The 56,405-nt window shown below is 69.5% G+C and carries 50 protein-coding genes and 5 pseudogenes (1 of these 55 running past the window's edge); 34 read left to right on the top strand and 21 right to left on the bottom strand.

Annotation, left to right across the window (positions count from 1 at the left end; translation table 11 throughout):
• The 4 genes from OG966_RS09280 to OG966_RS09265 all read right to left on the bottom strand — a co-directional run.
• Positions 1-394, bottom strand: partial view of a Rieske (2Fe-2S) protein gene (locus tag OG966_RS09280; protein ID WP_326648979.1) — the 5' portion only. Its footprint begins 68 nt before the window's first position; the window shows 394 of its 462 coding nt (coding positions 1-394); its start codon is at positions 392-394; its stop codon lies beyond the left edge, outside the window.
• A 10-nt stretch (positions 395-404) separates the two neighbouring features.
• Complete coding sequence (locus OG966_RS09275) at positions 405-1,010, bottom strand: DUF6529 family protein (protein WP_326648978.1); 606 nt, start codon at positions 1,008-1,010, stop codon at positions 405-407.
• A gap of 8 nt (positions 1,011-1,018) precedes the next feature.
• The gene (locus tag OG966_RS09270; RefSeq protein ID WP_326648977.1) at positions 1,019-1,678 is read right to left on the bottom strand and encodes a hypothetical protein; all 660 of its coding nucleotides are present in this window, start codon (positions 1,676-1,678) and stop codon (positions 1,019-1,021) included.
• 82 nt (positions 1,679-1,760) lie between these two features.
• Positions 1,761-2,093, bottom strand: coding sequence for a DUF952 domain-containing protein (locus OG966_RS09265; RefSeq protein WP_326648976.1), 333 nt, complete (start codon positions 2,091-2,093; stop codon positions 1,761-1,763).
• Positions 2,094-2,312: 219 nt separating this feature from the next.
• Here OG966_RS09265 and aroH point away from each other — a divergent pair, with 219 nt between their 5' ends.
• The 5 genes from aroH (at position 2,313) to der (ending at position 6,772) form a co-directional block, all read left to right on the top strand.
• Positions 2,313-2,675, top strand: coding sequence for a chorismate mutase (aroH, locus tag OG966_RS09260; RefSeq protein WP_326648975.1), 363 nt, complete (start codon positions 2,313-2,315; stop codon positions 2,673-2,675).
• Complete coding sequence (locus OG966_RS09255) at positions 2,672-3,757, top strand: prephenate dehydrogenase (RefSeq protein ID WP_326648973.1); 1,086 nt, start codon at positions 2,672-2,674, stop codon at positions 3,755-3,757. Before aroH ends, OG966_RS09255 begins: the two co-directional genes overlap by 4 nt.
• A 141-nt stretch (positions 3,758-3,898) precedes the next feature.
• The gene (gene cmk, locus OG966_RS09250; RefSeq protein WP_326648972.1) at positions 3,899-4,582 is read left to right on the top strand and encodes a (d)CMP kinase; all 684 of its coding nucleotides are present in this window, start codon (positions 3,899-3,901) and stop codon (positions 4,580-4,582) included.
• Positions 4,540-5,223, top strand: a complete 684-nt coding sequence (locus tag OG966_RS09245; RefSeq protein WP_326648971.1) for a lysophospholipid acyltransferase family protein — start codon at positions 4,540-4,542, stop codon at positions 5,221-5,223. The genes cmk and OG966_RS09245 overlap by 43 nt, the downstream gene beginning before the upstream one ends.
• Positions 5,224-5,311: 88 nt before the next feature.
• On the top strand, positions 5,312-6,772 hold the full coding sequence (gene der, locus OG966_RS09240) for a ribosome biogenesis GTPase Der (protein ID WP_326648969.1): 1,461 nt from the start codon (positions 5,312-5,314) through the stop codon (positions 6,770-6,772).
• Positions 6,773-6,876: 104 nt separating this feature from the next.
• Here the strand turns inward: der and OG966_RS09235 are convergent, their stop codons facing one another.
• Both OG966_RS09235 and OG966_RS09230 read right to left on the bottom strand, forming a co-directional pair.
• The gene (locus OG966_RS09235; protein WP_406732531.1) at positions 6,877-7,167 is read right to left on the bottom strand and encodes a hypothetical protein; all 291 of its coding nucleotides are present in this window, start codon (positions 7,165-7,167) and stop codon (positions 6,877-6,879) included.
• A gap of 248 nt (positions 7,168-7,415) precedes the next feature.
• The gene (locus tag OG966_RS09230) at positions 7,416-8,195 is read right to left on the bottom strand and encodes a hypothetical protein (protein WP_326648967.1); all 780 of its coding nucleotides are present in this window, start codon (positions 8,193-8,195) and stop codon (positions 7,416-7,418) included.
• Between the two features lie 531 nt (positions 8,196-8,726).
• Here OG966_RS09230 and OG966_RS09225 point away from each other — a divergent pair.
• Positions 8,727-9,368: a transglycosylase family protein gene (locus OG966_RS09225; RefSeq protein WP_326648966.1), complete on the top strand. Its 642-nt coding sequence runs from the start codon at positions 8,727-8,729 to the stop codon at positions 9,366-9,368.
• A 100-nt stretch (positions 9,369-9,468) separates the two neighbouring features.
• Positions 9,469-10,056 carry a transglycosylase family protein gene (locus OG966_RS09220; RefSeq protein ID WP_326648965.1) on the top strand — a complete coding sequence of 196 codons (588 nt, stop codon included), beginning with the start codon at positions 9,469-9,471 and terminating at the stop codon, positions 10,054-10,056.
• Here the strand turns inward: OG966_RS09220 and OG966_RS09215 are convergent.
• A pseudogene (locus tag OG966_RS09215) lies at positions 10,019-10,270 on the bottom strand (ABC transporter); the annotation flags it as partial. The gene OG966_RS09220 and the pseudogene OG966_RS09215 sit on opposite strands and share 38 nt — an antisense overlap.
• On the opposite strand from OG966_RS09215, the pseudogene OG966_RS09210 reads away from it, so the two are divergent.
• From OG966_RS09210 to OG966_RS09195, 4 genes and pseudogenes are all read left to right on the top strand, one after another.
• A pseudogene (locus OG966_RS09210) lies at positions 10,264-11,091 on the top strand (ABC transporter substrate-binding protein); the annotation flags it as partial. The pseudogenes OG966_RS09215 and OG966_RS09210 overlap by 7 nt on opposite strands.
• A gap of 55 nt (positions 11,092-11,146) precedes the next feature.
• Positions 11,147-12,433, top strand: a complete 1,287-nt coding sequence (locus OG966_RS09205; RefSeq protein WP_326648964.1) for a glycosyltransferase family 4 protein — start codon at positions 11,147-11,149, stop codon at positions 12,431-12,433.
• Positions 12,430-13,230: a hypothetical protein gene (locus tag OG966_RS09200; protein WP_326648963.1), complete on the top strand. Its 801-nt coding sequence runs from the start codon at positions 12,430-12,432 to the stop codon at positions 13,228-13,230. The genes OG966_RS09205 and OG966_RS09200 overlap by 4 nt, the downstream gene beginning before the upstream one ends.
• 61 nt (positions 13,231-13,291) lie before the next feature.
• A complete protein-coding gene (locus tag OG966_RS09195) occupies positions 13,292-14,251 on the top strand; it encodes a helix-turn-helix transcriptional regulator (protein ID WP_326648962.1) in 960 nt (319 codons plus the stop codon).
• Here OG966_RS09195 and ctaD read toward each other — a convergent pair.
• A complete protein-coding gene (gene ctaD, locus OG966_RS09190) occupies positions 14,211-15,920 on the bottom strand; it encodes an aa3-type cytochrome oxidase subunit I (RefSeq protein WP_326655138.1) in 1,710 nt (569 codons plus the stop codon). The two genes, OG966_RS09195 and ctaD, sit on opposite strands and share 41 nt — an antisense overlap.
• Before the next feature lie 416 nt (positions 15,921-16,336).
• Between ctaD and OG966_RS09185 the strand changes: the two genes are divergently transcribed.
• Positions 16,337-16,552 (top strand): I78 family peptidase inhibitor, encoded by a 216-nt coding sequence (locus OG966_RS09185; protein WP_326648960.1) that lies wholly within the window; start codon positions 16,337-16,339, stop codon positions 16,550-16,552.
• 102 nt (positions 16,553-16,654) lie between these two features.
• Here OG966_RS09185 and OG966_RS09180 read toward each other — a convergent pair whose 3' ends face one another.
• The gene (locus OG966_RS09180; protein WP_326648959.1) at positions 16,655-17,644 is read right to left on the bottom strand and encodes a phosphatase PAP2 family protein; all 990 of its coding nucleotides are present in this window, start codon (positions 17,642-17,644) and stop codon (positions 16,655-16,657) included.
• Between the two features lie 470 nt (positions 17,645-18,114).
• On the opposite strand from OG966_RS09180, the gene OG966_RS09175 reads away from it, so the two are divergent.
• Both OG966_RS09175 and OG966_RS09170 read left to right on the top strand, forming a co-directional pair.
• On the top strand, positions 18,115-19,749 hold the full coding sequence (locus tag OG966_RS09175; RefSeq protein ID WP_326648958.1) for an MFS transporter: 1,635 nt from the start codon (positions 18,115-18,117) through the stop codon (positions 19,747-19,749).
• Between the two features lie 113 nt (positions 19,750-19,862).
• Positions 19,863-21,053, top strand: coding sequence for an acyl-CoA dehydrogenase family protein (locus OG966_RS09170; RefSeq protein ID WP_326648957.1), 1,191 nt, complete (start codon positions 19,863-19,865; stop codon positions 21,051-21,053).
• A gap of 58 nt (positions 21,054-21,111) precedes the next feature.
• Here OG966_RS09170 and OG966_RS09165 read toward each other — a convergent pair whose 3' ends face one another.
• Positions 21,112-21,549 carry a cell division protein SepF gene (locus tag OG966_RS09165; RefSeq protein ID WP_326648956.1) on the bottom strand — a complete coding sequence of 146 codons (438 nt, stop codon included), beginning with the start codon at positions 21,547-21,549 and terminating at the stop codon, positions 21,112-21,114.
• Between the two features lie 249 nt (positions 21,550-21,798).
• On the opposite strand from OG966_RS09165, the gene OG966_RS09160 reads away from it, so the two are divergent.
• Positions 21,799-23,055 (top strand): DUF5685 family protein, encoded by a 1,257-nt coding sequence (locus OG966_RS09160; RefSeq protein ID WP_326648955.1) that lies wholly within the window; start codon positions 21,799-21,801, stop codon positions 23,053-23,055.
• A 103-nt stretch (positions 23,056-23,158) separates the two neighbouring features.
• Here OG966_RS09160 and OG966_RS09155 read toward each other — a convergent pair whose 3' ends face one another.
• Positions 23,159-24,058 carry an ABC transporter substrate-binding protein gene (locus OG966_RS09155; RefSeq protein ID WP_326648954.1) on the bottom strand — a complete coding sequence of 300 codons (900 nt, stop codon included), beginning with the start codon at positions 24,056-24,058 and terminating at the stop codon, positions 23,159-23,161.
• Positions 24,055-24,548: pseudogene (locus OG966_RS09150) on the bottom strand (GNAT family N-acetyltransferase). The gene OG966_RS09155 and the pseudogene OG966_RS09150 overlap by 4 nt, the downstream one beginning before the upstream one ends.
• Positions 24,549-24,957: 409 nt before the next feature.
• On the opposite strand from OG966_RS09150, the gene OG966_RS09145 reads away from it, so the two are divergent.
• From OG966_RS09145 to OG966_RS09105, 9 genes and pseudogenes are all read left to right on the top strand, one after another.
• Positions 24,958-25,821: an amino acid ABC transporter permease gene (locus OG966_RS09145; RefSeq protein WP_326648953.1), complete on the top strand. Its 864-nt coding sequence runs from the start codon at positions 24,958-24,960 to the stop codon at positions 25,819-25,821.
• Positions 25,818-27,662, top strand: coding sequence for an FAD/NAD(P)-binding protein (locus tag OG966_RS09140; protein ID WP_326648952.1), 1,845 nt, complete (start codon positions 25,818-25,820; stop codon positions 27,660-27,662). Before OG966_RS09145 ends, OG966_RS09140 begins: the two co-directional genes overlap by 4 nt.
• Positions 27,663-27,667: 5 nt before the next feature.
• Positions 27,668-28,420 (top strand): amino acid ABC transporter ATP-binding protein, encoded by a 753-nt coding sequence (locus tag OG966_RS09135; protein WP_442806803.1) that lies wholly within the window; start codon positions 27,668-27,670, stop codon positions 28,418-28,420.
• A 28-nt stretch (positions 28,421-28,448) separates the two neighbouring features.
• Positions 28,449-29,426, top strand: a complete 978-nt coding sequence (locus tag OG966_RS09130) for an ABC transporter substrate-binding protein (protein WP_326648950.1) — start codon at positions 28,449-28,451, stop codon at positions 29,424-29,426.
• A 33-nt stretch (positions 29,427-29,459) separates the two neighbouring features.
• Positions 29,460-30,527, top strand: coding sequence for an LLM class flavin-dependent oxidoreductase (locus tag OG966_RS09125; protein WP_326648949.1), 1,068 nt, complete (start codon positions 29,460-29,462; stop codon positions 30,525-30,527).
• Positions 30,524-31,825 carry an NtaA/DmoA family FMN-dependent monooxygenase gene (locus OG966_RS09120; RefSeq protein WP_326648948.1) on the top strand — a complete coding sequence of 434 codons (1,302 nt, stop codon included), beginning with the start codon at positions 30,524-30,526 and terminating at the stop codon, positions 31,823-31,825. The genes OG966_RS09125 and OG966_RS09120 overlap by 4 nt, the downstream gene beginning before the upstream one ends.
• Before the next feature lie 4 nt (positions 31,826-31,829).
• Positions 31,830-32,633, top strand: a pseudogene (locus OG966_RS09115) (DUF1684 domain-containing protein).
• A gap of 246 nt (positions 32,634-32,879) precedes the next feature.
• Positions 32,880-33,779: a S1 family peptidase gene (locus tag OG966_RS09110; RefSeq protein ID WP_326648947.1), complete on the top strand. Its 900-nt coding sequence runs from the start codon at positions 32,880-32,882 to the stop codon at positions 33,777-33,779.
• A gap of 131 nt (positions 33,780-33,910) precedes the next feature.
• The gene (locus OG966_RS09105) at positions 33,911-34,390 is read left to right on the top strand and encodes a hypothetical protein (RefSeq protein ID WP_326648946.1); all 480 of its coding nucleotides are present in this window, start codon (positions 33,911-33,913) and stop codon (positions 34,388-34,390) included.
• A 7-nt stretch (positions 34,391-34,397) separates the two neighbouring features.
• Here the strand turns inward: OG966_RS09105 and OG966_RS09100 are convergent, their stop codons facing one another.
• A complete protein-coding gene (locus OG966_RS09100) occupies positions 34,398-35,300 on the bottom strand; it encodes a DUF4231 domain-containing protein (RefSeq protein WP_326655137.1) in 903 nt (300 codons plus the stop codon).
• A 244-nt stretch (positions 35,301-35,544) separates the two neighbouring features.
• Here OG966_RS09100 and fxsA point away from each other — a divergent pair, with 244 nt between their 5' ends.
• The 4 genes from fxsA to fxsT all read left to right on the top strand — a co-directional run bounded on the left by fxsA (position 35,545) and on the right by fxsT (position 43,694).
• On the top strand, positions 35,545-35,709 hold the full coding sequence (fxsA, locus tag OG966_RS09095) for an FxSxx-COOH cyclophane-containing RiPP peptide (protein ID WP_326648945.1): 165 nt from the start codon (positions 35,545-35,547) through the stop codon (positions 35,707-35,709).
• A 9-nt stretch (positions 35,710-35,718) separates the two neighbouring features.
• Entirely contained in the window at positions 35,719-37,926 is a 2,208-nt protein-coding gene (fxsBH, locus tag OG966_RS09090; RefSeq protein WP_326648944.1) for a radical SAM/SPASM protein FxsBH, inactivated beta-hydroxylase extension form, read from the top strand.
• A gap of 508 nt (positions 37,927-38,434) precedes the next feature.
• Complete coding sequence (locus OG966_RS09085; RefSeq protein WP_326648943.1) at positions 38,435-39,769, top strand: TIR-like protein FxsC; 1,335 nt, start codon at positions 38,435-38,437, stop codon at positions 39,767-39,769.
• A complete protein-coding gene (fxsT, locus tag OG966_RS09080) occupies positions 39,753-43,694 on the top strand; it encodes an FxSxx-COOH system tetratricopeptide repeat protein (protein WP_326648942.1) in 3,942 nt (1,313 codons plus the stop codon). The genes OG966_RS09085 and fxsT overlap by 17 nt, the downstream gene beginning before the upstream one ends.
• A gap of 80 nt (positions 43,695-43,774) precedes the next feature.
• Here fxsT and OG966_RS09075 read toward each other — a convergent pair whose 3' ends face one another.
• Positions 43,775-44,629 carry an alpha/beta fold hydrolase gene (locus OG966_RS09075; RefSeq protein ID WP_326648941.1) on the bottom strand — a complete coding sequence of 285 codons (855 nt, stop codon included), beginning with the start codon at positions 44,627-44,629 and terminating at the stop codon, positions 43,775-43,777.
• Between the two features lie 187 nt (positions 44,630-44,816).
• Here OG966_RS09075 and OG966_RS09070 point away from each other — a divergent pair, with 187 nt between their 5' ends.
• The 4 genes from OG966_RS09070 to OG966_RS09055 all read left to right on the top strand — a co-directional run bounded on the left by OG966_RS09070 (position 44,817) and on the right by OG966_RS09055 (position 48,931).
• Positions 44,817-45,656, top strand: a complete 840-nt coding sequence (locus tag OG966_RS09070; protein WP_326648940.1) for a slipin family protein — start codon at positions 44,817-44,819, stop codon at positions 45,654-45,656.
• A gap of 221 nt (positions 45,657-45,877) precedes the next feature.
• A complete protein-coding gene (locus OG966_RS09065; protein ID WP_326655136.1) occupies positions 45,878-46,963 on the top strand; it encodes a S1 family peptidase in 1,086 nt (361 codons plus the stop codon).
• A gap of 389 nt (positions 46,964-47,352) precedes the next feature.
• Positions 47,353-48,489, top strand: a complete 1,137-nt coding sequence (locus tag OG966_RS09060; RefSeq protein ID WP_326648939.1) for a hypothetical protein — start codon at positions 47,353-47,355, stop codon at positions 48,487-48,489.
• Positions 48,470-48,931 (top strand): hypothetical protein, encoded by a 462-nt coding sequence (locus OG966_RS09055; protein WP_326648938.1) that lies wholly within the window; start codon positions 48,470-48,472, stop codon positions 48,929-48,931. Before OG966_RS09060 ends, OG966_RS09055 begins: the two co-directional genes overlap by 20 nt.
• Positions 48,932-49,388: 457 nt before the next feature.
• On the opposite strand, the gene OG966_RS09050 is transcribed toward OG966_RS09055, so the two are convergent.
• Entirely contained in the window at positions 49,389-50,090 is a 702-nt protein-coding gene (locus OG966_RS09050; protein ID WP_326648937.1) for a response regulator transcription factor, read from the bottom strand.
• 214 nt (positions 50,091-50,304) lie between these two features.
• Between OG966_RS09050 and OG966_RS09045 the strand changes: the two genes are divergently transcribed.
• Both OG966_RS09045 and OG966_RS09040 read left to right on the top strand, forming a co-directional pair.
• On the top strand, positions 50,305-50,556 hold the full coding sequence (locus OG966_RS09045; RefSeq protein WP_326655567.1) for a hypothetical protein: 252 nt from the start codon (positions 50,305-50,307) through the stop codon (positions 50,554-50,556).
• Positions 50,525-50,899, top strand: coding sequence for an Rv1733c family protein (locus tag OG966_RS09040; RefSeq protein WP_442806671.1), 375 nt, complete (start codon positions 50,525-50,527; stop codon positions 50,897-50,899). The genes OG966_RS09045 and OG966_RS09040 overlap by 32 nt, the downstream gene beginning before the upstream one ends.
• A 93-nt stretch (positions 50,900-50,992) precedes the next feature.
• Here OG966_RS09040 and OG966_RS09035 read toward each other — a convergent pair.
• The 6 genes and pseudogenes from OG966_RS09035 to OG966_RS09010 form a co-directional block, all read right to left on the bottom strand.
• Positions 50,993-51,225, bottom strand: a pseudogene (locus OG966_RS09035) (hydrogenase formation protein HypD); the annotation flags it as partial.
• Entirely contained in the window at positions 51,222-51,908 is a 687-nt protein-coding gene (locus OG966_RS09030; RefSeq protein ID WP_326648936.1) for a CBS domain-containing protein, read from the bottom strand. The gene OG966_RS09030 and the pseudogene OG966_RS09035, both read right to left, overlap by 4 nt.
• 118 nt (positions 51,909-52,026) lie before the next feature.
• The gene (locus OG966_RS09025; RefSeq protein ID WP_326648935.1) at positions 52,027-52,545 is read right to left on the bottom strand and encodes a flavodoxin domain-containing protein; all 519 of its coding nucleotides are present in this window, start codon (positions 52,543-52,545) and stop codon (positions 52,027-52,029) included.
• A gap of 12 nt (positions 52,546-52,557) precedes the next feature.
• The gene (locus tag OG966_RS09020) at positions 52,558-53,289 is read right to left on the bottom strand and encodes a CBS domain-containing protein (RefSeq protein ID WP_326648934.1); all 732 of its coding nucleotides are present in this window, start codon (positions 53,287-53,289) and stop codon (positions 52,558-52,560) included.
• A 14-nt stretch (positions 53,290-53,303) separates the two neighbouring features.
• A complete protein-coding gene (locus tag OG966_RS09015) occupies positions 53,304-56,036 on the bottom strand; it encodes a bifunctional acetate--CoA ligase family protein/GNAT family N-acetyltransferase (RefSeq protein ID WP_326648933.1) in 2,733 nt (910 codons plus the stop codon).
• Between the two features lie 98 nt (positions 56,037-56,134).
• Entirely contained in the window at positions 56,135-56,332 is a 198-nt protein-coding gene (locus OG966_RS09010; RefSeq protein ID WP_326648932.1) for a HypC/HybG/HupF family hydrogenase formation chaperone, read from the bottom strand.
• Positions 56,333-56,405: the final 73 nt, after the last annotated feature.

Genomic DNA, 56,405 nt, shown 5'->3' with positions numbered 1-56,405 from the left:
CGTCGATGACCTCGGCGCTCTCGACGCTGAACTTGCTGCCGTGGCAGGGGCAGTCGATGGTGCCGTCGGCGACCTTGTCGACCAGGCAGCCCTGGTGGGTGCAGACGGCCGAGAAGGCCTTGAAATCGCCCGACGTCGGCTGCGTCACGACGACCTTCTGGGCGTCGAAGATCTTTCCGCCGCCGACCGGGATGGCGGAGGTCTGGGCGAGTTTCTCGCCGGCCGGTGCCGAGCCCTTCGGCGGCTCGTTCGTCCCGCCGGTGTCAGGCGCTGCCGACGTCGACCGGTCGGCGGCGGAACCGCCGCCCTCGTCGCCGTACTTGCTGCAGCCGGTCACCAGCGCGGCCGCGCCCCCCGCGCCCGCAGCCAGCACCGTACGTCGCGGAGTCTCCATGGCCGTCTCCCTATGTCGTGACCCCGACCGTGCGGAAGAACCACAGCGCCGAGGTCAGCCAGATCACCGTGAGCGCCGTAAAGGCGGCTCCGCCGACGACCGGCAGCAGCCAGCCAGGCAGCCGTTCCGTTCGCAGCAAGAGCATCTTGGCGCTGAAAGCGCCGAAGAAGAAGCAACCCAGCAGCGAGTGCCACATCACGCGCGTGCTGTACGTCTGATAGCCCAACGCGTACAGGCAGTGGACGGCCACGGGCACGGCGAGCAGGAAGGCGATCCGGCCCGACCAGCGGTGCAGTGCGGGGGTCCAGGAGGCGCCGCGTACGCCCGGCAGCCTGCCGTACATCGCGAGCGCCGAGCCGATCTGGACGACGGCGAAGGCGAAGGCCGCCGTGCCCAGCCAGGACTTGACGGCCCCGGTGCTGCTGAAGCCGGCGATGTTGAAGGCCGTGCCCGCCGGATCGTGCACCTTTCCGTAGGCCCCGAGACCCACCGCGACCGCGGCGGCGACGAGGGCGGGGACGAGGAAGCGTGCCGCCCCCGGGTGCGCGTGGCTGTCCGGGTTCGCCGGGAACGAGGTGGTGCGGGCGTTGGGGTCGATGGGGGGACCGAAACTCATGACACACCTCAGGGAACGACGGGGCGGGCGGTGAGCCGGGTGCCGTCCACCACGACGGCGCCGGATGCGGGGTCGATCCGGGGCGCGGCGACGGGCTTGCCGTCGCGGTTGAGAATGCCGACCTGGCGGCCGTCCGGCAGGACGATCCAGCCGCCGTCGATCTTCGCGCCGCGCACCTCGGCGGTGGCGCGGTACAGGCCGGACGGCCTGACCGCCTTGGCGGCCGTGAACTTCCAGGTCCGGTCCCGGATTCCGACCGTACCGTCGATCTTCCCGGCGCGCAGAACGCCGTCGAGACGGGCGCCGTTCGTGCCGGTCAGCCGCATGCTGCCGTCGTCCTCGACATCGCCCTTCAGCCAGGACTCCTGGCTCCTGCCGTCACAGAAGTACCCGATCGCTTTTCCGTCGCGTACGGATACGGAGACGGCGGCGGTGTCGTCGGCCGTACGGCCCGCGTAGTCGGAGTCGGGCGCCGGGGTCGGCGTGGGGGAGGGGGCCGCGGGCGGCGTCGTGCTCGTGGCGGGTGTGGATGCGGGAGCGGTCGGCGTCGGTGTGGCCGCGTCGGACGAGGACTTGGCCTTCGTCCCCGTCGTGGCGTTGAGCGAGAGCATGAAAATGCCCAGCAACAGCCCGGCCAGCAGTGTGAACAGAGGTCCTGAGGGCTTCATGGGCGGCCTTCCCCGGTGGGCAGGGCATGCGCAGACCACCATGCAACTGCACCCGCAGCGCCGCGTCCAGTCGTACGCTGCTTCACGCCCAGGGCGTGAGCTCCCGCGCATGGCCGTCCGTGTCCCGGCGCACCGCGAGCACTCCGGTAACGGCCGCCCGCTCGACCGGCCCGTACACATGCGGGAAGAGCATGTCCTCGGAACCCTCCCAGCGGACCTCGGAGCCGAGCGCGGTCTCGTCGATCAGAAGCACCAGCAGGTCGGGCACATCGCGGAACAGGCCGTCGGCGATGGCGAGGGCGGCCGGCTCGTCGGGCGAGCAGTGCACGAAGCCGTCGGTGGTCAGCGAGGACGGGGCGTACGGACGGTCCACGTCCGCCGTCCACTCGTCCACGGGCACGACATGAAAGAGCATGCCGTCAGTTGTAGCGCAGGGCCGTCGCGCGCCGGTTCGCCCAAGTGGCGGTGCGGTCCGATGTTCATCAAGTGGCGGCGGGCCCGACGCACGGACGTACGCGACTGTCGGCGGTGTCCGCCCTCTTTGGGCGCTCCGTCTCGGAGGGCGGTCGTCGCGGCCGTGTGCCCCGGCACCTGACTACGCTGAATGGAGCACTCGCACATTAAGGAGCACGACGTGGCGGTACGAGCGGTCCGTGGAGCCGTCCAGCTGGAACGGGACGAGGCCGGACACATGGACGAGCAGGTCAGCGAGCTGCTCACCGCCATCCTGGAGCGGAACGGACTCGGCGCGGACGATCTGATCAGCGTCTGGTTCACGGCCACGCCCGATCTGCACAGCGACTTCCCGGCGGCCGCGGCGCGCAAGCTCGGCATCGTCGACGTACCGCTGATCTGTGCGCAGGAGCTGGACATCGTCGGAGCCATGCCGCGCGTCGTACGGATACTCGCGCACGTAGAGTCCGAGCTGCCCAAGTCAGAGATCGCGCATGTGTACCTCGGTGCCGCGGCCGCCCTCCGCAAGGACATCGCCCAGTGAGAACCGCCGTCGTGATCGGAACCGGCCTGATCGGCACCTCCGCGGCCCTCGCTCTGGCGGGCCGCGGAGTCGCCGTGCACCTCGTCGACCACGATCCGGAGCGGGCCCGCACCGCCGCGGCGCTCGGCGCCGGGACGGACGAGCCGCTGGAGGGACGGGTCGACCTGGCGATCGTCGCCGTACCGCCGGCGCATGTCGCCACCGCGCTCGCCGAAGCGATGCGCAGCAAGATCGCCCGTGGCTACCTGGACGTGGCGAGCGTGAAGGGCGGGCCGCGCCGCGAGCTGGAGGCGCTCGGCCTCGACCTGAGCGGCTACATCGGTACGCACCCGATGGCGGGCAAGGAGCGCTCGGGGCCGCTGGCGGGCACGGCGGACCTGTTCGAGGGCCGCCCGTGGGTGCTCACGCCGACGCGCGACACGGACACCGAGGTCCTCAACCTCGCCCTGGAGCTGGTGGCGCTCTGCCGTGCCGTCCCGGTTGTCATGGACGCCGACGCGCACGACCGGGCGGTCGCCCTGGTCTCGCACACGCCTCAGCTGATCTCCTCGATGGTCGCCGCGCGTCTTGAGGAGGCGGACGACACGGCGGTACGCCTCTGTGGCCAGGGCATCCGCGATGTCACGCGGATCGCGGCCTCCGACCCCCGGATGTGGGTCGAGATCCTCTCGGCGAACCCGGGCCCGGTGGCCGATGTACTGGCCGGGGTCGCGGCGGACCTGGACGAGACGGTCCAGGCGCTGCGGGCCCTGCAGTCCTCGGACGAGTCCAAGCGCCAGGGCGGCGCGGAGGGCATCGAGGACGTCCTGCGCCGCGGCAACGCGGGCCGGGTCCGGGTCCCCGGCAAGCACGGCCAGGCCCCGGCGTCGTACGAGATCGTGGCGGTCCTGATCAGTGACCAGCCGGGGGAGCTGGCCCGTATCTTCGCGGACGCGGGCCGCGCGGGCGTCAACATCGAGGACGTCCGTATCGAGCATGCGACGGGCCAGCAGGCGGGCCTGGTCCAATTGATGGTGGAGCCGACGGCGGCGACGGTCCTCACGGCATCCCTGCGGGAGAGGGGTTGGTCGATCCGGCAGTAGTGGTCGGCCCGGTATCGGCCGGGCTGTCGGTGCCGGCTGCGTGCGGCTCCGCCATCCGTGTGTAAGGACGGTGCTGAGTACTCGGTAACCTTATGCGGGGCCCTCTGGCATTTCCGCCGGCCCACTCCGCGTACCAGGAAGGTGTCCGACACCGTGGAATCCGTGATCGTCGCCATCGATGGCCCCTCCGGCACGGGCAAGTCGAGCACCTCCAAGGCCGTCGCCGCCGCTCTGGGGCTGAGCTACCTGGACACCGGTGCGCAGTACCGGGCGATCACCTGGTGGATGATCAGCAACGGCGTCGATGTCCGGGACGCCGCCGCGATCGCCACCGCCGCGGCCAAGCCCGCCATCGTCTCCGGCACCGACCCCGCCGCCCCGACCATCACCGTCGACGGCGTGGACGCCACGGGACCGATTCGCACCCAGGACGTCACCGCCAAGGTGAGCGCCGTCAGCGCCGTGCCCGAGGTACGGGCCCGGATCACCGAGCTGCAGCGTTCCATCGCAGCGGCCGCCGAGAAGGGCATTGTCGTCGAGGGACGCGACATCGGCACCACAGTCCTCCCCGACGCGGACCTGAAGATCTTTCTGACCGCTTCGCCGGAGGCGCGCGCCGCCCGCCGCTCCGGTGAGCTGAAGGGCTCCGACGTCGTGGCCACCAGGGAGGCCCTGATCAAGCGGGACACGGCTGACTCCAGCCGTAAGACATCCCCGCTCGCCAAGGCGGACGACGCGGTCGAGGTGGACACCACCGACCTGAGCCTGCAGCAGGTCGTCGAGTGCGTCGTCACCCTCGTCGAGGAGAAGCGGGCCGCCCGGTGACCGTATCGTCCGAGAAGGGCGCGGCGATCGGCCGGAGAATCGGCATCGGGCTGATGTACGGGCTGTGGAAGCCGCGCGTGCTGGGCGCCTGGCAGGTTCCGGCGGCCGGGCCGGTGATCCTCGCGGTGAACCACTCGCACAACATCGACGGGCCGATGCTCATGGGCACCGCTCCCCGTCCCGTGCACTTCCTGATCAAGAAGGAGGCGTTCATCGGCCCCCTCGACCCGTTCCTGCTCGGAATCGGTCAGCTGAAGGTGGACCGTTCGACCGCCGACCGCACCGCCATCACCAACGCGCTGGGCGTGCTGGAGAACGGCGGAGTCCTCGGGATTTTTCCCGAGGGCACCAGGGGCGAAGGCGACTTCGCCTCGCTCCGCGCAGGGCTCGCCTACTTCGCCCTGCGCAGCGGGGCGCCGATCGTCCCGGTGGCGGTGCTGGGAAGCACCGAGCGCCGCGGACGGTTGATCAAGGTGCTGCCGCCGCTGCGCAGCAAGGTCGACGTCGTCTTCGGCGAGGCCTTCGAAGCGGGCGACGGCAGCGGCCGGCGCACCCGCAAGGCGCTGGACGACGCCACCGTACGGATCCAGGGACGGCTGACCGCCCATCTGGAAAACGCCAGGCGCCTCACCGGGCGCTAGGCGAGACTTGAGTAGTGGGCCGCGGAAAGCGGTCCATCGCCACGCGGCAGAAGCCGCACAATGTATGCGTGAACGAGGTACGGACTTCATGAACGACCAGATCCACTCCGGCGACGAGCACGGGGAGCTTGGCGACGCCGAGTACGCGGAGTTCATGGAGCTTGCCGCGGAAGAGGGCTTCGACGTCGACGACGTCGAGAACGCGATCGGGGAGGCCGGTCACGGCCCGCTGCCCGTCCTCGCTGTCGTCGGCCGCCCCAATGTCGGCAAGTCGACCTTGGTGAACCGCATCATCGGCCGCCGCGAGGCCGTCGTCGAGGACAAGCCCGGCGTCACCCGCGACCGCGTCACCTACGAGGCCGAGTGGGCGGGCCGCCGCTTCAAGGTCGTCGACACCGGCGGCTGGGAGCAGGACGTCCTCGGTATCGACGCCTCCGTCGCCGCCCAGGCCGAGTACGCGATCGAGGCCGCCGACGCGGTCGTCTTCGTCGTGGACTCCACGGTCGGCGCCACCGACACCGACGAGGCCGTCGTCAAACTGCTGCGCCGGGCCGGCAAGCCCGTCGTGCTCTGCGCCAACAAGGTCGACGGACCGAGCGGCGAGGCGGACGCGACCGCCCTGTGGTCGCTCGGTCTCGGCCAGCCGCACCCCGTCTCGTCCCTGCACGGCCGCGGTACGGGCGACATGCTCGACGCCGTCCTGGAGGCGCTGCCCGAGGCACCGGCCCAGACCTTCGGCAACGCCATCGGCGGCCCGCGCCGTATCGCCCTGATCGGCCGCCCGAACGTCGGCAAGTCCTCGCTGCTCAACAAGGTGGCGAACGAGGACCGGGTCGTCGTCAACGAGGTCGCCGGCACCACCCGTGACCCGGTCGACGAGCTGATCGAGCTCGGCGGTGTCACCTGGAAGTTCGTCGACACGGCCGGCATCCGCCGCCGCGTCCACCTCCAGGAGGGCGCGGACTACTACGCCTCGCTGCGTACCGCCGCCGCCGTGGAGAAGGCGGAGGTCGCGGTCGTACTGATCGACGCGACCGAGTCCATCAGCGTCCAGGACCAGCGGATCATCACCATGGCCGTCGAGGCGGGCCGCGCGATGGTCGTCGCGTTCAACAAGTGGGACAACCTCGACGAGGAACGCCGCTACTACCTCGAGCGTGAGATCGAGACCGAGCTCGGGCAGATCGCCTGGGCGCCGCGGGTCAATGTCTCCGCCCGTACCGGCCGCCACATGGAGAAGCTGGTCCCGGCGATCGAGACGGCGCTGGGGGGCTGGGAGACCCGGGTCCCGACCGGCCGCCTCAACGCGTTCCTCGGCGAGATCGTCGCCTCGCACCCGCACCCGATCCGCGGTGGCAAGCAGCCCCGCATCCTCTTCGGTACGCAGGCCGGCACCAAGCCGCCGCGGTTTGTGCTCTTCGCCTCCGGCTTCCTGGAGCACGGCTACCGCCGCTTCGTCGAGCGCCGGCTGCGCGAGGAGTTCGGCTTCGAGGGCACCCCGATCCACATCTCGGTGCGGGTGCGCGAGAAGCGCGGCCGCAAGAAGTGACGTAACGACGTGGCGCTGCCCCGGACCGGTGAACGGTCCGGGGCAGCGCCACAGGGGGCTCGCGATGGTTTCCCGCGTTGGTTACCCGCGATGCGCTTTGGCGGTCACAGACCTCTGCGGGGTGCCGGTGGCAGCGCGGCCGGCTTGTGCATCCCGCTGTGCGGCCGGACCCCCGGATACGGCTGCCAGGTCCCCGGGTGGACCGTATGGCCCGGATGACTCGGCGGTCCGCCGCGGCTGCTGTGCGGCCCCGTGCCGAAGGCCTTGAAGTCGAGATCCTCCTCCCCGCTCCGGTCGCCCGGAAAGGCCCGGAACGCCCTGCGGTACTCGGAGTAGAGCGCGTCGTAGATCGGCGTGGGCGAGGGCACTGCCGGTACGTCGCTCGAGGGGCGCATGGAAGGGATCTGGCTCTGGTACGGCTGGCGGGAGGGGTCGTATGAGTGCACGTACCTGAAACGACCCCGCCGTCGGACAGATGCGGTCTCGGCGGAGCCGGATTCTTCCGGGGACGGTACAAAGACGTGCGCCGGGCGTACGTTTCCGCACTCCCGGCGTATGCCGCCCGCCCCGTCGGCCGCTGTCCGGGTGCCCGTTCCTGGCCGGCACGGCCGGTGGCCGGCTTCCTGAATGACCGGGTGCCCGCTCAGGTGCCCGCGAGCGGCATGGCGGCGGCTACCAGCCGGCCGCCGGCCGCCGCCCTCTCCAGGGCCGCACGCAGCAGGTCCTCGCGGGGCTGCTGGCCGATGGAGCCCACCGGGGCGGCGAAGACCAGGACCGTGTGCGACTTGTTGGCGGCCGCGCGCCAGCCGTCCGTGACCTGCAGCGGCTGATGGGCCTGCCACCAGGCGACGGGGCTGCCGCCGCCGGTGCCGGGCTGGAGCACGGCGTGCAGCTGGCCCATGGCGACCAGGACGGACCAGCCGGGCAGCTGATTGGGCCGGTGATTCACGTCGGCGATCGGCAGGAAGCCCTGTTCGATGAGGAGCGGGAGGAAGTCGTCGCCGCCGTTGCCGGTCGTGCCGGGGCGGGAGATGGGCGCGGTCGGTTCGACGACCAGGGCCGGGTGCAGTTCGCCCTGGATCAGTACGAGACCGCTGGTGATGCCGAGAACGGCTTGCTTGGGACCGGCGCCGGAGATCTGCTGCTCCTCGCCGGTGATGGACCGTACCGCGCCCTGCAGTTGGTCCTCGGCGACCTGGACAACCTGTGAGGGGATGCAGGAGGCGTGGGCGAAGGCGAGAACGGCGGTCTCGTCGCCGACGAACAGCACCGTGCTGGTGCGCTCCTGCTCGGAGTCGCCCGGGGTGCGGCAGGAGGTGCAGTCGTAGCTGCCCGGGCTGTTCCTGCCGGCGAGCAGCCGGTTGGCTTCTTCGTCGCCGATCTCGGCGCGTACGTCCTCGCTGACGTCGAGCATGCGCGGCACGGGTGGCTCCTCGGACTTGAGCGGACATGTATACGTGCGCCGGGCGGTTCCCGGCTCGTGAAGAGCTCAACGGGTGAGCTGTGGCCGGAGTCACGCGCGAGAAGGAACGGAATCGCACCATCCGAAGCAAAGGGTGATGCAGCGGCCGGAATTGGTTACTCCATGTCAACGGCTGCTGAGTGCAAGGAAGTTGACGCGGTGAACAGAGTCACAGATCAGTTCACCGACAGGTCGACAAATCATGAAATCTGCGAATCAAGTGGGTGGCCGGAAATCGCCGATACTGCGAGTAACGGGCAACTGGCCTGGCATGACGAGGGATTGGTTGGTGTCAGAGGCTTGACCTCTCTAGATTCCTCGCCGTGTGCAGAGAGCACCGCCCGGGACAACCCGCCGGGCCGTACAGCCAGTACGGCACAGAAGCAGCACGGCACGACCACCTCTGGCGGGTGAGGCGGAGCGGACAAGGGCGCCGGATGCGCCGAAGTCCGCACCGCCCCGAGGGACCCCGGGTCCTTCGAGAGGGATTTGATGTTCACGAGTTCCCGTTCCATACGCAGGCGTGACACAGCAGCGCTCGTAGGTGCCGCACTGGTGGCACCGCTGGCACTGCTCGCCACCACGGGCGAGGCCCGGGCGGCGGACAACGGAGTATGGGACCGCATCGCATCGTGCGAGAGCGGCGGAAACTGGCACATCAACACAGGCAACGGCTACTACGGCGGGCTGCAGTTCTCCGCCGGTACCTGGCGGGCCTACGGTGGCGCGGCGTACGCGTCCACCGCCGACAGGGCGAGCAAGGGGCAGCAGATCGCTGTCGCCGCGAAGGTTCAGCGAGCGCAGGGCTGGGGCGCATGGCCCACCTGTGCGGCGCGGGCCGACGCGTACGGCAGTGCACCGGCCGCACCCAAGGTCAACGCCAAGGCCGAGAACAGGACCAAGGCCGAGAACAGGACCAAGGCCGAGGCTCCGGCGAAGGCGCCGGAGCGGTCGTCGAGCCACCCCGCCCGCGGCAGCGCCCGCGGCGGCGACTACACCGTCCGCAGCGGCGACACCCTCAGCGGGATCGCCGCCGCGAACGGCACGGACTGGCGCGCTCTGTACGTCGCCAACAAGACCGTCATCGGCGGTGATCCGAACCTGATCGTGCCCGGGCAGAAGCTCGCTCTCTGAGGCGTTCTTCGGCAGCCCCACCGGGTCCGACCGGGTGGGGCTGCCTGCCGCCCGGGCGCGGCACCCGCTCGCGCGGAACCGCACTGCCTAGCGTGACCCGATGCCGAAGATCAGCTTTTGGCCCGCGGCGCTGGTGGCCCTGCTGTTGGCAATCGTCCCGGTGCGCGCTGCGTACGCCGCGCCCCGGCTTCCGCCGCCACCGGCCCCCGGCCCTCCCGGTATCGGCGCCGACGCCGGATCGTGGGGCTGTGCCGCCGGCGGCTGGCCCTGGAGCTGCATCGCCGAGTGCGAGAGCGGCGGAGACTGGCACAGCAACACGGGCAACGGCTACTACGGTGGGCTGCAGTTCTGGCAGCCCACCTGGGAGGAGTACGGCGGACTCGTGTACGCGCCGCGTGCGGACCTCGCCACCCGCGAGGAGCAGATCGACGTGGCGGAGGAGGTGTTGCGTGTGCAGGGCTGGGAGGCCTGGCCCGTCTGTTCCAAGAAATACGGGCTCAGCGGGCGGGTCCATACGGTCGAGCCGGGCGACACGCTGTCCGCGATCGCCGCGCGTTACCGGATCAAGGGCGGCTGGCAGGCCCTCTACGCGGCCAACGAGAAGCTGATCGGGAACTCTCCGGACCGGCTCAAGGTGGGGACGATGCTGGTCATTCCGGCGTCGGCAGCTCGGCAGGCTCTCCACTGAACACGACTGATCCGCGGCGCAGTTCATGAACGACGACCGGCCTGCCGCCGTGGGGCAGGCCCGGCGGCAGTCGCTGTTCCGCGACCACGACCGCCGCGTCGAGCGCGCTCAGCAGCTCGTACGTACGGGCCGCGACGGATGGCGACAGGCCCTGGGCGGGCTCGTCGACAAGGACGACGCGGGCCGGTGAGAGCAGCGCGCGGGAGACCGCATCTGTACGGGATTTACGGCAGCCTCGCTCCGCGTACCGGAGACGGTCCCGGCCGGCACGGCACCCTCTACGGCGGGACCGAGGTCTACCGCTACTTCAAGCGCGTCCAGGGCGCACGCACCGCCGCTGTCGTCTCCTACAACCAGGCCGCGTCCGCCGCCTACGCCCGCCTTGTCACGCAGGGCCTGAAGACCGAGGGTTACCGGGTCGTCAGCGAACAGGTCGACTTCGCCCTGCCGAATTTCCGTGCGGTTGCCGCCGACATCCAACAGCAGGGCGCGGATCTGGTGTTCGACGCGATGGACACCCACGGCAACGCCCAGTTGTGCCGGGCGATGGACGCCGTCGGCGTACGGGTCACGGCCAAGGTCACCAATGTGCAGAACTGGGCATCCTCGGTACCGAAGGACTTCAAGAAATCCCCGAACTGCCGCAACGCCCTGTGGGTGACCGGATCGAGCCGCAACTACGAGGACCGCGGCCACCCCGCCGTACGCGCCTTCCGTGACGCCATGAAGGGCCGGGAGCTCTCCCAGTGGCAACTGGAGGGCTGGGCGGCCGCCATGTGGTTCACCGACGCCGCCAGATCCTGCGCGGCCGATCTCACGCGCGCCTGCGTCGAGAAGTTCCTGAACCGCCCGGAGCCGTACACCGCCCGTGGGCTGCTGCTCCCCGTCTCGTACGAGAAACCGGCCGAGCATCCCAAGACCCGCCGTACCTGTCTGTCGGTCGCCCGCTGGCAGGACGGCAGGGGGTGGGTCACCCAGAGCGGAGAGATGAACGACAACTGCTTCACCGTGCCCCAGCTCCCCTATCAGCCTTAGGAGCCAAGTAAAGTCCCGTCCTGCAGAGACCAAGACCAGGGGGACGCGGCAGCGTATGCACATTTCTTTCCTGCTCCACAACGCGTACGGCATCGGCGGGACGATCCGGACGACGTTCAACCTCGCCCATGCCCTGGCTCAGCAGCACGACGTCGAGATCGTCTCCGTCTTCCGCCACCGTGAGGAGCCGACCATGGGCGCCCCGGCCGGCGTCACCATGAAGCACCTGGTGGATCTGCGCAGGAACAGCCCGGACTACGACGGCAACGACCCGGAGTACAAGCGCCCGGCCAGGGTCTTCCCGCGCGGTGACGGCAGGCACAAGCAGTACAGCCGCCTCACCGACGCCCGGATCGCCGCCCATCTGGGATCCCTGCGGGCCGATGTCGTCGTCGGCACCCGGCCCGGGCTCAATGTGCATATCGCCCGGCAGACCAGGCGCGGCCCGGTCCGTGTCGCCCAGGAGCACCTCACGCTGGACAGCCACGGCTACCGGCTGCGCCGCGAGATCGGCCACCGCTACCGCCTGCTCGACGCGGTCATCACCGTCACCGAGGCGGACGCCCGGTCCTATCGCTCGCAGCTGAAGCTGCGCGGTGTGCGCATCGATTCCGTCCCCAACAGCGTGCCCGTGCCCACCGTCGCCCCGGCCGACGCCTCCAGCAAGTGGATCGTCGCGGCCGGCCGGCTGACCAAGGTCAAGCGGTACGACCTTCTGGTCAAGGCTTTCTCCAAGGTGGTCGCGGCCCGCCCCGACTGGCGGCTGCGGATCTACGGCAGCGGAGACGCGACGGGCAACGAGAAGAACGCCCTGCACGCCCTCATCGGGGAGCGCGGGCTGCACAACCATGTCTTTTTGATGGGGCCCGCGCATCCCCTCGAGCCGGAGTGGGTCAAGGGCTCGATCGCCGCCGTCACCTCCAGCATGGAGTCGTTCGGCATGACCATCGTCGAGGCGATGCGCTGCGGCGTCCCGGTCGTCTCCACCGACTGCCCGCACGGGCCCGGCGAGATCATCGAGGACGGTGTCGACGGCCGTCTGGTGCCGGTCGGCGACGTGGACGCGATCGCCGACGCACTGCTCGGGCTGATCAACGACGACGAACTGCGCCGGCGCACGGGCCTGGCCGCGCTCACCGCATCCGCCCGCTTCGACCCGGTGCGGATCGCGGAGCGCCACGAGGCCCTGCTCACCGACCTGGTCGCACGCGCCGGGAGCGGCCGCTCGCGCAGCGCGCTGCGGGATGCGGTGCACCGTGGCCGGGGCGCGGTGTACGACGCGGTCTACTCCCTGCGCTATCTGGCCGCCGACGCGATCCGGAAAAGGAACAAGGCCTCATGACCACGTCCACCACCTCGCCCACCGAGCGGCGGACGCCACGGGCGGACTGCTTCGCCGACGCGGCCTGCGGTATCACCTTCGACCTGGCCGGTGCCGGCTCGCCGGACGCGGTCCTCGTGCTGAAGCGGCGCGGCAAGGACGCCACGGACGAGGTGCGGCTGCGGCTGACCCCTTCGGAGGGCGGCACTTCGCGCGCCGTACTGCCCAGCACGGTCGAACTGGCCGAGGGCCACTGGGATGTCAGCATCGCGGGCGGGGACGCCGTCGAGTCGGGCATACGGGATCTGCGGGCGCTCCTCGACCGCGCCCCCGAGGCCGGCCGGATCGCCGTGCGTGTCCCGTACCCGACGGCGGCCGGCAAGCTCGCGGTGCGCTGCTGGGTGCGCGCGCCGCACGCCGAGGCCGGCGACATCGGCCTCGCGCCCGAGCGGGGCGCGGTGACGGTGGAGGGCCGGCTGTACGGGGGCGAGCTGGGCGAGGGAGCCGTCGCCGAGGCCAGGCTCCGCTCCGGCGACCGGGTCCACGAGGTGCCGGTGACAGGCGAGGGCGGCGCCTTCGCCTTCATTCTGCCGTGCGGGCCGATGGCCCAGGAGCCCGTCGCCAAGGAGCAGTTGTGGGAACTGTGGCTGCGCCCGGCCGCGGACGCCGCCGCGGTACGGATCTCCCGCATCCTCGACGACATCTGGGACAAGAAGGCTATTTTCGTGTACCCGAAGGTGGCCACGGACACCTGTCACGCCGCCGCCTGCTACACGGGCGACAACGACCTCGGCGTACGTCTCACCGCAGCGGGCTGACGTGCGCTCCGCGCCTGTTTGAGGACAGTCGCTGTCCTCAATGGCTGGCAGACTCGCAGTCATGTTGGAGACCTCGGCAAGACTGCTGCGCCTGCTCTCGCTGCTGCAGGCCCACCGCGAATGGTCCGGCTCCGATCTGGCCGACCGGCTCGGTGTCACGCCGCGTACGGTACGGCGCGATGTCGACCGGCTGCGCGAGCTCGGCTACCCGGTCAACGCCAGCCCCGGCACGGGCGGCGGCTATCAGCTGGGCGCCGGGGCCGAGTTGCCGCCGCTGCTGCTCGACGACGAGGAGGCTGTGGCCGTCGCGGTCGGTCTGCGTACCGCCGCCGGAAACGGCATCGAGGGCATCGGCGAAACGTCCGTACGCGCCCTGGCCAAGCTGGAGCAGGTGCTGCCCAGCAGGCTGCGCCGCCGGGTCGCCGCGCTCAACGCCTTCACCGTGCCGATGCTGCGCGGCCCGCAGGACTCCACTGTCGACGCGAGCGTGCTGACCGAGCTGGCCAACGCCTGCCGGGACAGCGAGCGGCTGCGTTTCGAATACCGCGACCACGGCGGCTCCGCCACCCGCCGCAGTGTCGAACCGCACCGCCTGGTCTGCACCGAGCGGCGCTGGTATCTCGTCGCCTGGGACCTGGAGCGCGCCGACTGGCGTACGTTCCGGGCCGACCGCATCACGCCGAAGCCGCCGCACGGACCGCACTTCACCCCGCGCACTCCGCCGGCCGAGCATCTCGCCGCGTATGTCTCCCGTGGCGTCTCCACCCGCGCCTATGCGGCCCAGGCGGTCATCCGGCTCCATACGTCCGCCGAGCTGGCAGCCAGGACCATCGGCCCGTCCGACGGGGTGCTGGAGGCGGTCGACGACAGCAGCTGTCTGCTGCGCACCGGAGCCGCGAGCCTGGATGTGCTGGTCATCCATGTGATGCTCATGGGCGTGGACTTCCAGGTGATCGAGCCACCGGAGCTGACCGAGCACATCAGGACGGTGCGGGACCGGCTGTCCCGCGCCCTCGGCTGATGGCCTCCTGCTCTTCCACCAGCTGCTCCAGTGCCGCGAATTCGGGATGGTGCAGATCGAAGGCGGGTGACTCCGAGCGGATGCGCGGGATGGTCACGAAGTTGTGGCGCGGCGGTGGGCAGGAGGTCGCCCACTCTAGCGAACGCCCGAACCCCCACGGGTCGTCCAGCTCGACCTTCTTCCCGTACTTGGCCGTCTTCCAGATGTTGTAGAGAAACGGCAGCGTCGAGATACCGAGAAGGAACGAGCCGATGGTCGAGATGGTGTTGAGGGCCGTGAAGCCGTCGTCCGCCAGATAGTCCGAGTACCGCCGCGGCATGCCCTCCGCGCCCAGCCAGTGCTGGACCAGGAAGGTGGTGTGGAAGCCGACGAAGAGCGTCCAGAACTGGATCTTGCCGAGCCGTTCGTCGAGCATCTTGCCGGTGAACTTGGGCCACCAGAAGTAGAAGCCGGCGAAGGTCGCGAAGACCACCGTGCCGAAGACGACGTAGTGGAAGTGCCCCACGACGAAGTACGAGTCGGTGACATGGAAGTCCATCGGGGGCGAGGCCAGGATGACGCCGGTCAGCCCGCCGAACAGGAACGACACCAGGAAGCCGACGGCCCACAGCATCGGTGTCTCGAACGACAGCGAGCCCCTGAGCATCGTCCCCGTCCAGTTGAAGAACTTCACCCCGGTGGGGATCGCGATCAGGAAGGACATGAAGGAGAAGAAGGGCAGCAGCACCGCTCCGGTGGCGAACATATGGTGCGCCCACACCACCACCGAGAGTCCGGTGATGGCCATGGTGGCGGCGACGAGCGTGAGATAGCCGAAGATCGGCTTCCGTGAGAAGACCGGGAGGATCTCGGTGACGATGCCGAAGAAGGGCAGCGCGATGATGTAGACCTCGGGATGGCCGAAGAACCAGAACAGGTGCTGCCACAGCAGCGCCCCGCCGAACTGCGGCTGGAACACCATTGACCCAAGCCGTCGGTCCGACTCCAGCACCAGCAGCGCCGCCGCGAGCACGGGGAAGGCGAACAGCACCAGGATCGACGTGAAGAGCACGTTCCAGGTGAAGATCGGCAGCCGGAACATCGTCATGCCGGGCGCGCGCATCCCCACGATGGTGGTGATGAAGTTGACCGAACCGAGGATCGTGCCGAAGCCCGCGAGCGCGAGCCCCATGATCCACATGTCGGCGCCGATACCCGGCGAGCGCTCCAGCGAGTTGAGCGGAGCGTAGGCGAACCAGCCGAAACTCGCCGGTCCGCTCGGGCTCAGCAGGGAGCCGAGCACAATCAGGGCGCCGAAGAGATACAGCCAGTACGAGAGCATGTTCAGCCGCGGGAAGGCCACGTCCGGTGAGCCGATCTGCAGCGGCATGATCTCGTTGGCGAAGCCGGCGAAGGCCGGAGTGGCGAAGAGCAGCAGCATGATGGTGCCGTGCATCGTGAACAGCTGGTTGAACTGGTTGTTGCTCATGAGCTGCAGCCCGGGGCGGGCCAGCTCGGCCCGCATCAGCAGGGCCATCACTCCGGCGATAAGGAAGAAGAGGAAAGACGTGATCAGGTAGAGATGCCCGATCTTCTTGTGGTCGGTGGTGGTCAGCCAGTCCACCAGTACGCTGCCCGGCCTCCGTGCCCGGGCCGGCCCCGCTGTGGCCTCGGCGGTCTCCGTACCCATCGCTGCCCCCTGGCTGTCCGCGGCTCGCGCTTCGGTCATTCGGTATCGGGCTCCAGTCATGATGCTCGCCGGCGGGTCGTCCCCAACAGGGTGCGTACGCGGCGGAGTCGACGTTCGGCCGGGAAACGGGACGAAGGGTCGGTTGATTCCGTAAGGAACCGATGAATTCGCTACGCCCCGTCAATTCGCCCTGTGTCACTTGCCGGAGGGTATTTCTGCCGGGAATTGAGCATGGTAGCCAAGGGCTCCTGAATTACTGCGCAAGCCGCTCTGAACTGCTCGTTCGAGTGACGGCGTTCGAGTTAAACGCGTGTCGTGATCCTGTGACAGAAGCGTGACCGATGAGGTACTTGGGACTGCTGATGCGAAAGCGGCCAGGCTTCCGTCACCGTCCGCCGCCGCCTACGGTGGGTGGCATGGTTCCCACACCGACTCCTCCCGCACAGCCCGACGACTCCCCCGAGGCGTATGTCGGTCTCGCCGCCGAGGACGCCGAGCAGCTGGCCCGCGAGCGCGGCTGGACCACCGTCAGAGCGCTGCCGCCGGGCGCGATCATCACCATGGAGTACCTGATGGGCCGGCTCAACTTTGAGGTCGAGGGCGGCACCGTCATCCGCTGCTGGCCCGGCTGACGGGGCCGAGAGTGCCGCGCGGCCGGCATCCGGGTACGACGAAGGCCCCGACCGCCCAGGTCGGGGCCTTCGTCGTACGGGCGGAAGCGCGCTCCGTGCCCGTCAGCCGCCCGTGGCCGGCCGTGAGGCCGGCGGACGGCGGCTGCCGGACGGAGTGATCGGTGTCCGCTCGGAGCGCACCGCGTGCGCCCGCGGCTGCGTGAGCTGCCCCGTCGTCCTCGTGCTGGACGGCGGCCGGGTGCTGCCGCTGCCTGCGGTCACCGGCTCACGGCTCTGTCCCTCGTCCTGCGTGGCCCCGCGCTGCGGGAACATCGAGGGCCTTGGACCGCCGGCCGCGACCGGCAGCGACGGAGCGATCCGACGGCGCGCACGCCACTGCTCGCGCAGCGAGAAGATCCAGGCCTCCGCACGGCCGATCAGCGGCTCGCACCAGGGCAGGGCGAGCAGGATCAGCAGCCCGGCGGCCCAGCCGAGCAGTACATCGCTCAGCCAGTGCGTACCGAGATAGACGGTCGTGAGGCCGACACCGAGGGAGACCACCGCCGAGAGTGCCGACAGATAGCGTCTCGCCCGCGGAGTGGTAGCCAGATACGCCAGGATTCCCCAGGTCACGACCGCGTTTGCGGTATGCCCGGAGGGAAATATATCGCCGCCGGCGAAGAGTTCGGCGGAACCGATCTGCGTCGCGTAGTGGGGGCCGAGGCGGCCGAGACCGATCTTGACGGCGCCAACTGTCGCATTGAGCAGCAGCAGCGAGGCGCCGAGCGCGAGCAGGGGGCGCAGGGTGTGCTGACGCCAGGAGCGCCAGCCCAGCCAGGCCGCCACCATCACGGCCGTAGGCCCGCGCTGGCCGAGCACCACGAAGTAGTCGAGAAAGGCGTGCAGCTCCGGCCACTGCTGGTAGGGCCGGAAGAGCATGACCTTCCAGTCGATGATCACCAGCCAGGTCGAGGCGAGCACGGCCACGACGATGGCGAGATAGAACGCCAACGTCCCGCCGAAGAGGGCGAGACGGGTGCGGCTCATCCGCGGGATCTCTATCTTCGGCGGTTCCGGCTCCCGGTCCAGCCGGGCAAAGATGTCGGTACGCACCCAATCGACGTTACAGCGAGTGAGTGTCGGCCCACGTCGAACCAGCCCGTTTGTGATGACGATGTGATGTGGAGTATGTCTCAGCTCCGGCTTTATTACGGGCCATTCCGGAAATCCCGGTGACGTCGTGTCCCATTTCTTCGGCAGCTCTCTCGGGAGGGCTCTTTCTGTGCATCAGAAATAGCTCACGGCTTGCCTGTAAGGGATTTTCCCATCATTCGGGAGTCGCCCGGGATCGGTTCCGGCGAGGCCCTGGTCAGGGCGTCCGGAGGGCATCCGAAGGGCCGCGGCGTGGCGTACGCCACACGCGGGCGGGCGTCGGGGTGAGAGATGGACCACGCGCCACACGCCTGAACTCGCGTACGCTGACGGCTCACTCGCCCGTCGATGCCGGGCCGCCCTGTGGGACACCACTTCATACCGTCCCCGGCTGGCCCACCGAGCGCGAGGGACTCATGGGAGGTACGTACATGTCCGGGACGATCACGGGCGGAGCACGGCATCGTGCCGCCGGCGGCGGTGTCAACCGCTGGATCGTCCTTGTCGTCCTCTGTATCAGCCTTCTGCTGGTCGCCCTCGACGCGACCGTGCTGCATGTCGCCGTCCCGTCCGTCACCGAGGAGCTCCGCCCCAGCGGCGTCGAGCTGCTGTGGATCGTGGACGCGTACCCCCTGGTCTGTGCCTCGCTGCTGATCCTCTTCGGCACTCTCGGCGACCGGGTCGGCCGCCGCCGCGTCCTGATGATCGGCTACGGACTCTTCGGCGCCGCCTCCGCGGTCGCCGCCCTCGCCACCAACCCCGAGGTGCTGATCGGCGCGCGCGCCCTGCTCGGCGTCGGCGGCGCGATGATCATGCCGGCGACGCTCTCGATCCTCCGTGCGGTCTTCCCGGACCGGCGGGAGCGGGCGATGGCGATCGGCATATGGACCGCGGTCGCCGCGGTCGGTGCCGCCACCGGACCCGTACTCGGCGGCTTTCTCGTCGAGCACTTCTGGTGGGGCTCGGTCTTCCTGATCAACATTCCGCTGATGGCGCTGATCCTGCCGATAGGCCGCTGGCTGCTGCCCGAGTCCAGGGGCGGCACCGACGGTCCCTGGGACGTGCTCGGCGCGCTGATGGCGGCAGGCGGAGTACTCGGCTCGGTCCTCGGCGTGAAGCGCCTGGGTGCCGGCGATACGGTCCTCGACGTCAGAACGGTCGGCCCGCTGCTGCTCGGCGGTTTGCTGATCGCCCTGTTCGTACGGCGGCAGAAGCGCCGTGAGCACCCGCTGATCGATATGCGGATGTTCGCCAGGGCCACGTTCTCCACCTCCGTCGGCTGCATCGTGCTCGCCATGCTCGCGCTGGTCGGCCTCGAGCTGATCGCCGTCCAGTACCTGCAGCTGGTCCTCGGCCTCAGCCCGCTGGAGACGGGCCTGCGGCTGCTGCCGCTGACCTTCGCCGCGATGGCCGCCGGCGCCACCGGCTCGCACACGCTGCACCGGATCGGTCCGCGCCGGATGGTCGGCTGGGGTTTCGTGCTGACCGCCGCGGCGGTCATGCTGCTGATCCTGATGGGACAGCACGACCGTCCGTGGCTGCTCACCACGGGCTTCGTACTCCTCGGCTTCGGACTGCAGACCACGCTGTTCGCCGCGTACGAGTCGATGCTCAGCGAGGCTCCGCCGGACCAGGCCGGCGGAGCTGCCGCGATCGGCGAGACCTCCTACCAGCTCGGTGCCGGCATGGGGATAGCCCTGCTCGGCAGCGTCATGAACGCGGCCTACGCGCCGTCGCTCCTCGGCCTCACAGGTGTTCCCGGCCCGGCGAGATCGGCTGCGGCCAACTCGCTGGGCGAGGCCTACCAGGTGGCGGACCGGCTGGGCGGCGCCTCCGGCGAGATGGTCCGCACCACCGCCCGCCACTCCTTCGTCAACGGCCTCCATGTCGCACTCCTGGTCAGCGCGGGTCTGCTGCTGCTCGGTGCGCTCGCCGCGCTGCGGCTGCCACGGGTCATGGAGTGCCCCACCGTCGAGAAGCGACCCCGGCCGAGGCGACCGGAAGTCTCGCTGCCGGCAAGCCGCGAGCCCGTCGAGGCGACCGGGTCTGGACGCACGGCACACTGAGACGTAACGTCAGCCCGTGCCGTAACTAACACTGCTAGTTTTCGGCGAGCCGGTCCGTCCTTCCCGTGAACTTTTCTGTGATCCGCTGTGTGAGCGCCACCGGAGGCCACGCCATGTCCGCACCCTCGAAGCTGCCGCCCTTCGACGCCGGCGACCCCCTCGGCCTCGACGATCTGCTCGAACCCGAGGACCTCGCGATCCGCGACACCGTCCGCACCTGGGCGGCCGACCGCGTCCTGCCGTACATCGCCGACTGGTACGAGCGCGGAGAGCTCCCCGCCATCCGCGAGCTGGCCCGTGAGCTCGGCTCGATCGGCGCGCTCGGCATGTCGCTGGAGGGATACGGCTGCGCGGGCGCCACCGCCGTCCAGTACGGGCTGGCCTGCCTGGAACTGGAGGCCGCCGACTCCGGCATCCGCTCCCTCGTCTCCGTACAGGGCTCGCTCGCCATGTACGCGATCCACCGCTTCGGCTCCGAGGAGCAGAAGCAGCGGTGGCTCCCGGGCATGGCGGCCGGCGAGATCATCGGCTGCTTCGGGCTGACCGAGCCCGACCACGGCTCCGACCCGGCCGGTATGCGCACCTTCGCCAAGCGCGACGGCGGTGACTGGGTGCTCACCGGCCGCAAGATGTGGATCACCAATGGCTCGGTGGCCGGTGTCGCCGTGGTGTGGGCGCAGACCGACGAAGGCATTCGCGGCTTCGTCGTACCGACCGACGCCGCCGGTTTCTCCGCGCCCGAGATCAAGCACAAGTGGTCCCTGCGCGCGAGCGTCACCAGCGAACTCGTCCTCGACGAGGTACGGCTGCCGGCCGACGCCGTACTGCCGGAAGTCACCGGACTGAAGGGCCCGCTGGGCTGTCTGTCGCACGCGCGCTACGGGATCGTCTGGGGCTCGATGGGCGCCGCGCGGTCCAGCTTCGAGGCGGCTGTCGAGTACGCGAAGACCCGCGAGCAGTTCGGCAGGCCGATCGGCGGCTTCCAGCTCACGCAGGCCAAGCTCGCCGACATGGCCGTCGAACTGCACAAGGGGATCCTGCTCGCGCACCATCTGGGCCGCCGTATGGACGCCGGGAAACTCCGCCCCGAACAGGTCAGCTTCGGGAAGCTCAACAATGTGCGGGAGGCGATCGAGATCTGCCGCACGTCGCGCACCATCCTCGGTGCGAACGGAATTTCGCTGGAGTACCCCGTGATGCGGCATGCGACGAACCTCGAGTCGGTGCTCACCTACGAGGGCACCGTCGAGATGCACCAGCTCGTGCTGGGCAAGGCGCTTACCGGTCTTGACGCCTTCCGGTAGGCCGGCGGCCTGTCGTCCTTGAACGCCGGACGGACTCGCCGGCCGGCGAGCACCTTGCTCAGCTCTGGTTGAAGAAACCGTCCTTCGCGGAGCGGCTTGCTGCCTCCCCGCTGACCACCTGAGTGTCGGCGGGGCTCAGCAGGAAGACCCGGGTGGCGACGCGCTCGATCGAGCCGCGCAGGCCGAAGGTCAGTCCCGCGGCGAAGTCCACCACTCGCTTTGCGTCGGTGGGCTCCATGGACGTGAGGTTCACGATGACCGGGACGCCGTCCCGGAACAGCTCGCCGATGGCACGGGCGTCCCGGAAGCTGTCCGGGGAGACCGTCGCGATCCGGCGGCCCTGCTCCTCGGCGGACTCGGAGGCCACGCGCACCCGCGGGTCGGTGACCCACGCGTCACCCGTCTCAGCACCCTCGGCGTACGCGTCGTCGTAGTAGCGCTCATCACTGTCCTCGACGAGTCCCAGCCAGGCGCTCGCCTTGCGCACAGATCCCATGGACGCCTCCTTCCGCTCCAGTCCGCTCATTGCGGTCTTTTCTCGTTCCTATCCCTATCGTCGTCCATGATGCGGATCGGGCGCCAAGTAGATAGTCGCCGCGCAGGGGATTCGTGACGGTACTGGTGCAGAAGATGTGGCGATTCGTCAAGATTCTTCCTGTGTACGGGGGGTTGTGGGCTCAAAATATGAAAGTCGGGCCAGGCGGGTGACGGTGGGCGCGTCCGGGTTAACGGAAGGCTCGATACGATGCCTGCCGCACTGTTGGACGACTCTCGGGGGACCGTCGTGTTCGGAATCGTCAGGCCATGCACTCATCGCCTCACCGACGGGCTCAAGGCCGAGTGGATGGCCCATCTGTGCGGGCTCTGTCTGGCACTTCGCTCCGACCACGGTCAGTTCGCCAGGGTCGTGACCAACTACGACGGCCTGATCGTCTCGGTTCTGACGGAGGCTCAGGCCGAGCGAACCCCCGCCTCCCGGCGCACCGCGGGCCCCTGCCCGCTGCGCGCCATGCGCACCGCGCCCGTCGCCCGGGGCGAGGGCGCACGCCTGGCGGCGGCCGTCTCGCTGGTGCTGGCGTCGGCGAAGGTACGGGACCACGTCGCCGACCGGGACGGGGTGTTGGCCCGCAAGCCGGTGGCCGCCGCGGCGCGCCGGGTCGCGGCGGGCTGGGACCGGGCCGGCGCGCGCACCGGCGCCGAGCTCGGCTTCGACACGGCGGTACTGCTCGACGCCGTCGACCGGCAGAGCGGGATCGAATCGCTGGCCGGTCCCGGCACCCCGCTGCTGACCGTCACCGAGCCGACCGAGACGGCGACCGCGGCAGCCTTCGCACATACCGCCGTACTCGCCGGAAGGCCGGAGAACGTGGCGCCGCTCGCAGAGGCGGGCAAGCTCTTCGGACGGCTGGCACATGTGCTGGATGCCGTGGAGGACAGGGAAACTGACGCAGCGTCGGGTGCCTGGAACCCGCTGACCGCGACCGGCACCTCACTGGCCGAGGCACGCCGGCTCGCCGACGACGCGGTGCACGGGGTGCGCCTCGCGCTGCGCGACGCCCGCTTCACGGACGACAGGCTGGTGCATGTGCTGCTCGCCCACGAGCTGCGCATCTCGGTGAACCGTGTGTTCGGCACTACGACCTGCTCGCACCAGGGGTACGGCGCGCCACAGCCGCCCCAGCACGGAAATCCGTACCAGGGCGGCGGCTACGGGCCGTACGGCCCGAACGCCCCCTACGGAGGTGGCAACCCGGGAGTGCCCGGCGGGCCCGGCGGCCCCGGTGGGATGCCTCCGCAGTTCGGCGGTGAACCGCCGAAGCCCAAGAAGCGCGGTTTCCTGGCAGGCTGCGCGGTCTTCACCGGGCTGTTCTGCACCTGCCAGATCTGCTGTGCCAAGGAGTACGAGGGCCCCTGGTCCCGCAAGAAGCGCGAGGGCTGCTGCCGAGACTGTGACTGTGACTGTTCCGGCTGCGACTGCTGCTGCCCCTGCGACGGCTGCTGACGGGCCATCGGGTCGGTTGGCGGCGGGTCACTTCAGGCGTCGGGTCACTTCAGCCGTGGGGTTACTTCAGCTCCGGCGGCGAGATCTGCGACTTCTCGATCGCCTACTCCGTGGTGCCCCACTTCTTCAGGATGCGGTCGTACGTCCCGTCCGTCCTGAGCTTGTTCACCGCGGCCTGGAAGGCGGGCGCCAGCGGTGTGCCCTTCTTGAAGGCGAAGCCGACGTCGAGCCGCTTGAACTCATTGAGGAACTTCGTGTCCTCCTGCTGGGTGACGGCATAGCGCAGCCCGTTGATCGTGCTCATCACCACATCGCTGCGGCCCTGCTGCAGCGAGATCCAGATCGCGCCCGACTCGCCGTACGTCTGGACCTTGTACGGCTTCTTGCCGGCCTCGGAGCAGCGGCCCCTGTTCTTGTCCAGGGACGCCTCGAAGGTGGTGCCCGCGCCGGTCGCTACATTGAGGCCGCAGAGATCGGTGAAGTCCGAGATCTTCGTCAGTCCGCTGCTCTCGAGCGCGGCGAAGCCCTGGCCGTCGTTGATGTACGTGACGAAGTCGATGGTCCTGCGCCGCTCGTCGGTCACCCCGAAATTGCCGGTGCCCAGGTCGTACTTGCCGCTGCTCAGCGCCGGCAGGATCGCCTCGAAGCTCGCCACCTCGCGCTTCAGCTTCAGCCCGAGCACCTTGGCCGCGGCCTCCGCGAAGTCGATGTCCTGGCCCGCGACGGTCCGGCCGTCCTCCAGGTAGGCGGCGCCCGGCGGATTGCCGACGGAGGTGGCGATGGTGAGGGTGCCCCGGCTGCGTACGTCCGCGGGCAGCAGCTTCGCGATCGCCTCGTCCTTCGGCACCGACGACACCACATCGCCGGCCGGGATCCCGCCGGGCTTGCCACCGGGCCCGGCGCCGGCGCCGGCAGTCGCCGGGTTGCCAGAGCCGCAGGCGGTGAGCGTGAGCGCGGTGGCGGTGATCAACGCGAAGACGGCGGCGTGGTCTTTCCTGATCATGGTGTGGGGGTCTCCAGATGCTTCTCGAACGGCAGCGGGCCGATCGACTCCGGATCTGCGGATCGAAGAGCGGGCGGTATCCGGCGGCCAGATAGAGGCCCCTGGCCTCGGGCTGGCGCGGTCCGGTGGTCAGATGGATCCGGGAGTAGCCGCGTTCGGCCGCCTCCCGTTCGAGTACCCGCAGCACCTGCCGGGCGAGGCCGCGGCGGCGGTGCGCGGAGTGCGTCCAGATCCGCTTGAGTTCGGCCGTGGCGGCGTCGTAGCGGCGGTACGCGCCACCGGCCACCGGCCGGCCCTGCTCCAGGAGCAGAACAAAGGCGCCGCCCGGCGGAGTGAACTCCTCGGAGGGGCAGCGCTCCAGATCGAAGGCGGAGCCGTACCGGCTGATGTACTCGCGCGCCAGTTCCTCCAGAAGCGGACGGGCGAGCGGGTCGTCGACCGTGGTCCGGCGTACGGACAGCGCGGAACCACGGCTCGGGGTGAAGGTCATGCGTGCCCTTCTTCGAGCAGGCAGAAGGAACCAGGGTGTGGCGAGGGGGAGGGATGCGCGGTGTTATGCGGTGAAGGCGTGAAATGCGCGAAAAGCGGCGCGACGGTGTGACGGCGCGAGCGCGAAAAGGCAGCGGGGTCAGCTCAACAGGAAGAGGACCACACACGACCGAAGTCGATGTGGGAGCGCGTGACCAGCCATTGCTGCGAATGCATGGCCCAAGTGGAACAGGCATTCGATTCAGCGTCAACTGTCCTGAGACATACGGCTCACAGTGTGGACAGGCTTGACAGTGGGCCGTGCGCACCCCCTAGCCGTCAGGAACGGATCGTGCTGAGGGGCTCGGTCCACGTTGTGTTTCAGGTGAAGGCGTTCCCGTGTTCGATCTCTGCATCCACGGAGCCTTCGCATGGCTGTGCCCACAGACACCCTCCCCGAATCTCCCGCGGCTCCGCCCTCCAGGACCGACGCCGTGCAGCCGCGTATCGTCCCCGTACGCCGAACCGGCCAGTGGGCGGCCGCAGTTGCCGTCCTGCTGCTGCTCGCGGGCGCCGTCAGCTCCGTCGTACGCAATGACGCCTTCCAGTGGGACGTCGTCGGCGACTACTTCACCTCGACGTCCGTACTGCGCGGCCTCGGTCTCACTCTCTGGCTGACCGCTGTGGTCATGGTGCTGGGCTTCACGCTCGGCACGCTGCTCGCCGTGATGCGGCTGTCCGCCAATCCCGTACTGCGCAACGTCAGTTGGGGATACATCTGGCTGTTGCGCTCGACGCCGATCCTGGTCCAGCTGCTGTTCTGGTTCAACATCGGTGCGCTCTACCCGCAGATCCTCGGCGTCAGGACGGTCAACCTGCTCAGCCCGGTCACCATCGCGATCATCGGGCTCACGCTCCACGAGGCCGCGTACGCCGCCGAAGTGGTGCGCGGCGGCATCCTGTCCGTCGAACGCGGACAGATCGAGGCCGCCGAATCGCTCGGCCTCGGCCGGTGGCGCCGACTGCGCGGGATCGTTCTGCCACAGGCGATGCGCTCCATCGTGCCGCCGGCCGGGAACATGCTCATCGGCACCCTCAAAGGCACCTCGATCGTCAGCGTGATCGCCGTGCAGGACCTGCTCTACTCCGTGCAGCTCGTCTACCACCGCACCTATCACGTCGTACCGCTGCTGCTCGTCGCCACCATTTGGTACGTCGTGGTGACCTCACTCCTCAGCGTCGGCCGGCACCATGTCGAGAAGCGCTACGCGCGCGGTACGGCAGGTACGCGATGACGTCCGTCGTCGTGATCGGAGCCGGTCCGCGGGGGACCGGTTTCCTGGAACGGCTGGCCGCCAACGCCCCTGAGCTGTACGCCGATCTGCCGCTGGAGATCCATCTGGTGGATCCGCATCCGCCGGGCGGCGGCCGGATCTGGCGGCCCGACCAGTCCCCGCTCCTGTGGATGAACTCCATGGCCGAGGACGTCACCATGTTCACCGACGACACGGTGACGCTGGAGGGGCCCGTACTGCCGGGCCCCACGCTCGCGGAGTGGGCCGGTATCGACGGCCGGTCCTTTCCCAGCAGGCGGCAGCAGGGCGCGTATCTGCGCTGGGTGTACGAGGAGGCGGTGGCCGCTCTGCCGCCGGCCGTCACCGTGCACGAGCACCGGGCGCGGGCCCTGCGCGTCAGCGGTCCGCGCGACGGCCGCCAGCTGGTCCGGCTCGAAGGGCGCACGGAGCCGCTCATCGCCGATCTCGTCGTGCTCACCCTGGGCCACCTCGACGCCGAACTGGACGACGAGCAGATGGAGCTGGCGGACTTCGCGCGCCGCCGAGGGCTCCTCCACCTGCCGCCGGACTTCACCGCAGAGAGCCGTCTCGACGCCCTCCCGGCGGGTGAGCCGGTCATCGTCCGCGGCTTCGGGCTCGCATTCGTCGATCTGATGGTGCTGCTCACCGAGGGCCGTGGCGGACGGTACGAGAACGGCGAGTACCTGCCGTCGGGCCAGGAGCCCGTCCTGCACGTCGGATCACGGCGCGGTGTGCCGTACCACTCCAAGATCGGCTACGGCTGGGAGGGCGAGCGGCCGCCGCTGCCACGCTTCTTCGGACCCGCCGAGGTGGACGCGCTGCTGAGCCGGCCCGGCCCCGTCGACTATCAGCGCGACCTGTGGCCGCTCATCGACAAGGAGCTCGGCTTCGCCCACTATCACCGCCTCTTCGCCGCCCGCCCCGAGCGCACCTCGGTCAACTGGCCCGACTTCGAGGAGAGGTACTCCGCCGCGGCGCCGGGCAGTCCCGAACTGCACACCCTGGTGGCCGCCTCTGTCCCCGCCCCCGCCGACCGCCTCGACCTCGAAGCGCTCGACCATCCGCTGGACGGGCTGCGCTTCGGCTCGTACGACGCACTCCAGGACGGGCTGCGCAGCTACATCGCCGCCGACCTCGAGCGCCGCCACGACCGGGCCCACAGTGAAGACCTCGCGGTCTTCCTCGGACTGCTCTCCGTCCACGGGCAGCTGATCCGGCTCGGCGACATCGGCGGCCGATGGCACGGCTTCTTCAGCCATCTCGCCTCCGGCCCGCCCGGGCCCCGGCTGCGTCAGCTCCTCGCGCTCTCGCGCGCCGGTGTCGTCCGCTTCCTCGGCGCGGGCATCACCGTCGAGGCCGACGAGGAGCGGGCGGTCTTTCGAGCAGGCAGCGACGGCGTTCCGGGGGAGTGGATCGAGGCGCGGGCGCTGGTCGAGGCCCGGCTGCCCGAACCCTCACACCAGGCGGCGTACGCGGCGGAGATCGTCCGCGGCGGCGTACTGGCGGTGGACAGCGGTCAGCTGGAGGCGGCGGCCGCACTCGGCATCCCCCGGCTGCGCCGCATCGTGCTGCCCCAGGCGATGCGCTCGATCCTCCCCAGCGCCGCCAATGAGATCGTCTCCCTCTTCAAGGGCACCTCGATCGTCTCCGTCAGGGCGATCGGCGAGCTCTTCTACCAGGTCCAGGTCATCTACGGACGAAACGGCCGGGTCGTCCCGCTGCTGATGGTCGCCACCGCCTGGTACATCCTCCTGACCACCGCGCTCTCCGTTCTCCAGCACTACGTGGAACGCCACTTCGCAAAGGGGGCCACGCGATGAGCGCGATGGTCGACATACGGTCCGTGCACAAGAGCTTCGGCGCGCTGGAGGTGCTGCGCGGAGTCGATCTCGAGGTGCGTACGGGGGAGGTCGCCGTCGTACTCGGGCCATCGGGCTCGGGCAAGTCCACGCTGCTGCGCACCATCAACCATCTGGAAAAGGTCGACAGCGGCTGGATCAGCGTCGACGGCTCGCTCGTCGGCTACCGCCGCTCCGGCGACAAGCTGTACGAGCTGCGCGAGCGCGAGGTACTCAAGCAGCGCACCCAGATCGGCTTCGTCTTCCAGAACTTCAACCTCTTCCCGCACCTCACCGTGATCGAGAACATCATCGAGGCACCGGTCGCCGCGCTGAAGCGGCCTCGAAAGACGGCCGTCGCGACTGCGGAGAAGCTCCTCGCCAGGGTCGGGCTCGAGGACAAGGCGTCCGCCTACCCCAAGCAGCTCTCCGGCGGGCAACAGCAGCGCGTCGCCATCGCCCGCGCGCTGGCCCTGGAGCCGAAGCTGCTGCTCTTCGACGAGCCGACGTCCGCCCTCGACCCCGAACTGGTCGGCGAAGTCCTCGACGTGATCAAGGACTTGGCGCGCCGGGGCACCACGATGATCGTCGTCACCCACGAGATCGGCTTCGCCCGTGAGGTCGCCGACACCGTGATCTTCATGGACGACGGCCGGATCGTCGAGCAGGGCGCTCCCGCCGACGTACTCGACAACCCCCGGCACGAGCGCACCCGCGCGTTCCTTTCCAAGGTCCTGTGAACCACCCATGTCTGCAAGGAGTTTCCACGTGAACACCCGCCGCGCCTTCGCCACCGCCGTCGCCGTGATCGCCGCCTCCGGTCTGCTCGCCGCCTGCTCAGGCACCAGCGACGCCGCGACCGACGCGGTGAAGCCCAAGGGCCGGCCGGGCGAGGGCATCAATATCTCGCCCGACCAGCACCGCATCCGCGGCAAGAAGGTCGACGCCATTGCCGCCAAGGTGCCCGACGTGATCCGTGAGCGCGGCACGATCCGCATCGGTGCCAGCGCCGACGCCTCGCCACCGCTCGGCTTCCATGCGACCGACGACAAGACGCGGATCGGCGCCGAGATCGACATCGCCACTCTGATCGTCGACACCCTTGGTCTGAAGCCGCAGTTCGAGGAGGTCTCCTGGGAGAACCTCTTCGTCGGCCTGGACAGCTCCAAGTTCGACGGGGTCCTGTCCAATGTCACGGTCACCGAGGAGCGCAAGGAGAAGTACGACTTCGCGACCTACCGGCTCGACAACCTGGCCTTCGAGGCAAAGAAGGGCACCAGCTGGCAGGTGCGGGGGCCGAAGGACGTGGCGGGGAAGACCATCTCCGTCTCCTCCGGCACCAACCAGGAGAAGATCCTGGTCGACTGGAGCGAGGAGAACGTCAAGGCAGGCCGCAAGCCCGTCGACATCAAGTACTTCCAGAAGGACACCGACTACTACCTCGCTCTCCAGTCGGGCCGTATCGACGCCTACCTCGGGCCGAACCCGACGGCCGCTTACCACGTCGCCTCCGCCGGACAGACCCGGATCATCGGCACCCTGTCGGGCGGCGGCTCGCAGGTCCAGGGCAAGATCGCCGCGACCACGAAGAAGGGAAGCGGCCTGGTCGAGGCGTATGCCGCGGCGATCGACCAGATCATCAAGGACGGGTCGTACGCCGAGGTGCTGAAGCGCTGGGGGCTCTCGAGCGAGGCCGTCGCGAAGTCGGAGATCAACCCGCCCGGCCTGCCCAAGCCCAAGAACTGACCCGCACAGGGCTCCAGAGAGGCATTTATCGTCATGTCTGCCACCCCCCGCCCGCTCCATCTGGCCGTCGCCCTCGACGGCCCGGCCCGTTACGACGCCGAGCACTACGTCGGACTCTCCCGGCTCGCCGAGCAGGGCACCCTCGATTTTGTGACCCTCGGCGACTCCTTCGCCCGGCCGGGGCCCGACGCCGTCGCGGTGTTGTCGAGAGTCGCACCCACCACTGAGCGGATCGGTCTTGTACCGACCGTGACCACCACGCACACCGAACCCTTCCATGTGTCCACGGCCGTGGCCACCCTCGACTGGGTGAGTCGCGGCCGCGCGGGCTGGCAGGTCGATGTATCGACCACCGAGGCCGAGGCCCGGCTCTTCGGCCGCCGCCCGGCCGCACCCTGCGACGCGCTGTGGCAGGAGGCCGGCGAGGTCGCCGATGTCGCCGCCAGGCTGTGGGACAGCTGGGAGGACGACGCGGAGATCCGCGACCGGGCGACAGGTCGCTTCATCGACCGCAGCAAGCTGCATCATGTCGACTTCCAGGGCAGCACGTTCAGTGTGCGCGGCCCCTCGATCGTGCCGCGGCCGCCGCAGGGCCGTCCCGTCATCGTCGCGGACGGCACGGGGGAGCCGGGCAGGGAGGCAGCGGCCCGGTACGCCGACGTCGTTCTCCTGCGGGCGGGCGCACCCGGACAGGCCGCCGCGCTCCGCGACGACATACGCCGCCGGGCACGGGCACACGGCCGGGCCCCGGACGCGCCACGGGTGCTGGTCTCGCTCGTCGTCGACCTCGGCGGGAGCGAGTCCGCGCCGGAGCCGGGACCGGACAGCGGTCCTCGGCTCGCCGGTGGCCCGCACTTCAGCGGTGGCCCGGTCGACCTCGCCGATCTGATCACCCGGTGGCATGCGGAGGCGGCGGTGGACGGTTTCCATCTGGCGCCCATCGCTCCCCACCGCGACCTGGAGCGGATCGTCAACGGCACCGTCGCACTGCTCCAGCACCGCAGCCTGTTCCGTACCTTCTATCCGGGCGGCACGCTCCGCGAGCATCTCGGTCTCGCCCGCCCGGCCAACCAGTACGTCCTGTCCGGGGGAACCTCATGACCGCCGTACCCAAGCAGATGCATCTCGCCGCGCACTTCCCGGGCGTCAACAGCACCACCGTCTGGGCCGACCCGCGTTCGAAGAGCCAGATCGACTTCTCCTCCTTCGAGCATCTCGCCCGCACCGCCGAGCGCGGACTGTTCGACTTCTTCTTCCTCGCCGAGGGACTGCGGCTGCGCGAGCACAAGGGCGAGATCCACGATCTGGACGTGGTCGGCCGACCCGAATCCCTCACGGTGCTCAATGCCCTGGCGGCCGTCACCGAGCGGCTCGGCCTCGCCGCCACCGTCAACGCCACGTTCAACGAACCGTATGAACTGGCTCGCAGGCTCGCCTCCCTGGACCATCTCAGTGGCGGCCGGGCGGCCTGGAACGTCGTCACCTCCTCCGACGCCTTCACCGGGGAGAACTTCCGACGCGGCGGATATCTCGACCGTGCCGACCGCTACACCCGCGCTGCCGAGTTCGTCTCCGTCGCCCGTACGCTCTGGGACTCCTGGACGCCTGACGGGACACCGCGCCCCTTCGCGCACTCCGGTCAGCACTTCGCGATCGAGGGTGAGTTCACCGTTCCCCGGTCACCGCAGGGCCACCCCGTGGTCATTCAGGCGGGCGATTCCGACGAGGGCCGGGAGTTCGCCGCAGCCACCGCGGACGTGATCTTCACCCGGCACGGCACACTGGAGGCGGGCCGCGCCTTCTACGCCGACGTCAAGCAGCGCCTCGCTCGCCACGGCCGCCGCCCGGAGGACCTCAAGGTCATGCCCGGGGTCAGCTTCGTCCTCGGCGACACGGACGCCGAGGCGCAGGAGCGGGCTGCGGAGATCCGCCGCAGGCAGGTCTCGCCGCAGAACGCGATCCTCGCCCTTGAGTTGGTCTGGGGCCGGGACCTCTCCTCCTACGACCCCGAAGGACCGCTCCCCGACATCGATCCGGATCCGGACTCCGTCCTGGTCCAGGGCCGGGTCAAGGCCGGCGACCCGTTCGCGATCGCCGCCGGATGGCGTGCGCTGTCGGAGGCCAAGGGCCTGTCCATACGGCAGACCGTCATCGAGACGACCAGCCGGCAGTCCTTCATCGGCACCGCGGGGAGCGTGGCCGCCGCGCTGGAGGAGTTCGTGTCGAAGGACGCGGCCGACGGTTTCATCCTCGTCCCCCATCTCACCGCCGGCGGCCTCGACGACTTCGTCGACCAGGTGGTACCGGTCCTCCAGGAGCGCGGGGTCTTCCGCACGGAATACACCGGCTCGACGCTGCGATCGCACCTCGGGCTCGCCGATCCGGTGTGGAAGGGGTGATCGCATGAGCGGGGACCCACACGCAGCCCAGGACCGGCAGAGTTGGCAGAACTGGCACGAACAGCGCGCCGCCACCGTCTCGGCGCCGTACGGACCGCTGTCGCTCACCGGTACCTACTGAATCTCCGAGTACCCGGAAGGTCGAATTCCGGCCGTCCCCGGGAACTGGCGGGAGGACGGTGACGCGGTGGTGCTGACGGCCTCGGCCGAGGATGGTCTCATCCTCGGCAACAAGCCCCTCACCGGCCACGTCCGTCTCACCGCGGACCACGGCCCGATCCCGGGATCCCGGGTCGCGCACGTCGAACGGCGGCTGGTCGTACTGCGCCGCGAAGGTCTGTGGGCGGTAAGGGACTTCGATCCCGACTCACCGGCGCGGCACATCTTCCAGGGCATCGAAGTGACCGCGTACGACGCCCGCGGGGCACTGCCGGGACGCTTCCGTGCGTACGCGGAACACCGCAGCGTACGGGTCGAGAACGCCGACGGGCGTGTGCGCGGCCTCGGCCTCGGCGGGGAGATCGCCTTCGAGCTCGACGGCGAGGAGCGCACGCTGCGGGTCGCGGTCGAGCCGGACGGGTTGCTCTGGGCGGTCTTCGCCGATGCGACCAGCGGAAACAGTAGTTACCGCTTCCGCTTTCGGCGGCCCTCCGCACCGGCCGCCGACGGCACGGTGACCGTCGACTTCAACCGGTCGCTGCTGCCGCCGTGCGCCTTCGCGGACCACTTCATCTGCCCGTTGCCGCCGCCCGGGAACACCCTCGGGACCGCAGTCCCGGCGGGCGAACGGAACCTTCGGAGTCACTGACCCGTCCTACGGGTCGGACGAGTACGGCACAGCCCCGGTGGCCACCGAGCCACCGGGGCCGTGTGTCGTGGGTGCGTGGAGCGGCCGAAAGGTGCCCTTGCGCGGATAGTTGACGCCCGGAACACTCCCGAACAGCGCTTGTCAGGGGCACGGCATGTCCGGAAACCGAACATGCTCCCTGGCTGCGCCTCACGGGCCCGGAACCCCCCACTGAGGGCCCCCGATTCCCCCCGGGAGGAACGACAAGTGAGGATCAAGCGCACTACCCCCCGCAGTGGCACGGCGAGACGCATGCGTCTGCTCGCCGTCACCACTGGCCTGATCGCCGCCGCAGCGCTGGCCGTCCCCGCCGCCAGCGCCAACCAGGCACAGACCTTCAGCGCCAACCAGCTCACCGCCGCGAGCGACGCCGTACTCGACGCGGATGTGGCAGGCACCGCCTGGCTCATCGACAAGGCAACCAACACCCTGGTCGTCACGGCCGACAGCACCGTCTCCCAGGCCGAAGTGGCCAGGATAAAGCGGGAAGCCGGGGCCAACGCAGGTGCGATACGCATCGAGCGCACCGCCGGCAAGTTCTCCAAGCTCATCTCCGGCGGCGACGCCATCTACGCCACCAGCTGGCGCTGCTCGCTCGGCTTCAACGTCCGCAGCGGCAGCACCTACTACTTCCTGACCGCAGGTCACTGCACCGACGGCAACCCGCCCTGGTACACCAACTCCTCGCGCACCACGAGCATCGGCCCCACGGCCGGGTCCAGCTTCCCGGGCAACGACTACGGCATCGTGCGGTACTCCAACACCTCGCTCGCCCACCCGGGCACCGTCGGCGGCCAGGACATCACCGGCGCGGCCAACGCCACCGTCGGCATGTCCGTCTGTCGCCGCGGCTCCACCACGGGCACCCACTGCGGCAGCGTCACCGGCCTCAACGCCACGGTCAACTACGGCGGCGGTGACATCGTCTACGGCATGATCCGCACCAATGTCTGCGCCGAACCGGGCGACAGTGGCGGCTCGCTCTACTCCGGCAGCCTGGCGATCGGCCTGACCTCCGGAGGCAGCGGCAACTGCAGCTCCGGCGGTACGACGTTCTTCCAGCCGGTCACCGAGGCGCTGAGCGCCTATGGAGTCAGCGTCTACTGACGCACCACCACCTCCCAGCCGACAGCAGTCGAGCCCCCGTCCAATATCAGCGGACGGGGGCTCGACGTCGCTCTCCCTTTTGAGAGGATGTCAGAGCGGTCGGGCACCGGAGTAACGGGGGTTGCGGATCAGTGAAACGCATTGGAGTGACCGGCCACAGAGGCATCCCGCCCGAGGCGCACGCCCATATCCGCGCCGGGATGCGCGCCGAGTTCTGCGGCCACGAGGGGTCGATGGAAGCCCTCTCCAGCCTCGCGGCGGGCGCCGACCAGCTCTTCGCCGACATCGCTCTTGACTGTGGCGCGGAGCTGACCGTGGTCATTCCCAGCGGCGACTACGAAGCGGGCTTCACGGCCCCTGACGAGCTCGCCAGATACAAGCATCTCAGGGGCAGGGCGACCCGGGAGGTCCAGCTGTCCTTCCCGCACTCCACCGACCAGGCCTACTACGCGGCCGGCGCCTATATCGCCGACAACTGCGACCGTCTGCTCGCGGTCTGGGACGGCCGCCCGGCCCGCGGACTCGGCGGCACGGGCGACATCGTCCGCTACGCCCGCGACCTCGGCAAGCCCGTGACGGTCATCTGGCGCGAGGGCGTGGAGCGTTGCTGACCGTTCCTCAACTCCGGTGCCGGACGAGCCAGTCGGTGTGCTGCGGCGAGACGATGCGCTCGGTCTCGTAGACCGCCGAAGGCCATTCCACATCGGTGACCGAGGTCTCCATCGCCGTATGCATCGCCGCCAGGTCCTCCTCGACCAACGAGTGTGCCGCGATGAGGGGTTGATGGCGCCGGATCTCGCTCCAGGCCAGACAGGCGGCGGCCGCCGCCGACAACAGACCCATCACATCCACGGATTCGGCGAGCGAGAAGGTCCGCAGCAGCGCGAAGAAGAGTGCCAGCAGAGTGAGCAGCCCGATCGACGCGGACCAGAGCGCGGTGGCGCGGCGGGAGTTCTCCGTACTGCGGTGGTACCAGTTGCGCTGCTCGATCAGCCGGTCCCTGACATAGGTCTCCTTGCGAATGCTGAAGGTCTTCGCGCGCAGCCGCCGCATGGGTGTGGTGATCAGATCCCCGGCGGCCACCTCGCCATCGCCGTCGCGCGGGTCCTGCCAGCCGACTTTGGTCAGCTCCCGCAGTCCGTCCTCCAGGCGCATGGTGAACAGCTCGTCCGCATCGGTGGCGTGGGAGTCGAAGGGCGCTCCATGGACGGCGTACCGCCAGCACATCGACTTGATGAACTCCGCCGCGGAGCGATTGAGTTGCCAGTGCGACTTTGCTCTGCGCCGGGAGGTGCGGTAGCCCAGCGCGAGCACCCCCGCATAGGCCAACGTGCCCAGTGCGCCCGGGAGTTGGAAGCTGTCGCCGAGCTTCAGCGAGGACGGAAGGGTGGCCAGGGCCGCACCCAGGACTAAAAGCAGCAGCTGGGAGCGGGTGGAGCCGACTGCCTCGCGCTGATGTGAGATCGCGACGCTGTCGGTGCGATGGAAGAGAACCGGCAGATCAGTGTTACGGAAGACCATGCTGTGCAGTGGGCCGGAAAACTCGGTCATGCGCACTCCCGTCTGCAGTTTTGTCTTCACTCTTTAGGCGGAATGGCTTGTTCCGTACTGTCCTGCGAGAATGCGCCGCAACTCTTTTGTTCCGTCTCCATGTGCTGAGTTGCTGCGAGTGGCCATGAGAGTAAAGTCGTGCCGCCGGCACCGCAACGGTGCGTGGTATTTGTGCTGGACACAACGCTGGACACAACATCAAGGACGGCCCCTCATGAAGTTTCAGACCTCCGCGTCCTTCGCCGCTGCGAAGAGGAATCGCGTCCCGTTGGCACAGATCGATCTCCATGGTGCCGCTGCCGCCAGGAAGCTTGCCCGGGTGCTCCCCACCCCGGCCGACGGTATTCGGCGTGCGTCCACGTTCAACTCGGCGCTCTAGACTGGCGGAATGACTGGACCCCTGGTCCCTTTCCGCGAGATCGTATTGAAGGTCCACAGCAGATGTGATCTTGCATGTGACCACTGTTATATCTACGAACACGCTGATCAGAGCTGGCGCACTCGCCCGAAGGCAATCTCTGACGAAGCGATTTCCTGGACAGCTCTGCGACTGGCCGAGCATGCCAAGAGTCATGCCCTGCCCTCCGTGTCAGTGATCCTGCACGGAGGGGAGCCTCTTCTGGCAGGGCCCGCACGGCTGCGACACATCTGCGAGGAGCTCACCAAGGCCCTCGACGGGGTCGCCGGACTCGATCTTCGTATCCATACGAACGGTCTCCAGCTCAGCCCCCGCTATCTCGACCTCTTCAGCGAGTACGACGTCAAGGTCGGGATCTCCCTCGACGGCGACCGGAGCGCGAACGACCGTCATCGCCGCTTCGCGGACGGCCGCACCAGCCATCCCCTGGTCCTCAGAGCCGTCGATCTGCTCCGCCAGGAGCGATACCGCCACCTCTATCTCGGTCTCCTGTGCACCATTGACGTGGCCAACGATCCGATGGCGGTGTACGACGCACTCACCGAGCTGGAACCTCCCGGTATCGACTTTCTGCTGCCGCATGCCACCTGGGACGACCCGCCGCCCCGGCCGGACGGCTCGGCCACCGCCTACGCCGACTGGATCCTGACCGTCTTCGACCGCTGGGACCAGCAGGGCCGCGGCGTTCCGGTACGGCTCTTCGCGTCGGTGCTCTCCACCCTCGACGGCGGCCCCAGCCTCACCGAATCCCTCGGCCTCGCGCCCACCGACCTCGTCGTCGTCGAGACCGACGGCACCCTGGAGCAGGTCGACTCCCTCAAGAGCGCCTACGAAGGCGCCGCGGCCACCGGATTCGATGTGTACGCCCACCCCTTCGACGAGGTTGCGGCGCACCCCGGAGTCAGAGCACGCCAGCAGGGACTCGCCGGAGTGAGCGAGACCTGCCGCCGGTGCCCGGTCGTACGCTCCTGCGGCGGTGGGCTCTACACCCACCGCTACAGCTCCCGGAACGACTTCGACAACACCTCCGTGTACTGCACCGACCTCGAGGCGCTGATCCGCGGTATCGAGCGGCGCACCGCTGCGGCGACCGTGTCCGCCGCGATCACCGACCCCGGCGTACTCATGGCCGAGCACCAGGACGTGACCCGCACCCTGCTCGCCGACGTCCACCTGGAGCTCGCCGGACAGGGGGGCGAGGTCTGGGACGAGGCCTGGGAGTTGGCGTCGGTCCTCGAGGGGCGCTCCGACGCGCTCGACGTGGTACTCGGCCATCCCTACACCTACACCTGGCTGCAGGACTGTCTGGCCGCCCTGCGCGAGGAGCGGCCCGAGGCGGCCGGGCTCGCGCTCCGGCTGCAGTCGTACCTCGCCGCCGCGGTCGTACGAGCCGGGCTCGAGGTACCCGTCCGGGCGCCGTACCGGAACGGCAGGCTCTGGCTCCCCACACTCGGCGAGCTGCGGCTGACGGAGCCCGGCGAGTACGGCGAGGCCGAGGTGCGCGCGGCCGAGAAGGGGTTCCTGGTGCACGTGGACGGCCGCGAGCCGCGGTACGTACGCGCCGATGAGGAAAGCGGCGGCTGGCGGCCCGTGCGCACCCTCGGCGGCGACGGGGTGCCCGCTCTGCGGCTCGACGACCTCGACCCGTACCGGGACTGCTTCGGCGCACCCGTGCGGGAACGGCTCGGCTCCCGTGAGGTGGACGGCTGGAGCGGGCGGCTGGCCGAGGCCTGGCAGCTGCTGCGGCAGACCGTACCCGCACAGGCCATGGAGGCCGCCGACTGTCTGACCACTCTGACACCGCTGGTGCCGGGTGAGGTTTCGGTGGGCCGGCACGGCTTCGGAGCGCTCGGGATCGCGCTGCCCGGCACGCCCGAAGAGCTGGCAACCGCGCTGCTGCGTGGTTTCAGGCGGGCCAAACTGCACGCGCTGGCCGAGGTCACCGATCTCTACGCACAGGACGGCTGGTGGACCCACCGGGCGCCCTGGCGGGCGGCACCGATGCCGCTTTCCGAGCTGCTGGCCGGGGTGTACGAGCGCGTGGGCCTCGCGGCCTTCGAACCGGCCGCGGCCGAGCAGGCCAGGCCCGCGCTGGAGACCCTGGGGCGCGCGGCCGAACTGACCGTCAGCGGCCGGCGCCTGCTGGAGGAGCTCTGGAAGGAGTCGGAGTCCCACTGAGCCCGGGCGGACACGCCGGCCGGCCGTCCCTCTTGGCACCGGGATGACACCCGGGCAGGCGGCGGCCTTCCGGGCGGACCTGCAAGCCGTCGGCGCCGCCGGATCCGCGGCGGCGGATGGGCCGGTTGGCCGAGTCCGCGCGGAGCGCCGAGGAGCGGGTGGATTTCGTCGCCGCATCGCATTCCATCTCGCCGAATAGCGGACCGGAGCATACCCGCGCACCTACCGTTGTGTGGTGCAGCGACCGCGTGGGGACAATCAATGGGCCGAGCGCAAGGCCGCCTTCTTCCGGAAAGGGAGCAGAAGGGACAACCGGGAGGAAGGTCCGCAAGGTTGTTCTCGATCAAGGAAGCGGTGGGCCGTGCGGAGAGCTGGATGACCGAAAAACGGTGTTGATTGACCGAACCTCGGGGGGATGGAGTGTGACCGGCTCCGGAATGATTAATTCGCTCGCAGCCTTACGCGCTTGTGGGTCTGGGTGTGGGCGTTCACGCAGGACGGGGGTCGTGTGTCAGATTCAGCGCAACGAGCGGCGGATCACCGGCCGTACTTCTTCTTGAGCTATGCGCACACACCGCGGTACGGGGCCGGTGGGCCGGACCCCGATATGTGGGTCGAGCGGCTTTTCCGCGATCTGTGCGGCCATGTGATGGCCATGACCGATCTGCCTGCCGGTGCGCCTGCCGGCTTCATGGACCGGGAGATCCGCTCGGGGGAGGGCTGGTCGGAGCGGCTGGGCGAAGTACTGGCCACCTGCCGGGTGTTCGTCCCGCTCTTCTCACCGCGGTACTTCGCCAGCGAGATGTGCGGCAAGGAGTGGTACGCCTTCGCCCAGCGGGCCATCTACCACCATGCGAAGAGCAACAGGCCGGCGGAGGCGATAGTGCCCGCGCTGTGGGTTCCGATGCCGCCGGAGCAACTCCCGGGCCCCGCCGAGCGGTTGCAGTTCAACCACCGTGCCTTCGGCGACCGGTATGTCACCGACGGGCTGTACGGGCTGATCAAGCTCCGGATATTCGCCGAGGAGTACGAGGCCGCCGTCTATGAACTCGCCAAACGCATCGTCAGCGTGGCGGACACTACGCGCGTCGGTTCCGGCAGCCCGGTCGACTACCGGCAGGCGCCCAGCGCCTTCGGCAAGCCCACCGGCGGCCCCCGCCCGATGCATGTGACCGTTGCCGCGCCCACCCGCCACGAGCTGCCCGACGGACGCGCCCCCGACTACTACGGCAAGCAGTCCCAGGACTGGAATCCCTACCACCCGGACTCCGCACGGCCGTTGGCGTACGTCGCCCAGGACCTGGTCCGCTCCCTCAACTACCAGGCGACCGTCTCCTCCTTCGACCACGAGACGCCGCCCGACATCAGCCAGCCGCCCACCCGGCCGGAGATCCTTCTCGTCGACCGCTGGGCCCTGGAGGACGAGGAGCGCCGTGAACGGCTCGCCGCCTACGACGCGGAGCCGCGCCCCTGGGTGAGCGTCGTCGTCCCCTGGAACCGCGACGACCCGCAGAGCCGGACATCGGAAGCCGAACTGGTCGAGAAGCTGGAACGGACCATGCCGCACCAGATGCGCCAGGGCCGGACCGCCTGCCGGGCCGCCGCCAAGGGCGTCCTCAGCATGGAGGCCTTCGGCCAGCTCCTGCCCCAGGTGGTGGAGTCGGCCGCCCAGGAGTATCTGAGGCACGCCGAGGTCTACCCGCCGGCGCCGCCGGCCGGCGCCGGCCCGCGCGAACGGCCCCGGCTGCGCGGCCCGATGGCCGAGTACGGCACCACCCACTACGTCCCGCACATGCATGACATCGCCCCTGATGCGGAGGACACGGATGACAGGCAGGCGTGACGGACGCATCGTCACCTTCTATTCGTACAAGGGAGGTACGGGCCGCACGATGGCCCTGGCCAACACGGCCTGGATTCTCGCCGCGAACGGCAAGCGGGTCCTGGCGGTCGACTGGGACCTGGAAGCGCCCGGCCTGCACCGCTTCTTCCACCCCTTCCTGGATCCCTCCACGCTCGGCGCCACCACCGGCGTCATCGACCTGATCACCGAGTACGCCTGGGCCGCGACCAGCCCCGAGCCGCGCCGCGACGACTGGCACCTCGACTACGCGCGCATCCAGCCGCACGCCGTCTCCCTCACCCCGGAGAGCCTGGGCTGGGAGTTCCCGGAGGGCGGCACGCTCGACTTCGTCTCCGCCGGCAAGCAGAACCGCGAGTACTCCGCGACCGTCTCCACCTTCGACTGGGACAACTTCTACGACCGGCTCGGCGGCGGCCACTTCTTCGACGCGCTGCGCGAGGACATGAAGGCCAACTACGACTACGTCCTCATCGACAGCCGCACCGGCCTCAGCGATATCGCCGACATCTGCACCGTCCATCTGCCCGACGTCCTGGTCGACTGCTTCACCCTCAGCGACCAGTCCATCGACGGTGCCGCCGCGGTGGCCCGGCAGATCGACGAGCGGTACGGCGGCCGCGGCATCAAGATCTTCCCGGTGCCGATGCGGATCGACGAGGGCGAGAAGGAGAAGGCGGACGCCGGACGTGCGCTGGCCAGGCTGAAGTTCGACCGCTTCCCCTCCGGGCTCAGCGGCGAGGAACTGACCGCCTACTGGGGCGCGGTGGAGATTCCGTACCGGCCCTACTACGCCTACGAGGAGACGCTCGCCACCTTCGGCGACGAAGCCGGTCTGACCAACTCCCTGCTCTCCGCCTTCGAACGGCTCACCTCCGTCATCACCGAACAGCGGATCACCTCCATGCCGCAGGTCGGCGAGGAGATCAGGCTCCGGATCAGGGACGCCTTCACCCGCCGCCGTCCCGCCCTGCCCGCCGACCTCTTCCTCAGCTATGTGGCCGAGAACCGCATGTGGGCCGACTGGGTCGAGTACATGCTCACCCGGGCCGGCTTCCGGGTCGTGCCACGCGATGTCTCCGTCGAACGGGAACCGGTCGGGGCGGACGCGCTCGCCGCCGAGAACGCCGCCCGCACGGTCGTACTGCTGTCCAGCGCGTATCTCAAGTCCGCCCGTGCGGTGGAGGTCTGGTCGCGGGCCGCGGCCGAGGACCCGAGCGGCGGCCGACGGCATCTGCTGCCGATCAGAGTCGGCGACGTCCGGCTCACCACCCCGTACATCGACCGCAACCCGGTGGATCTCTTCCGCCTCGACGAGGTGGCCGCCGCCACCGCGCTGCTGCGCGCACTGGACCGGCCGGTGCAGCTCCCCGACAGCGCGTCGCCCGGACCCCGCTTCCCCGGCACCGTGCCGAAGATCTGGAACGCGCCGCCCCGCAACCCCGGCTTCACCGGACGCTCGGTGGTGCTGGAGCGGATGCGCGACCAGCTCGGCGGCGGCATGGCCGTGGCCGCGGTGCTGCCCCAGCCGCAGACCCTCTACGGGCTCGGCGGCGTCGGCAAGACCCAGGTGGCGCTGGAGTACGTCCACCGCTTCATGGCCGACTACGACCTGGTGTGGTGGATCTCCTCCGAGCAGCCCGACGACGTGGTCGCCGGACTCGCCGAACTCGCCGTCCGGCTCGGCGCCCAGGGTGGCGAGGACATGGCGGCAGCCTCGGAGGAGGCCATCGACCTGCTGCGGCGCGGAGTGCCGTCCTCGCGCTGGCTGCTGGTCTTCGACAACGCCGACGACCCCGAGCAGCTCAAGCGGTTCTTCCCGCCGCAGGGGCCCGGGCACATCCTGGTCACCTCGAGGAATCAGGCCTGGTCGCAGTACGGGGACGCGCTGCCCGTCGATGTGTTCCTGCGTGAGGAGTCCATCGAGCACTTGAGGCGGCGCGCCCGCGGACTGACCATCGAGGACGCCGACCAGGTCGCCACCGCCGTCGGCGACCTGCCGCTCGCCGTCGAACAGGCCGCGGCATGGATCGCGGAGACCGCCACACCCGTCGCCTCGTATCTCGAGCAGCTGAAGGAACAGGCCGCGAGCGTCCTCGCGCTCAACCAGCCCGCCGGATATCCCGAGCCGGTCGCCGCGACCTGGAACGTCTCCATCGAGCGGCTCAAGGAGCGCTCGCCCGCCGCCGTGCGCCTCCTCCAGCTCTGTGCCTTCTTCGCCCCCGAGCCGATCTCCGCGAACCTCCTCTACAGCAAGGAGATGATCGACGCGCTCAAGCCGTACGACTCCTCGCTCCAGGAGAAGCTGGTGCTCGGCCGGGTCATCCGGGAGATCGGCCGGTTCGCCCTGGCCAAGGTCGACCAGGTCTCCAACAGCATCCAGGTGCACCGGCTGGTGCAGGCGGTCATCAGGGCCCAGCTGACCGAGCAGGAGCAGCAGGACGCCCGGCACGCGGTCCATCGGGTCCTCGCCGGCGCGCGGCCCGACGACGACGAGCCGATCGACAACCCCGAGACCTGGCCGAGGTTCGCCACCATCTGGCCGCACCTCGGCACCTCGGAGGCGAGGTTCTGCAAGGAGCCGGAGACCCGCAGGCTGATGATCGACCGAGTGCGCTATCTGTGGAAGCGCGGCGACTGGAACGCCGCCTACGCGCTTGCGGGCGAACTGCGCGACACCTGGAAGGAGATGCTCGGCAACGACGATCTGCAGTACCTCTACCTGCGATTTCATCTGTCGAACATCCTTCGCTCGCAAGGCCGTTATGTGGAGGCCAAGGAGCTGGACGAGGTGACCCTGGAGCGCCAGCAGGAGGTGCTCGGCCACTCCCATCCGCATACGTACATGACCACCAGCGGCCTGGCGATGGACCTGGGCACCCTCGGCCAGTACGGCAGGGCGATGGAGCTGGCGACCGAGGCGCACGAGGGATTCAGCCAGATCTTCCACGAGTCCCATCCGCGTACGCTCGCGGCCGCCAACAACCTGGCTCTGAATCTGCGCATGGTCGGCCAGTACGCCAGGGCGCGCGAGATCGACCAGGAGGTCTTCGACCGGCGTACCGAGGTGCTCGGCCCGGAGCATCCGTACACCCTCTCCTCCGCCGTCAGCCTCGCCAGGGACCTGCGGGAGGTCGGACGGTACGAGGACTCGGTCGCGGTGCTCAACCGCACGTACGACATCTACAAGGAGCAGCTCGGCCGGACCTTCCCCGGCACACTGGCGGCGGCCAAGAGTCTCGCCGTGTCGCTGCGCAGGGCCGGCCGTCTCGAGGACGCGCGGCGGCTGACCACGGCCACCCGCAACCGCTATCGCGCCAAGTACACCTCGGCCAACCCGGACTCGCTCGCCTGCGATCTGAATCTGGCGGCCGACCTGTTCGCAGCCGGGGAGCCGGTGGCGGCGCGGGACCTGGCGCAGGAGGTCGTCGACCAGTACATGAAGGTGCCGGGGGAGCGGCATCCGTACACCCTCGCCGCCCTCAACAACCTCGGCATCTTCCACTGGGGCTGCGGCGCTCCGGAAGCCGCGGAACAGCTGCTGCTGAAGGTGTCCAGGACGATGCGGGAGGTCCTCGGGGAATCCCATCCGCATGCGCTGTACAGCACCATCAACCTCGCGAACGCCCTTGCCGACCTCGGCGGTCTGGAGGAGGCGCTAGAGATCGAGGAGCGGACCGTGACCAGGCTGCGCGAGGTGCTGGGCGCGCACCATCCCGAGGTGCTCGGTATCGCCTCCAACATGTCAGTCACGCTCGGCCTGCTGGGCCGCAAGGCCGAGGCGGCGCATCTGCGGGCCGAGACCGTGGACGAGCTGCAGCGGCTGCTGGGCGAGGAGCATGCGCTGACCCGGATCGCACGCGACGAGCGCAGGGTGCACCGCGATCTGGAGCCGCTCGCGGTCTGATCCCGGGGCTCCGCTCCGGATCCCGCTCCTCGAACTCCCCCCGGAGTCTGTCCGGGGGGACACCCCCACGGGGCTGGAATTCAGTGGTCCAGCAGCCAGGTCAGGATCCGGGGGAGTGCGTGCAGGGCGTCGAAGTGCGCGGCGGTCGGTTCGAGGACGGCCGTCGCGCCCGGGATGCGTTCCGCGAGCCAGCGGGAGTGGCCCACGGGTGAGAAGACGTCCTTCTCCCCGTGCCAGAGCATCACCGGGCCCTTGATGTCGGCGGGGTCGAAGCCCCAGGGGCTGCAGAAGGCGAGCGCGTCGTCGATCCAGCCGTATGCCGAAGTGCGCAGCGCCTCCTGGTAGTTGCGAAGGAGCATGGACCTTACGCCCGCGTCCGCGACGACCATCCGGTCGGAGTCGGTCAGCTCCCTGCGCAGATCGTTCAGGAGACGGATGGGGTCCTGCCTGATCTCGGCGGAGCGCAGGATGAACCGCTTGATGAGCCCGGCCGGGTCGACCGATGCCGAGGTGTACTCCAGGACATTGGAGGCGGCCATGCCCTCGAACCAGTCGAGCCCGTCAGCGTCCCTGGGTGCGAGTGTGACCAGCGCGGCGGTACGGGTGATCCGCTCGGGCATCAGGGCGGCGCAGGCCAGCGCGTGCGGAGCACCGCCGGAGCGGCCCACCACGGCGAACCGCTCCAGACCGAGCTCGTCGGCTATCGCCCGTACGTCCTGGGCCACATCGGCGACGCTGCGGCCCGCCAGCCGGTCGGAACCGCCGTAGCCGGGGCGGTCGTACGCGATCAGCTGCGTACCGCGCTGGTACAGCACCATGCCGCGTGGTGCCGGGCCCAGCCGGCTGCCGGGTGTGCCGTGCAGCAGGAAGACCGGTCTGCCGCGCGGATCCCCCAGCCGTTCCACCATCAGATGCCGCCCGTCCGTCACGCGCATCCGACGTCGCACTCCCGCGCCCCCTTCGTCGTAAGTGCCATGTGCAGGCATGGTGAGCCTGGCATTCCCCACCGCTTCGATGATTACCCATCAGAGGGTCTTACCGGGACTCCCTTTGACGTCATTTGGGGTCTACCGTCGAAGAGGTACGTGCACGCGCGTCCACATCGCATCCCAGGGGGCCGTGATGGTAGAGGCACTGGTGACGGCCGGCGCGACGGCAGTGTCCGTCGGGGTCGTCTACGTGATGGCGGCGGCCCGGGTCGTCAAGCAGTACGAGCGGGGCGTGGTCTTCCGGCTCGGAAGGCTCAAGTCTTCAGTGCGCGGCCCCGGTTTCACACTTATTATCCCGTTTGTCGACCGGCTGCGTAAGGTCAATATGCAGATCGTGACGATGCCGGTGCCCGCGCAGGACGGCATCACGCGGGACAACGTGACGGTGCGCGTGGACGCGGTGATCTATTTCAAGGTCGTGGACGCCTCCGAAGCCATCGTTCAGGTGGAGGACTACCGTTTCGCGGTCTCGCAGATGGCGCAGACATCGCTGCGGTCGATCATCGGCAAGAGCGATCTGGACGATCTGCTCTCCAACCGCGAAAAGCTTAATCAGGGGCTGGAGTTGATGATCGACAGTCCGGCGATCGGCTGGGGTGTGCAGATCGACCGGGTCGAGATCAAGGACGTGTCCCTGCCGGAGACGATGAAGCGCTCGATGGCGCGCCAGGCCGAGGCGGACCGGGAGCGCCGGGCACGGGTCATCAACGCCGACGCCGAGCTCCAGGCCTCCAAGAAGCTGTCCGAGGCGGCCAAGGAGATGTCGGACCAGCCCGCCGCCCTGCAGTTGCGACTGCTGCAGACGGTGGTGGCCGTCGCGGCCGAGAAGAACTCCACCCTGGTGCTGCCGTTCCCGGTGGAGTTGCTGCGCTTCCTGGAGCGGGCCGCTCCGCCGCAGGTGGCAACGCCTCCCGCCGTGGCGCAACCGCCCTCGGAAACCGGTCCCGCAGAGGCGGAAACAAGACAGGACTAGTCCTTACGCGCTGCCCATAGTGTCGTTGCACGCGGTGTTCGCAAACGAAACGACCAGTGTGAACGCTTTCCGTGAAGGTGCTGTGAACACAAGCGCGTTGTCGTGTGCCCGTCCTGAAGTCGACCTTGTGTGCTACCGATCGGTATCGGAATAGTGGGCGCTCCATCCTCCGTGTCCGGGCACCCCACTTGTCCGGGCGCGGCCCCCACAGGAGGTTGATGTTGAAGCACCGACGCATGCCCAAAAGGAAAGCGGCGATGGCGGGTGGCGCGATCGCCGCTCTGGTAGCCGCAGGCGTCACTTTCCAGAGTGCGAACGCCAGTGACAACACTGAGCAGTTCGCCGCCAAGCCGCTGTCGGCGGTGGCGGCCGGAAACCTTGCTTCCACCCTCAGCAAGGACCTGGGCGCCGACTCGGCCGGTACGTACTACGACGCCGAGGCGAAGTCCCTCGTCGTGAACGTCCTCGACGACGCGGCGGCCGAGATCGTCCGCAAGGCGGGCGGCAAGGCCAGAATCGTGGAGAACACCCTCGCCGAGCTGAAGACCGCCCGGCAGACGCTCACCACCAAGGCGACCATTCCCGGTACCTCCTGGTCCGTGAACCCGGTCACCAACACGGTGGTCGTCACCGCCGACCGTACGGTCAAGGGCGCTCAGTGGACCAAGCTCAGCCAGGTGGTGAAGGGGCTCGGTGGCAAGGCGGAACTGAAGAAGTCCGCCGGAGAGTTCAAGCCGCTCATAGCGGGCGGCGACGCCATCCACTCGGGCGGCGGACGCTGTTCGCTCGGCTTCAACGTGGTCAAGGACGGCGAGCCGCACTTCATCACCGCCGGTCACTGCGGGAAGGCCGGCAGCGAGTGGTCCGATTCCGCGGGAGGCGCGCCGATCGGCACCATGGTCGACTCGCAGTTCCCCGGCAATGACTTCTCGATCGTCAAGTACAGCGGCAGCACCGAGCACCCGAGCGAGGTCAACCTCTACAACGGCAGCTCGCAGCCCATCACCAAGGCGGGTGAGGCGACCGTCGGTATGAAGGTGCAGCGCAGCGGTTCGACCACCCAGGTGCACGACGGTGAGGTCACCGGACTCGACGCCACGGTCAACTACGGCAACGGCGACATCGTCGAGGGCCTCATCCAGACCACGGTCTGTGCCGAGCCCGGCGACAGCGGCGGCTCGCTCTTCGCGGGCGACACCGCGATCGGGCTGACTTCGGGCGGCAGCGGCGACTGCTCCTCGGGAGGCGAGACGTTCTTCCAGCCGGTACCGGAGGCGCTCGCGGCCTTCGGCGCCACGATCGGCTGACACACACGCAGGCAAGAAACACCGGGGCTCCGCCCCGGGCCCAGCGCCTCATGCGCCGGCGGAGCTGAATCCTCAGCCCGTCCGGCGTTTGAGGCGCTGAGGGCCAGGGGCGAAAAGTCCCGGTTCGCCGGGCGGCGCACACGCGAGAGCCCCCACCGCGGTCCCGCCCCCGACCTCGCGTCGGCCCCGGTCGTCACGTCGGCCCCGGTCGTCCTAGGCGCCCGGCCCCTCCGTAGCGGCGCGCACGCCATCGTGACCGGCGCCCCTCCCACCGCCCACGCGGCGAGTACCGGCATCGGGACGGGCTTGAGCTGGAATCCGATGCCTTCTTCCTCGGTCCGATCACCGGGACGTTCCAGGGCGCTTCCTGGCGTGACCGTCCGATCGGCGTGCGCGAGGTCAACCAGCTTGTGCGCTATCTGACGGCTGCATGCTTCGTCGTGATCTGCTATCTCTCCGGCATGCGCAGCGGGGAAGTCTTTCAGCTCCGTCGCGGCTGTCTGCGCGAGGACGAGAACGGCGGGTTCGTGCTCGTCGGTCGGCGCAGCAAAGGCGCCGATCATGTTCCCGCCCCTGATGCCGATGAGACCGCCGAGCGGCCCTGGGCCGTGGTCAGTGCAGTCGTTCCGGCCGTGGAGATGCTGGAGTCGCTCTCCGACGCTGAGCTGCTGTTCCCACCGAGTCGGCAACGCACCACGGTCCGCTCGCGCAGGAAACAGGCCAAACCAACGGGCACGATGAACGACGACGTCCGCGAGTTCATCGACTGGGTGAACGAGCGGTTCTCCGGCCCGGACGGTCCGGCAATCCCTCCGGACCCAGCCAAGGCCGTGCACGCGTCGCGCTTCCGCCGTACGCTCGCGTACTTCGTCGTGCGACGCCCGGGCGGGCTCGCGGCGGCGCAGGCGCAATACGGGCACGTGAAGGCGAAGGTGACACTCGGTTACGCCGGAGATGCCGATACGAGTTGGATGGAAGACCTCGCCATCGAGGAGTTGGAGATGCTCAGTGAGCAGGTGGACGAGGACCTTCGGGCACTCGACGAAGGCGAACACATCAGCGGGCCCTCCGCGCAGGAATACCGGCGCAGAGTGCGCAAGGCGTCGGCCGCGTTCGCGGGCAGAGTCGTCAACCAGGCCGACAACGCCCGACGTCTGTCGGCGAGCAAGCATCCGGACATCCATCACGGCCTGGGGATGACCTGCGTCTGGCGACTCGAGACCGCAGGCTGCCGGGAGGAGCGCGAGGCGGCTGGACTGGACGTGACCGAACCGGACGAGCAGCTGTGCCGTGCCACATGCACCAACCTCGCCTACACCGACCGCGATATCAAGAACAAGCGGTTGGAACTCGCCAGCTGGGAAGCCGCCGCGGCCGATCGGCTGTCGCCGAGGCCCCTGCGGGACCGGGCAGCGGCGAAGGCCGCCCCGATTCGCGCGGTGATCGCGGTACATGAGCAGGACCGGCGTGGGAGTGGCCAGGAAGAACCGATGGAGGAGCAAGCGGATGGGGCGCAGGCCACGTGACCGGGACAAGGACGCCGCCGCGATCAAGGCGGCGGCTGAGCGGCTGCCGGCCGGCACGCCTCTGCGCTCCGGCTCGGGCAAGCGGACCGCCACCGAGCTGATCGTCGAGTCCGGGCTGCGCCGTGATGTGGTCTACCCACAACACCAGGACCTGGTTGACGAGTTCAGGCTCAGGGTCAAGGCGCAAGGCAGAGTGCCTACAGCCGCCCAGGAGTTCGCCGAGCGGTACGCGGCCGTGGTCGAGGAGCTGAAGGAGGCGAAGCAACAGCTGGCAGCAGAACAGCAGTTGACTGCCTTCCTGCGCCGTACCACCGTGGAACTGTCGATCGAGGTGGAGAACCTCCGCCGTGAGCAGGAGGACGCCGCCGATGCCACGGTGGTGCACATGCCCAGGCGGCGCGGCCCAGGCCGCAGGTTCGTGACCACAGATCCATGGACCTGAGCCACGCCCAGTGCCGGGGACGGGCACGGCATTCGCACACCACCCATACCAGCGTGCCGACGTGGTACCCGTCCCCTTCATACAGGCGAATGCGATGGTGTCCGGTGGGACGCCGCGGCGGCCGGTACAGCCACCGCACCTCCTCGTGGCGGGCGTCGAAGCCGATGGGCCGGCCGCACTGCCGCACCGTTTGCGGTTGGCCCGCTGATCTCTGGGCTCGGGGAACGCGTACATCGGGGGACGCCGTACGGGGGCGCCGAGCGGGGACAGCGCCCCGTGTTACTGCGCTGGGAGCGACGTCCCTGTGGCTGTTCCTGAGGGCATGCGGTCCCGAGTGCGGAGCCAATACCGTGGTGTATGGGGAGATCAACGCCCCGTCTGCGCGAGTCGGCCGGAGGAAACGATGAGGGAGGGCCATTCCGATCCCGGCCCCGGGGGCCTGTACGCGCTCGGCGTTTCAGCGGGATGGGTGGTCCGGGGCCTCGTGCTGCTCCAGCTGGGTCGCCAGGACCGCGGCCTGGACGCGGCGGTGAACGCCCAGCTTGGCCAGCAGGCGGGAGATGTGGTTCTTCACCGTCTTCTCGGACAGATACAGCCGCTTGCCGATCTGCCGGTTGGTGAGCCCCTCTCCGATCAGCGCGAGAATGTCCCGCTCACGCGGGGACAGGCCCGCCAGCGCGGGCGGCACGGCATCCGGGTCGTTCGGCTCCGCCCGGAGGCTGCTCATCAGCCGGGCCGTCGTCGCGGGATCGAGCATGGACTGGCCCGAAGCGACCGTGCGCACCGCCGACACCAGGTCGGAGCCCTTGATCTGTTTGAGTACATACCCTGAGGCACCGGCCATGATCGCGTCGAGCAGGGCGTCCTCGTCGTCGAATGACGTCAGCATCAGACAGGCCAGCTCTGGCATACGGCTGCGTAGTTCGCGGCACACGCCGATACCGTCGCCGTCGGGCAGGCGTACGTCGAGCACGGCCACGTGCGGTCGCAGTGCCGGACCGCGCGCCAGTGCCTGTTCGGCGCTGCCCGCGTCACCGACCACGGTGATGTCCGGCTCGGTGTCGAGGAGATCGGTCAGCCCTCGGCGTACGACCTCATGGTCGTCGACCAGGAACACCCGTACCGGATCCTCCGCGGTGAATGTCCGTGTCTCCGTCATGACGGCCCCTCGGTCGTGATCTTTCCCGCACTGCGGACTGCCTGAGACGATCATTGCCCTGCCCGGGGCAGAAGTACCAGGGCCGACCGGCCCTACTTGGGTCCGCGGGAGGTCCTGGTCGGCCCTCCTGCTACGGACCAGTGGCCTCTCCCGCCGCGGGCGGCCGGATGTCATGTTGCTGCCAGTGGTCGCAGACATACCCGTGAAGGGAACGATGCGGGAGACCAAGCGCGCGAGGGTCTGGGGCTGGCGGTGGCGGCGAAACCCGCTCCGGCGGCGCAGCGACGCGGTCGAAGCCTGGATCGTGCTGGTCACGTGGGTGCTGGCGCTGATAGGAGGGGCCGTTGCCGGGGGCGTCGCCGCGTACTGCGTGGACCAGGCGATCGAGCGGGAGCGGGCCGGACGGCAGGCCGTCCCGGCGGTGCTGGTGTCGGATGCGCCGGACAGGACGCGCGGCACGGTCTAACGGCCCCGGCCCCGGCGCCGACCGCGTCCCGGCGAACGTGCGCTGGACGGCTTCCGACGGTGCCGTGCGTACGGGCACGGCCCGCGTGGCGGCGGGTACCGCCGCCGGTGCGACGGTCGAGGTGTGGACGGATGTCCGCGACCGGCTGGTGCCCGAGCCGGTCACTCCGTCGGAGGCGACCCAGCAGGTCGCGCTCGCGGGAGCGTTCGTTGCTGCCGGCGTCGGCGGAGTGGTCATCGTGAGCGGCCGGGTGGCGCGCGGGCAACTGGAGCGACGCTACGCAGAGCGCTGGGGCGAGGAGTGGGAGCGGATCGGGCCGCAGTGGCGGCGCACCACGGGCTGACGCGTCCGGCGGGATGCCGAGTTGCCGAGTCGCATGCGCGAGGGATCCTGCCGTGCAGTCGGTGGGCAGCTTCGCGCCGGGCGGCAACGGCCATGCCCGGTCCAGTGTCTCCAGCGGGGTGACGCACACGGGGCAGCCGGGCCCGTGGACCATCCGGATGCCGGCGGGCGGCAGTTCATCGATGCCCTGGCGGACGAGGGTGTGACGAGGATGTAGGTCTGCCCGCCGCACACCTCCATGATCTGTCAGGGCGCGGTCGCGGTCCGGAGCTCGTCCAACAGCTGCCAGGCGAGAGCTGGATCGCGGTACTCGTCGAGGTAATTCATGACGAAGCCTGTGAGCCCTCGGCCGCGCCGGGGTGCCGCTGCGGACTCGTCAGGTCGAACTCCACATCCACCACGCCCTCGACGGCCTGCACCAGGCGGGCTGCGACCGGCACGAGGGCGGTGTCGCGGATGCGTCCCGTGAGGGTCACCACGCCTTCAACCACCTTCACCCGGACAGGTTCCGGCTGCGAGGGGAACAGGAGGCCCACCACGTCCTTGCGGACCTCTTCTGCGATGTCTTTGTCGTCCCGCAGGAAGACCTTCAACAGGTCGGCGCGGCTGACGATGCCCTCGAGCACACCTATGTCGTTGACGACGGGCAGTCGCTTGACCTTGCGCTGCGCCATGACCCGTGCAGCCTGTGGGAGGGTCGCGCTCGGGTGGGTGGTGAGGGCAGGGGCGGACATCAGCTCATCGGCCGTCACCGCTCCGGCCCTGGCGAGATCGGGCAGCCGCCTCAGCTGGGTGTAGCGGTCCACGTCGCGCTCCCGGAACTCTTCCTTGGGCAGCAGGTCGGCCTCGGACACGACGCCGATCACCCGGCCCTCGCCTTCCAGGACCGGAACGGCGCTGACCTTCCACCGCTCCATGGTCTGCACGATTTCCTTGAACGTCGCCTCGCGGCTGACGGCGACGACAGCGTGGGTCATCACATCGCTCACGATGTGCGGGGTGCCGTGCATGGTGCCCTCCTGGTCCGGTCGGTCAGTTGCGATGGATGGTTAGGTCGAGGAAGCGGGTCGAGCAGGAGATGCAAGGGTCGTGGTTGCGGATGGCCAGCTCGCACAGGTCCCGGGCGCCTCACGTTGGCGCCGTCGGCCTCTCCCCCTCGCCGATTTCCCTGGCAATGTCGCGGGCCCAGGCTCGTATCCGCTCCATGTCGCGGAAGTCACCGCCCCGGCCCTGCTTGACGATCATCCGGGCGATGAAGCCCCGGGCTCCCTCCTCGAGTCGGCCGCCGAAGGTGACGTGCTCGCGGGCGTCGAGCAGGGTCGCCGCGCGGGCAGCGCTCGGCACTGCAGGGATGTCGCGCTCGCCCGCCGAGGCGTCCAGCGGACCGCTGCTGAACAGCCACACCGGGCGCTCGGCCAGGGCGTGTTCGTGGCGGCGGGCGAAGCGTACGGCGTCTCGGTGCCAGCGGCCTGCGTACAGGGCGCCGCCGAGCACCACCGCCTCATACCCCGAGACATCGCGGGCCTCCGCCGCGGGCCGCGCCTCGGAGCGCAGCCCCTCCTGCTGCAGGGCGTCGGCGATGACGCCGGCGATCTCTGCAGTCGAGCCGTTCTTCGTGCCGTAGGCGACAAGTACTCTCGCGTTCATCCGGACACCTCCTCAGTGCCTGCGCAGCCACTCCTCGCCGACGCCGTGGACGGCCGGCTCGTCGGGCCGCAGATGCGAGTCGTCCGTGCGGTACGTCAACTCGTCGACGACGGCCACGACTCCGTCCACCTGGCTGGCCATTCCCAGGGCAATCGGTATTTCGCTACGCCGCTCCAACTGGCCCCTGAGCGTGACGACGCCTTCGCTCACGTCGACCGTCACGGTCTCCGGGGCGAGCCAGAGAGCGTTGACGATCACTTCGTCCACGATCGCGCGGCGGATCTCCTCGTCCGGCCGCAGGAAGACCTGGAGCAGATCCCGGCGGGTGACGATGCCGACCAGCCGGTCCTCCTCGTCGACCACGGGCAGCCGCTCGATCCGGCGCCGCGCCATGGTCCTGGCGGCCTCCGCGATGCTCGACTCGGCCCGCACGGTGATGGCAGGCGCGGACATCAGGGTTCCTGCGGTTCGGGCATGGGTCTTGTCCGCATGGTTCCCCTTGGAGATGTGCAGCCGGCTGAGCCAGTGCGGTCGTCTCCGCTCGTCCGGAGCCGGTCCCTCGGCCTGCCGGACCATCAGATCGGTCTCCGAGATAACCCCGATGACCATTTCGTCCTCGTCGACCACCGGCAGTCCGCTGATGCGGTGCTCGCCGAGCAGCCGGGCGACTTCCTTGAACGGAGTGCCGTACTCGGCCTTGACGACGTCATCGACCATCAGCGAACCGATCTTCATGTGCTTCATGTCCATGGCTCCTCTCAGCGCAGCCGGCGCAGATACGGGTCGCGGGCTCGCCGCGGCACCAGCCGGACGCGGACGTCCAGGGCCGTGATGCCGCCCGGGCGGGCGATCACGGGATTGAGATCGGCCTCGGCGAGCTGCGGAAGATCGCAGGCCATCCGGGACAGCCGCAGCAGCAGTTGCTCCAGCCCTTCGAGGTCGACGGCACCGCCGCCGCGGTAGCCGAAGAGCAGCGGTGCGCAGCGCGGCGAGGTGATGAGATCGTGCACGTCGTGGTCGGTCAGCGGGGCGAGCCGGGCCGCGTGATCGGCCAAGAGCTCGGTCGCCGTGCCGCCCAGGCCGAACAGGACCAGCGGGCCGAAGACTTCGTCCTGAACGACACCGGCGAAGAGCTCGATGCCGCGTTCGGCGAGCGGCTGGACGACCACTCCGGTCATCAGGTCTCCGAATCGGGCTACCAGATCGCGGTGTGCAGCCCGCACCTGCGAGGCATTTTGAAGATCGAGGTGGACGGCGCGCTGCTCGCTCTTGTGGATCAGGCCAGGCCAGTGGGCTTTCATCACGACCCGCCCTCCCCCGGAGCTTCGCCCGGGAGGTACCCCCAGCCCCGCCAGCCGTGCCGCGGCGGCGACGGCGGCCTCTTCGTCCTCGGCCCACTCCCATGGAATCTGCGGGATGCCGTAGTGGCCGAGGAGTTCGGCCGTCGCACGGGGGTCGAGCCAGTCCCCGTCGGGGTGTTCGGCGAGGAAGCCGTTGGCCATTGTTTTCGCCGCCGCGGTGTCCACATCCGCGAGCTCGGGGACCGTGCCCTCCGGGCGGGCGCGCCAGCGTGCATACGTAACGGCGTGTGCCAGGGCGCGGGCCGCGTCCGCCGCGTCGGAGTAGGCGGGTACAAATCCGCCGCCCGCGGTGGGCAGCAGCTCGACCCGTGCGGCCTGGGCGGGAAGGACCGCGGCGACCGTTCGGGAGCGACGGTGGTCCGGGCCGGGGGACAGGGCCCGGACGAGATCGTCGCCGGTCGCCGCGGCGACCGCGGTGGGGACCAGCACCACCAGTACGGCGTTCACGGCCCCGTGCGCCGAGAGCCGGTCGACGCACTCCTGCAGCTGCGTCTCGGTGACGGCGGCGGTGGCGTCGACGGGATTGGTGGCGGAGGCCCCCGCGGGCAGCCCGGCCAGCAGCCCGGCGACCAGCTCGCTGCCGAGCTCGGGAATCCTCAGCCCGGCCTCTGCGCAGGCATCGGCGGCCAGTACGCCTGCCCCGCCCGCGTTGGTGACGATGGCGACCGAGGAGCCGGACGGCAGCGGCTGGGAGTGCAACAGCGCCGCACTGTCGAGGAGTTCGCCGATCGTGCGGGTCGCGATGATTCCGGCCTGGGTGAACAGGGCCTGCCGGGTCATGGTACGCGTGGCTGCCGCCGCGGTGTGGGAGGCGGCGGCACGGCGACCGGCCTCGGAGCGCCCGGCGTCCACGGTAAGGATCGGCATCGTGCGGGCCACCCGCCGCGCTGTTCGTGAAAATGAGCGCGGATTGCCGAAGGACTCAAGGTGCAGCACAGCGAGGTCGGTCTGCCCGTCGCTCTCCCACCACTGCAGCATGTCGTTGCCGCTGACGTCGTACTTGTCGCCCAGCGAGACGAAGGTGGACACCCCGATGCCGAGCCGGGACAGCCCGTCGAGCAGCGCGATGCCCACCCCACCGGACTGCACGGCGACTCCGGCCGTGCCGGCCAGGGGGCGGTCCGCGGCGAAGGTGGCGTTCAGCCGCAGATCCGGGTTGGTGTTGGCCAGACCGAGGCAGTTGGGGCCGACCAGCCGCATCCCGTACGCACGGCACGTGGCGAGCAGCGCGGCCGCCTGTTGGGCGTCGAGGCCGGAGGAGACCACCAGCAGCGCCCTCGCGCCAAGCTTTCCGCAGTCCTCGGCGGCCCGCGGGACGGCGGCCGCGGGGACGGCGAGCACGGCGAGATCGGGCGGGAAGGACAGCTCGGTCACGGAGTGGTGGCAGCTCACCCACTCGATCGCGTCCGCATGCGGATTGACTGCGTCCAAACGGCCGGCGAAGCCACCGGTCCGCAGATTGCGCAGCACGGCCCGGCCGACCGAGCCCGCCCTGCGGCCCGCGCCGACGACGGCGACCGTGCGGGGCCGCAGCAGTGGTTGCAGGCTGGCCACGTCGGCGGTGCTTGCCCGGTTGTCGACCGCCGACAAGTAGTGCTCGTCCAGGGTGAGTTGTACTATGCAGCGCACTTCGGGACCGTCGAAGTGGCGGGTCGTTCGCAGGCCGAGGTCGGCGAACACTTTCAGCATCTCGTGGTTCTCGGCCAGTGCGTCGGCCGCGAAGGCGGTGATGCCCGCCTGGCGGGCGGCGTCGACAAGATGCTCCAGCAGCAGGGTGCCCAGGCCCCGATGGTGCCAGTCGTCTGCGACGCTGAGTGCGATCTCGGCCGTCGCCGATTCTGGTATGGCCTCGTACTCGGCGAGTCCGACGAACCGCCCGCCGCTCTCCGCGACCAGAGCGCGGTAGCCGGACCGGTCGCGCCGGGTGAGCCGGTCGGCCGCCTGTTCGGCGGACAGGTGGCTCACCGTGAAGAAGCGTCGCCGCAGATTCTCCGCCGACATGCCCTCGTACAGGGCCAGGACGGCGTCGTGATCGGCCGGCTCCGCCTGCCGTATCCGTACTGTCGTGCCGTCCGTCAAGAGCGCGTGCACCTGCCGGGCGGTGTTCGCGGGGCTGTGGATCTGCGTCATGACGGTGCCTTCCTCGTGGGGAATCCACGTCCAAACTCAGGCGGGAGTACGGCCGGCCGCAGGGGTCGGCCGGGCCAGTGAACGGGGCCGACCGGCCCTCAGGGCGCGTCCGGTCGGTCCAGGGGCGCCTGTGGCAGCGGCTCGCCCAGCTCGCCGGTGACGGCGTCCGCCACCGCGCGCAGCACGCCGAGCGTCCGCTCGGCCTCCGCCCCGTCGACAGTCGTGATCGCGAATCCGACATGGACGCTGACGTATGTTCCGGCCTCGGCGCAGTCCGCCGGAGTCGTGGACGTCAAGGACCCGGCCGGGCATGCCCAGACACATTTCCAGGCCGGTCGCCAGACGGTGCACCTGCGGGCGGAAGCCCAC

This window comes from Streptomyces sp. NBC_01750 (assembly GCF_035918095.1).
In the GTDB taxonomy this organism is placed as follows: Bacteria; Actinomycetota; Actinomycetes; order Streptomycetales; family Streptomycetaceae; genus Streptomyces.
The sequence above is the reverse complement of the archived record's forward strand: the minus strand, read 5'-3'. Positions and strand labels throughout refer to the sequence as shown.

Excerpts from the sequence above, each read along its gene's own strand:
- OG966_RS09275 (WP_326648978.1), bottom strand. The coding sequence starts at position 1,010 with ATGAGTTTCGGTCCCCCCATCGACCCCAACGCCCGCACCACCTCGTTC.
- OG966_RS09270 (WP_326648977.1), bottom strand. The coding sequence starts at position 1,678 with ATGAAGCCCTCAGGACCTCTGTTCACACTGCTGGCCGGGCTGTTGCTG.
- OG966_RS09265 (WP_326648976.1), bottom strand. The coding sequence starts at position 2,093 with ATGCTCTTTCATGTCGTGCCCGTGGACGAGTGGACGGCGGACGTGGAC.
- der (WP_326648969.1), top strand. The coding sequence starts at position 5,312 with ATGAACGACCAGATCCACTCCGGCGACGAGCACGGGGAGCTTGGCGAC.
- OG966_RS09235 (WP_406732531.1), bottom strand. The coding sequence starts at position 7,167 with ATGCGCCCCTCGAGCGACGTACCGGCAGTGCCCTCGCCCACGCCGATC.
- OG966_RS09225 (WP_326648966.1), top strand. The coding sequence starts at position 8,727 with ATGTTCACGAGTTCCCGTTCCATACGCAGGCGTGACACAGCAGCGCTC.
- OG966_RS09220 (WP_326648965.1), top strand. The coding sequence starts at position 9,469 with ATGCCGAAGATCAGCTTTTGGCCCGCGGCGCTGGTGGCCCTGCTGTTG.
- OG966_RS09205 (WP_326648964.1), top strand. The coding sequence starts at position 11,147 with ATGCACATTTCTTTCCTGCTCCACAACGCGTACGGCATCGGCGGGACG.
- OG966_RS09200 (WP_326648963.1), top strand. The coding sequence starts at position 12,430 with ATGACCACGTCCACCACCTCGCCCACCGAGCGGCGGACGCCACGGGCG.
- OG966_RS09195 (WP_326648962.1), top strand. The coding sequence starts at position 13,292 with ATGTTGGAGACCTCGGCAAGACTGCTGCGCCTGCTCTCGCTGCTGCAG.
- ctaD (WP_326655138.1), bottom strand. The coding sequence starts at position 15,920 with ATGGGTACGGAGACCGCCGAGGCCACAGCGGGGCCGGCCCGGGCACGG.
- OG966_RS09185 (WP_326648960.1), top strand. The coding sequence starts at position 16,337 with ATGGTTCCCACACCGACTCCTCCCGCACAGCCCGACGACTCCCCCGAG.
- OG966_RS09175 (WP_326648958.1), top strand. The coding sequence starts at position 18,115 with ATGTCCGGGACGATCACGGGCGGAGCACGGCATCGTGCCGCCGGCGGC.
- OG966_RS09170 (WP_326648957.1), top strand. The coding sequence starts at position 19,863 with ATGTCCGCACCCTCGAAGCTGCCGCCCTTCGACGCCGGCGACCCCCTC.
- OG966_RS09165 (WP_326648956.1), bottom strand. The coding sequence starts at position 21,549 with ATGGGATCTGTGCGCAAGGCGAGCGCCTGGCTGGGACTCGTCGAGGAC.
- OG966_RS09160 (WP_326648955.1), top strand. The coding sequence starts at position 21,799 with ATGCCTGCCGCACTGTTGGACGACTCTCGGGGGACCGTCGTGTTCGGA.
- OG966_RS09155 (WP_326648954.1), bottom strand. The coding sequence starts at position 24,058 with ATGATCAGGAAAGACCACGCCGCCGTCTTCGCGTTGATCACCGCCACC.
- OG966_RS09145 (WP_326648953.1), top strand. The coding sequence starts at position 24,958 with ATGGCTGTGCCCACAGACACCCTCCCCGAATCTCCCGCGGCTCCGCCC.
- OG966_RS09140 (WP_326648952.1), top strand. The coding sequence starts at position 25,818 with ATGACGTCCGTCGTCGTGATCGGAGCCGGTCCGCGGGGGACCGGTTTC.
- OG966_RS09135 (WP_442806803.1), top strand. The coding sequence starts at position 27,668 with ATGGTCGACATACGGTCCGTGCACAAGAGCTTCGGCGCGCTGGAGGTG.
- OG966_RS09125 (WP_326648949.1), top strand. The coding sequence starts at position 29,460 with ATGTCTGCCACCCCCCGCCCGCTCCATCTGGCCGTCGCCCTCGACGGC.
- OG966_RS09120 (WP_326648948.1), top strand. The coding sequence starts at position 30,524 with ATGACCGCCGTACCCAAGCAGATGCATCTCGCCGCGCACTTCCCGGGC.
- OG966_RS09100 (WP_326655137.1), bottom strand. The coding sequence starts at position 35,300 with ATGGTCTTCCGTAACACTGATCTGCCGGTTCTCTTCCATCGCACCGAC.
- fxsA (WP_326648945.1), top strand. The coding sequence starts at position 35,545 with ATGAAGTTTCAGACCTCCGCGTCCTTCGCCGCTGCGAAGAGGAATCGC.
- fxsBH (WP_326648944.1), top strand. The coding sequence starts at position 35,719 with ATGACTGGACCCCTGGTCCCTTTCCGCGAGATCGTATTGAAGGTCCAC.
- fxsT (WP_326648942.1), top strand. The coding sequence starts at position 39,753 with ATGACAGGCAGGCGTGACGGACGCATCGTCACCTTCTATTCGTACAAG.
- OG966_RS09075 (WP_326648941.1), bottom strand. The coding sequence starts at position 44,629 with ATGCGCGTGACGGACGGGCGGCATCTGATGGTGGAACGGCTGGGGGAT.
- OG966_RS09070 (WP_326648940.1), top strand. The coding sequence starts at position 44,817 with ATGGTAGAGGCACTGGTGACGGCCGGCGCGACGGCAGTGTCCGTCGGG.
- OG966_RS09055 (WP_326648938.1), top strand. The coding sequence starts at position 48,470 with ATGGGGCGCAGGCCACGTGACCGGGACAAGGACGCCGCCGCGATCAAG.
- OG966_RS09050 (WP_326648937.1), bottom strand. The coding sequence starts at position 50,090 with ATGACGGAGACACGGACATTCACCGCGGAGGATCCGGTACGGGTGTTC.
- OG966_RS09045 (WP_326655567.1), top strand. The coding sequence starts at position 50,305 with ATGCGGGAGACCAAGCGCGCGAGGGTCTGGGGCTGGCGGTGGCGGCGA.
- OG966_RS09040 (WP_442806671.1), top strand. The coding sequence starts at position 50,525 with ATGCGCCGGACAGGACGCGCGGCACGGTCTAACGGCCCCGGCCCCGGC.
- OG966_RS09030 (WP_326648936.1), bottom strand. The coding sequence starts at position 51,908 with ATGCACGGCACCCCGCACATCGTGAGCGATGTGATGACCCACGCTGTC.
- OG966_RS09025 (WP_326648935.1), bottom strand. The coding sequence starts at position 52,545 with ATGAACGCGAGAGTACTTGTCGCCTACGGCACGAAGAACGGCTCGACT.
- OG966_RS09020 (WP_326648934.1), bottom strand. The coding sequence starts at position 53,289 with ATGAAGCACATGAAGATCGGTTCGCTGATGGTCGATGACGTCGTCAAG.
- OG966_RS09015 (WP_326648933.1), bottom strand. The coding sequence starts at position 56,036 with ATGACGCAGATCCACAGCCCCGCGAACACCGCCCGGCAGGTGCACGCG.